Genomic DNA, 52,877 nt, shown 5'->3' on the forward strand with positions numbered 1-52,877 from the left:
CGCCATGCGCTCCGGCTCGACGAGGCCGAGCATCAGCTCGTCCGTGCCTGCACTGACCGTCAGGATGCGCTGCGGCTTGTGCGGGATTTTGACGACCGTGCCCTCCACATCCGTGACCTCGTAGCCGCCCGCCTGATTCCGGGAGAGGTCAATGCAGCCGCTGAGAAGCAGGATGGAGAGGAGCGCCGCAAGAAAAGCGGTGTATATCGTGTTCATCTTCATTGTGCGCCCTCCGCTCGTTCTTCGAGATCGCCTTCGATGGAGAGATAGAGGCTGCGCAGCTCCGCGAGCGTTTCCTCGGAGGCATTCCACAACCCGCGCTGCTGCGCCTCGAGCAGAGTCTCCGCCATGCGGTGAAGCGCCCACGGATTGACATCCTGCATCCACTCCTGCATCCCCGCGTCGAGCACGTATTTGCGCGCATAGCCCTCGTACATCCAGTCCTTCATCACGGCGCTTGTCGCGTCCCATTGATAGCTGTGCGCGAGGTAGTTCGCGAGGTCAGAGGCACCCTTGTAGCCGTGCGCCTTCATCCCCTCGATGAACTTCGGATTCATTGCCTCTCCACGAAAGAGGCGCGCCGCCTCCTCGTCCACGCTGCGCAGCACAATGCGCTGACGATCACTCGAGTCGCCCGTGTAGGAGCGCGGCGCCTTGCCCGTCAGCGCCCGCACAGTCGCAATCATGCCGCCGTGATACGCGTTGTAGTCATCCGAGCTGAACATATGCGTCTCACGCGTGTCCTCGTTCTTCACAGTGACATCGAGCCCCGCCATGCGCCGCTGAAAGACATCGGGATCATAGCCGCGTGCGAGGCCGTCGCCGCCGTATGCCGTGCCCGAAAAGCGTGTATAGACCGCAGCCAGATCATCCAGCGTCTCCCACGCCTTTGACTCGAGGAGATCTCCGATGCCCGCGCCATAGGCTCCGGGCGGATCACCAAAGATGCGCACAGAGGCACGCTCCCACGCGCTCTCCTGCGCCTCGCCCTGCTCCTCGAGCCACGCGGCATCTGCAAGAACGTGCTTGCGCACATAGTTCTCCTCATCGCTCTCGTCGAGATCGCGCACCATGCGCACCGCCTCATCCACCCAATGCACTGCATTCGGAACAGCATCGCGGAACAAGCCGCTGATGCGCGCGGTCACGTCGATGCGCGGACGTTTCAGCTCTGCGAGGGGAATCACCTCAAGCGCGCATACGCGCTGCGAGGGAGGCCGCCAGATCGGGCGCACGCCCATGAGGTAGAAGAGCTCGGCAATGCACTGCCCGTGACTGCGCATATTCGAGCCCGCCCAGAATACAATGCCGACCGCCTCAGGGTAATGCCCCTCGTCGCTGATGTACTGCTCGATGAGGGCGTCACCCAGCTGCCTGCCGTACTCCCATGCAGCGGGCGTCGGCATGCAGCGCGGGTCGAGGCCGTAGAAATTCCGCCCCGTCGGCAGCACGTCGGTGCCGTTTGTGGTCGGTGCACCCGCAGGGCTCGGCTCGATGTATTTTCCCGTGAGCGCCCGCAGCGTTCCCGTGATCTCCTGCTCCGTCTTCTGCAGACGTGGAACGATGTTCTCTGTAATCTCACGCAGCGCATGCGAAAACGCCGCACGGCTCTCCGCCGGAGCAGTAGCGATAACGGGCAGCGCCGTCGCCGCCTCCGCAACCTCCGTCGTATAATCACGCTCCGCAAGAAAGGAAATGATCGCCCGCATCTCCGACTCGATCGCATCAAGCTTCCTGCCGTAGGTCATGCCGTCCGCCGTCATGCGCTCGCTGTGTGTCAAGAGCTCCTCATAGTCATAGCCCGCCTGCGCGGCGATAAGGCGTACGAGCGAGTCCTCCCCGCCGTGTTCCATGCGAACAAGGGCGCACACGAAGTCGATGAGGCGCTCGCCCTCGGGCGCACGTCCGAGGATGTGCAGTCCCGTGCGGATCTGCATGTTCTTGATGTCTGTCACATAGTTGTGAAGCGCAGCAGCGTAATCGGAGAAATCCTCCCCTTCGTCGATTTCCCCCTCGAAATGACATGCGGCAGCCTTCTCGCGCACAAGTGCCTCTGCCGCCTCGAGATTGTCGGGCTGGGACGCGCGGAAGTGGACGTATTCATCGAGCGCCTGCTCGAGCTCCCCCAGTTCCTCAAAGCCGCCCGCCAGCTCCATCGGCGGCGAGAGGTGGCTGATGAGACACGCTGCCCCACGCCGCTTTGCCTGAAGCCCCTCCCCAACAATCGTGATCCAATAGGGATAGATGTCGGGCAGATCGCCGAGCGACACATCGGGATAGCAGGCATTCGAGAGCCCCGTCCCCTTGCCCGGCAGCCACTCGAGAGAGCCATGCGTCCCGACGTGGATGACGGCGTCCGCCCGCCAGATATCACGCAGCCAGTGATAGTACCCGATATAGTGATGCGTGGGCGCAGCATCGGGCGAATGCAGGAGCTTTCCGGGATCCTCGCCGAAGCCGCGCGGCGGCTGCACCGTGATGAAGAGATTACCGTTCAGCGTGCCGGGGATGAGGAGCGTTCCGTCGTAGTTGAACACATCGCCGGGCGCATCCCCCCAGTCCTTTTCGAGCTGTGCGCGCACCCTGTCGGGCAGCTCTTTGAAAAATGCGCGATACTGCTCCGCCGTCAGATGTCCGTCGGCATCTCTTGCCTGCTGTGTACTCATAAAGCGGCGGTCGTTCGTCGCGTGATCCGTCAGTAGCTTCATAAACGCCTTGCTGCTCTTGGGAATCTCGTCGATCACATAGCCCGCCGCCCGCATCGCCGTCAGCAGGCGGAGCACGCTCTCGGGCGAGTCGAGCCCCGCCGCGCTGCCGATGTTCGCATTCGTCGGCGGATAGTTGTGAAAGATGACGGCGATTTTCTTCTCCGCATTCGATTTGCGGCGCAGCACCGCCCATTTCCGCGCCTTTCGGGCGATGCGTTCCATGCGCTCATCGAGTGCCGCGTAGCAGACCTCTCCGCTCTCGTCGCGCACCTTCGCTGCGAGTGGAACCGCGTGGATCACGCCGTCGAACTCGGGCATTGCGACGCTCATCGAGACCTCCATCGGGTCGAGACCCGCAGGAGAACGCTCCCACTCCTCCTTCGGTGCGAGCACCGTATACGCCTCGAGGATGGGGACGCCAAGAGCATAGAGCTCCTCGATACGCGTGCCGCCCGCCTTGATCGAAAACTTCATCGTGCTGACGATCACGTCGACAATGCACTGCCCGTGCGGGCAGAAATATTTCCTGATCGCATCCATCAGCGTCGGAGACTCCATGCGCTCGTCGCGATACGAGTTCGAGAAAACGACGATCGCATTCATCCCCGCCGCTTCGATGGCGCGGACGAGCGCCGCATGATAGGTGAAGTCCCCCGTAATCCACTCCGAGCGGTAGAAGATCACGCCAACGGTCGGGCGCCCCGCATCGTAGTGCGCGGCGAGATAGCCCGCCGCATCCTCGGGATTCCCTACCCAGTCCGGATGATAGACGCCGTTCCACGCGAGTGGAACAGGCGGCTCCGCCTGCACGGAGAGGCCGCCAAACAAGGCACCGAGCCAGAGGAAGAGATTCCGCATATTCTCCTCGCCGTCATAACGAAAGTATGACCACGCCGTCTGAATCTGCTCCTCGGAAAAGCCGCAGCTCACCTTGTCATGCTCTGCATTGTCCACGACGATCAGATGCGGAATGCGGCGCTGCCGAAGGAAGTGCGAAGCCTTTTTCAAAAAGGCATTGTCCAGCCCCGTCCCCATCCAGAGGAAGAGATGCAGATCCGCCTCCGCGCGCACCTGCTCCCAGTCAGCCACCCCGTCTGCTGGACACACGGATACCGCAGGATCTTTCAGCTGTGCGGCGCAACGGCGCGCGAGCACGCGAACGCGCAGGATATTCGTATAGGCTGCAATCTTCATCTTCTGCTCCTTTGCTGCAGGGTTACTCCTGCATTCTGCGCGATGTGCGAACAATCTCGAGCACGCCCTCTGCCGTCAGCTGCTCCAAGGTGTAATAGCGCGCCCTCATGCGCCGCGCGATCTCGGGTGCAATGCCGACGCGTGGTATGGCGCGCTCCGTGTCGAGTACAAGCGTGAGCGCATCCGTCCCCGCGAGCTCCTGCGCCGCACGCAGCGCGCGCTGCACGGCATCACCCCCATTGCGCACGGGATTTGTACGCCCATCCGTAATCAGGATGAGCACAGTCTTCTCTGCACCTCTATGCTCGAGCTCGCGCACAGTCTTCCATGCATGGGCAAGCCCCTCGGCGAGCGGCGTGCGCCCGCCCGTTGGCAGGTCGCGCAGTAGCTTCTCCGCAAGCTCCACGCTACGCGTCATCGGCAGCAATGTCTCCGCACGCTCACGCCGAAAGGCGATGAGCCCCACGCGGTCGCGCTTTTGATACGCCTCCTGCAGGAGGGCGAGGATCACGCCCTTGACCGTGCGCATGCGCTCGCGTGCCCCCATCGAGCCGCTGGCATCGACAAGGAAGAGGATGTTTGCCGCCGAGCGCTGCGCACGCACCCAGACGCGCACATCCTCCGCGCGGATCACGACCGCCTGTGTCCCCCTGCGGCGGCGCTGATGCGGCGCAGCTGCGCGCAGGGTTGCCGCGAGGGCAAGGTCAGGATGCGCGTCGCCATGCGGCAGCTCCGTGCGCAGACAGCGTCCGCCCGCCGTGCGCAGCTGCACAATGTCCCGCCTGCCGCTCTTGCCGCCCTGCACGCGCATCTTCATATGGAGGAGTGAGAGGCTCGCCATGACATTTTCAAGCGGCGCAGCGACACGCTCATCATCGGCGCTCGGCATCTCCTCGGAGGACGCACCCGCGTCCTCTCCCTCCTGCTGCGTCTCCGAGGCCCCCGCTCCGCTCCCGGCCTCCGACGAGGAGGGCGCGGAGACATCGGGCAGATCATCACCCTCACGATTTTCCTGTGGCGAGGGATTTTCCTGCGGTACGTGCGGCTGCTCCTCCTCACTCGAGCGGCTCATGCGGTGCACGAGTATAAACGCCGCCGCCTCCTCCACGTCTGCGGGCAGTACATAGTCCCGTCCCGCAAGCGCCGCAAAGGCGCGCGCTGCTTCAATCAAATAAATCTCCGCATGATTGCCCGCGCAGCGCGCACGCAGGACACATGCCGCTGCAAAGTGCAGGATCGCAGACGGCGCCTCAACTGCAGGCAGACGATTGCGCGCATTGCGAATCTGCTCCAAAAGTTCCCCCTCCTGCGCGGCATAGGCAGAACAGAATGCCAGAGGATCGCGCTCATAGGCAAGAACGCGCGCCACGATCTCACTCCGCAGGGCTGCATCCTGCTCCTCGTCCATCGCCGCAAACATGCCGAAGGAATCCAAGAGCGCAAGACGAAGCGCCCCCTCTGCGGGATCCATCGTGCCGATCGGCGTATAGGAAACGGCCTCGGCATACGAAAGCCCGTCGCGCTCGAGGCGAAGCAGTCCGTCCGCTGCACAGCGGAGTACGGCGGCAAGCAGATCCTCGCGCAGGAGATTGACCTCGTCCATGTAGAGCACGGTATTGCGGGCACGATGCAGAATCCCACGGCGCAGACGGCGCATGCCGTGCTGCAGAGCCGCCTCCACATCAATCGTCCCGAAGACCATATCCTCGGACGCACCGAGCGGGAGCTCCACAATGCGCCCCGTCTGCGTAAAGGGAGTCGCCGCACGAACGAGCACGGACTTCGCCGTGCCGCGCGTGCCCGAGATCAGGAGACCACCCGCGCGCGGATTGACAAGCGCCGCCATGAGAGCGCGCTTCACATGTTCCTGCCCGACAATGGCAGTCAGCGGGAAATGCATCGTATGCAAGATTTTTCCTCCGTGTCGGTGCTCATGTAGCCTCTCCCAGAATCGCATCCACGGCGCTCCAATCGGCCGCTCCCTCCTCGAAGGGGCGGCGGCGCAGACGATGCGCGAGAACGAGGCGGCTCACGCGCTGCAAGTCCTCGGCCGTGACCGTCGTGCGCCCCACGAGCGCGGCGTGTGCAATCCCCGCCTTGATGAGCGTGATGTCGGCACGATGCCCGTCGACGCCAAGCGCAAGCGAGATCTGCGCCGCCAGATCAAGCGCGGCATCCGGCACCTCCACAGAGGCGATACGGTCACGCGCTTCGATAATCTGCGCGCGCAGCTTCTCCTGCGCCCCTGTGTAAGCGGCGGTAAAGGCATCGGGATCGCGCTCGTAGGCGATTCGACGACGGATGACCTCGACGCGGGTCTCAGGGGCAGCCTCCCCCGCAACCGTAACCGAGAGCGCAAAGCGGTCGAGCAGCTGCGGGCGGATGTCTCCCTCCTCGGGATTCATCGTACCGACGAGTACGAAGCGCGCGGGATGTGCATAGGAAATCCCCTCGCGCTCGACGGTATTCACGCCCATTGCTGCAGAGTCGAGGAGAATGTCCACAATGTGATCCTCGAGCAGATTGATCTCATCCACATAGAGGATATTGCGGTTCGCCGCCGCCAGAATGCCCGGCTCGAACTCCTTGCGCCCGTGCTGAATCGCCGCCTCCATGTCGAGCGTCCCGACCACGCGATCCTCGGTCGCACTGACGGGAAGCTCCACCACGCGCATCGGCATCTCCTCTGCGGTAATCGATCCCTCCGCCGCGCGCCGGCAACAGGCATCACAGTAGAGCTCGGGGACGGACGGATCGCAGTGACAGGCACAGCCCCGCACTGCGTGAAGATAGGGCAGGAGCGCCGCAGCGGCACGCACGGCGGTGGATTTCGCCGTGCCCTTCTCCCCCTTGATCAGCACGCCCCCAAGCGTGGGCATGATGATACTGAGGAGGAGCGCAGTCTTCATCTCCTCCTGTCCGACAATCGCCGTAAACGGGTATATTGCTTTCGTTTTCATTCGTGTAGTCCTTGTTGTTAATTAGATGTGGCTTCCTTGATCGCCGCGCGCTTGAGCGCGCACTCCGCCGTGCAGATGGCATTCTCTCCTGCCATACGCGCATAGCACGCGCCGCCGCAGCGGAGGAAATCCATACAGGTGCGGCAAAATGCCATCGCCCGTTGCATTTCATGTGATAGTTCTTCCTGCCGACGCGCGTCAATGCCGTGCACGACATCGCCGAGCAAAAAGCGTTCATCGCCGACCAAGGAGGAGCACGCATAGATACGCCCAAGCGCATCGACATGAATGCCCACGCCACTCATTGCGTGGCAGTGCGAGAAGCCGCCGTCGACACGATGAGCAAGACATGCTGCCTGCTCTGCCTGTGCAATGACAATGTGTCGACCGGTAAGCCGCTCGAGCTTCCTGCACAGAGCAAAGACGCGCTCCATCGCAAGGGCAACATCTTCCTCCCGCGCAGGTCTCACACTGACACCGCGCCCCTGTCCGCGCAGAAGGTCAAAGCCAACTCTGCGCACATTGCCGAGATAGTATGCTATCTCGATGACGCCGGGAAGATCCGTCACATTCTCAGCTGTGACGACTGTGGTCAGGCCAATTTCCTTCCCGCGCTCCGCGAGACGCTGAATCCCTGCAATCACAGCAGAGGAAGTCCCGCGCCCGTCGGGAAAGCAGCGGAGCGCATCGTGCGCATCGGGTCTGCCGTCGAGGCTGACGCCGACACCAATGCCCACATCGCGGAGAAAATCCGCAGCCTCATCCGAGATGAGCGTCCCGTTCGTCTGAATATCCATGTGCGCCCGTATGCGATTCCCACGAACATAGTCCGCAATCTGCACGAGGAGCGGCAGTGCGAGCAGCGGCTCGCCGCCCGAGAACTGGAGGAGGAACGGCGCGTTGCCTGTTGCTGCAAGATCAATCGCCCGTCGCGCCGTGTCCCATGTCATCGTACGCGCATCCTGCTCCGATGCATAGCAATAGCGGCATGCGAGATTGCATGACCCCGTGAGGCTCAGCACCATCATGCGCAGCGGATTCATCTTCATCGCCCTACTTCACGTCTGCAAAGCGCTCGGGGTACACCGCGCGCGCCAGCTCATAGACGCACTCGATCGCATTCTGCCCCGCGCTGTAGCGGTAGGTATCGGGCACGGCGTAGAGATGATTCTCCCGCACCGCCTTCACATGCATGAACAGAGGGTCACTGCGGAGCTTCGCACGGAACTCCTCCGTCTTTTCCCCCTCTGCACTCCATGTCGGCAGCAGAAAAACATCGGGATCGAGCGCGACAATCTGCTCCATTGAGACGGGTGTATCTGCTGTCAGCCCGACCATTGCGGCACCGTTACGCAGCGAGGCATGGCGGCACATATCGTCAAAGAGCCCGTCCTTCTGCCCGAACACGCCACTGAACGCAAACGCGACGACGATGGGGCGCTCCGCCTCGGGGATGTCCCCAACACGGCGCTCCACATCCGCGAGGCGCGCGCGCTTTTCGGCGATGAGTGCTGCGGCATTCTCCTCCTGTCCGACGAGCCTGCCAACCTCCTCAATGCGCGTAAAGATCCCCTCGACACGCTTCGGCGTGCGCGAGGCATAGACCGTCAGCCCAAGATCACGCAGGCTCTCCACGAGCTCCTTCGGCACACCGTCCGTGGTAAAGACGAGATCGGGATGAAGTGCAAGGACGCGCTCCGGACTCCGATCTTTGAGTTTCACGGGAACCGCCTTTGCCGCCTCCGTCATGGAGGAGAGTCCGGGATCATCCGCATAGGCAGTGAGTGCTGCAATCTGCTCGGGCGGTGCAATGGCGAGCAGGATCTCATCCGTCGCAAGGCCAAGCGAGACGACGCGCTGCGGCTTTTCCCGCAGGACGACCTCCACCCCCATGCCATCCGTTCCGCGATAAAACACAGATGGCTCTGCCGCATTCTGCCCCTCCCCCGCACAGCCGGAAAGAATACCGGCTGCAAGGAGGAACAGGAAAAGCGTACAGAGCTGCACATTAGAACGCATGCGTATAGGTCAGGCGGAAGTTGCGCCCGAGATCGAGGTTGCCGTAACGGTTGGAGTAGTTCTCACGGTTCAGCAGATTGTAGATGCCGAGAGAGACCACATCGTCTTTGCCCGCCGTGTAGATCAGGTTCATATTGAGCTGAATCTTATCGGGCACATCCTGCGCAGCGCCGAAGCTTTGCGCAATGTACTCACGATCACCAAGATATTTGAGGTTCAGATTTCCCTGCCATTTTGCCATCTGATAGTCGAGACGCACAAGACCTTGGAGACGCGCAGCATCCTGGATCCAAGCCTTATTCGTCCCGTTCGGATTCTGTATCTCCGGATTGGAAACGCTGCCGCCCAGTGTCAGACTCCATGTATCATTAAACCGTTTCGCATACTCAAGCTCAATCCCCGTATTACGGAACTGTCCCGTATTGACCGCATAGTGCTGGTTGGTCGCTGTATCAAGCCGCCATCCGATCTTATTCTTCATATCCATATGGTAAACTGCGGCTTTCCACGTATCGTTTCCACGCCGAATCTTGACGCCTGTCTCATAGGTCCAGCCGCTCTCAGGTTTTAAGCCGGTCGGATTGAAATTCTTATAACTGAAGCTGTCATCCACGGTCGGCATCTGGAACGCCTTACCGATGTTGATGTACCACGCCGTATTGCGGTCAAATTTATACTCTGTCTGGAACTGAGGCATCAGGACGCGCTGATCTTCCTCGGGGTCATTGATGAACTCCCCCCGCAGACCGAGTGTAAAGTTAAACTGCGGCGTAAACTGCTTGCTGTACGAGGCATAAAGGGAGTTCCCTGTACGGACGGCAGTACGCTTCTTCGCAGGTTTATCAATCGCCTCACGCTTATAGGAATACCCCAACACCATGGAGCCGTTTCCCATTTTCCAAGTCTTCTGTACATCGAGGATTTGCCCATCCATCGTCGCATTGCCGTCTGTCTTCTTGTTTGCAAGATAATCAAAACCATCTACCTTGCGATAGTTGTATCCAAGAACAGCATGAATTCCATTATCTTTGCCCTGATATACAAGACTTGCCGTATGGCGGAGGTCATTGTAGCGGTAGTTGTACTTCGTCCCCGTCGGAACAAGACTATTCCCTGATTTCTTGTATTGAACCCCGCCACGTGTAATATCTCCCTCCATATAATTGTAGTTGAGGGAGAGTTCATCTGTCAGCTGCGCAATCACGCCAACACGGCTCTTTTTTCCCTTGCCGACCCACCAGTCAACCCAGGAAATCTTATCAATGCCAAACCCGTTGGAGTGCGGGAGATCCTTCGACCATTCGCGGCTCACATCCACGATAATACGGTCACCTGTATAGGTTGCCTCACTTTTCTTGAAATAATTTCCGACGGTTTGGCTGAGTTGGAACTCTGATTCTTCCGGCTTTGGCTGCTTCAGAATGATATTGACGACACCGCCCATTGCCTCGGCACCATAAAGTGTCGATGCTGCACCATTGACGATCTCGATGCGCTCAACCATTGATGCAGGGATGTTCTCTGTACTCGGATAGTTCTTGAGGTTCATTGGAACGCCGTTCACCATGACGAGCGTACCGCGGTCATAGCCACGAAGTGTAATACGGCCTGCGGCTAAGCCGAAATCCTGCCCCGCATCGCCGTAAGATGTACTCGTCGAACCAATCTGCTGATCGATCGCCTCGAAGACGTTGCGATAGCCCGCCTTTTCAATCTCCTTCGCCATGATGATCGTTGTTGTTGCCGGCGTATCGAGATCACGCTTCTCGCGTCGTTGTGCTGTCACAACAGTATCGGCGAGCGCGTGCGCATCTCCCTGCTCGTTTGACGTCTGCTCCGCAGCGTATGCCGTTCCAACAAAACTTACTCCCGCAAATGCCGCAAGCACCGCTAGTGTCCACTTCTTCTCTCTTGTCATATCCTTTGTCACCTTTCTTGTGAAGTGCTCTCCATGCACCATAATCATATTTTGAAAACTTTTAGGTATAGAGGAAAACGAAAAGCCCCTTCCTGCAACAGCAGAAAAGGGCTCATAGGCTCTCAATCAAAGGGGCTCAAAGCGGCGTAACAGCACGCAAATCCCCATCCCCATCACTCGCAGGTCAAACGGCGATTGTCAATCAGGCAGTTCTCCTGGCTCCAGTTCATCGCAGACCTGCGCCTTCCCAAGGGAACTCCCCCAGTGACGTTCTCGGAAATAACAGCGCATTTCCATGCAGGCTTGCTCACTGATACAGTGGCGGGACCGCTCCGGCTTGTGGTGATGACTCCTTACCGGATTTTCTATTAAACACAAAGTACCTGATCCAATTCCTATAAAGTTTTCGTAAGGCTTTGGTAAAGATAACATTGGAAGAAGTACTTGTCAATACGAGAAAAAGATATTTTACGAATTCTCTCACATCCCAGTACTTTTTCAAATTTATTTTTCCAGCAGATAGAGATAGTCGCCGTACCCCTCTGCCTCCATGTCCTCCTTTGGGATGAAGCGCAGAGAGGCGCTGTTGATGCAGTAGCGCAGACCGCCCGTCGCGGCAGGGCCGTCGTCAAAGACATGCCCGAGATGCGCGCCGCTGCCCGCCGCCGTGACCTCCGTGCGCACCATGCCGTAGGAGCGATCCTCATGTGCGGCGATAAGGCTGCTGTCGATGGGGCGCGAGAATGCTGGCCAGCCGCACCCCGAGTCGTATTTATCCGCAGAGATGAAGAGCGGCTCACCCGTCGTGATGTCACAGTAAATGCCCTCACGGAATTCGTGATCGTATTCGTTGCGGAAGGCAGGCTCTGTCGCCTTCTGCTGCGTGACGGCATACTGCATTCCCGTCAGGCGTGCCTTCAGCTCCTCGTCCGATGGTTTTGCAAATGTGCGCATGGGTTTCGCCTCCGCTGCCCGCTCTGCCGCCGCGCGTTTTTCACGCATCTGCGCGATGAGTGCAGGCGAGATGTGACAGTAGCCATTCGGGTGCTTCACGAGGTATTCCTGATGATCGTCCTCGGCACGGTAGAAATTCACAATCGGCCCCATCTCTATCGCGATTGGCTTTCCAATGCGCTGCTGCAGAGCCTCGAGCGAGGAGCGAATCACAGCGGCATCGTGACTCTCCGCTCCATCCGCATTTGGCACGTAGTAAATGCCTGAACGGTACTGCCGCCCGATGTCGTTGCCCTGCCGATCCTTTGCCGTCGGGTCGATGGAGTCATAGAATGCCGTGAGGAGTTCATCGAGGCTGACCTTCCGCGGATCGTAGACGATATGCACCGTCTCCGCATGACCGCTGCCGCTGCATACCTCGCGGTAGGACGGATGCGCAGTTGCACCGTTCGCATAGCCGCTCTCCGCCGAGACGACGCCGTACACAAGGCTCGTATACAGCTCTGTCCCCCAGAAGCAGCCACCCGCGAGATAGATTTCCTTCTGACCGTCCGTCGGCATATGCTCCTGCACGATCTCGTGCGGCATCTCCGCCGAGGATACTGCAGGCGAACCGCAGCCGCCGAGACAGGCGACAAGACCAAGCGCGCAGATGTTTTGTAACGATGGGATTTTCATGATATTTCTCCTATGTATGTATCAATATTACGCCTCAATCTCTCCCGCCGGCGGCAGCTGCCAGTTGATCGGCGTCTCGCCCGCCTGCACGAGAAAATCGTTAACGCGCGAGAAGGGGTGGCTGCCGAAGAAGCCGCGATGCGCCGAGAGGGGGCTTGGATGCGGCGACTCGACGATGAGGTGGCGTGGATTCGTGATGAGGCTGCGCTTGCGGCGTGCGGGACTGCCCCAGAGGATGAAAGCGAGCGGACGCTCGCGTGCTCCGAGGAGGCGGATGATGTGATCGGTGAACCGCTCCCATCCGTGCCCCGCATGAGACGCTGCGGAGTGCGCGCGCACGGTGAGCACGGTGTTCAGCAGGAGCACGCCCTGCTTCGCCCACGGAATGAGGCAGCCATGCGAAGGCAGTGCAATGCTGAGATCATCCTGCAGTTCCTTGTAGATGTTGAGCAGCGACGGCGGCGGATCGATGCCGACCTGCACGGAGAACGACAGTCCATGCGCCTGTCCGTCCCCATGATACGGATCCTGTCCGAGAATAACGACCTTCGTATCCGCAAAGCTCGTGTAGTGCAGCGCATTGAAGATCGCAAACATATCGGGGTACACGCGCCGCGTGCGGTACTCGCCGATCAGGAACTCCCGCAGCTCCCGATAGTAGGGCTGTGCCATTTCATCAGCGAGAAGTTCCTGCCAGTCGTTGTGAAAGATTTCCTTTGCCATGCTAAACTCTCTCGTAAATTTCAAAAATACAGTCTTCTCTGCGCCGACATCCTGTACGCACAAAGTCCGTCAGCGACGGCAAAAAGACATCCGCCACATACGTGCCCGCAAGACGCGTCACATACGCGCGATGCACATAGGGCAGGAGCAGACGATAGCATTCCTCGCCGCCAATTGCAAAGATCAGACGCTCCGCATCATACACGAGCCGTCCGAGCAGCGTCCACAACGCCGCAAGATCGTGCACAATATGAAAGCCATCCGCCCGCATAAGCGTCCGCGAGAGAACGATATTCTCCCGCCCTGTGAGTGGCTGCCGCCCCGGCAGACTCTCCATCGTGCGCCGCCCCATGATGACAATGCCGCCCATCGTCGTCTCGCGAAAATGTGCCATATCTTCCGCACAGTGCGTGAGCAGCTGTCCGTTTCGTCCGATACCGCCTGCCTCGTCGCATGCAGCCATGAGCATGAGCGGATACGGTACGGAGAGCTCGGGGACACGTACGATGCCCGTACGGTCGATTTCATCATAATATGAGGCGATGAATTTTTTATGAATGCGGAGCGCGGGCGCAATCTCATGGAGCGGAACGAGCACAAAGGCACGCTGCGTCAGATAGGGATGCGGCAGGATCAGACGCTCCTCCGCACAGGTCAGCCCCTCGATATGCAGGATGTCGAGGTCGATCGTGCGCGCACCCCAGTGCTCATGACGGACGCGCCCAAGCTCCTGCTCAATCCGTTGGAGATCGGCAAGGAGTTCATACGGCGTACCGTCAAACACAATGCGCGCCGCCGCATTCAGAAAGGGTGGCTGATCGGTCTTGCCCCACGGCGGCGTTTCGTAGAACGCAGAGACTCGCTCCACATTTACAGAAGGAAGCTCCGCCACGCGCCGCAATGCCGCGCGCATCGTCTCCCCGCGATCGCCGAGATTTGCCCCGAGCCCAATATAGGCAGTCCGTCTCACGTCTCTTCGCGCTCCCGCGTGATGGAGACGCCCACGTCCGAAAATATCCCCGGAATCGGCGCCGCCGGCTTGTGTACGGTAATACGGATGCTCTGAATCGTGGAGAATGCCGCGAGCACCCTGCCCGCGATGTCCTCGGCAAGCGATTCGATCAGCTTCTTCGTCTCGCCCTCGATGGTCTTGCGCACAATCTCATAGACCTCGGCATAGTTCACCGTCTCCGCAAGACTGTCGTGCATGCCCGCGCCATGCAGATCGAGCAGGAGCTCCGCATCCACGATGAAACGCTGACGCACGCCGTGCTCATGCGGCAATACGCCGTGTGCCGCCGCAAATGTCATGCCGCGCAAAAAAATTTTGTCCATATCAAGCTCCTAGTATTGCGTCCGTCATCCGACACATGCGTGCAATCGGCTTCACATCGTGCACACGCACAATGGACGCACCGCGCATGATGCCGAGGACGCACGCCGCCCCCGTCGCTTCCATGCGCTCCTCCACAGGCAGATCGAGCGCCGCTCCGATGAAACTCTTGCGGCTTGCCCCAAGGAGGACGGGATAATCGACGCCATCGTACGAGATGAGCTCATCCATCCGCCGCATAACGTGCATATTCTGCGCCGCCGTCTTGCCGAAGCCAATGCCGGGATCGAGGATGATATTCTCACGAGAAAGCCCCTCCACATCCGCAATCTCAAATGAACGCAGGAAAAAGCCGCGCATTGCGGCAATCACATCCCCATCATACGCCGTCCCGTTCTGATTGTGCATGACGACAACGGGCACATCCGCCTCTGCCGCTACCTGCGCCATCGCGCTCGGCTCCTCCGCATACTGCAGCCCCCAGATATCGTTCAGCAGATGCGCCCCCGCATGAAGCGCCACACGCGCCGTCTCCGCCTTGAACGTGTCCACAGAGACAGGCACGGGGCACTCCGGTAGAACGGCTTCGAGAAATGGAAGAAGCCGCTCGATTTCCTCCGCCGCACTCATCGGAACGAAGCCCGGGCGGCTCGACTCCGCACCGATGTCGATGATGTCCGCGCCGTCCCGCACCATCTCCTCCATATGACGCAGGGCATCATCCCTCCGATTCCACTTTCCGCCGTCCGAAAACGAGTCCGGCGTCACGTTCAGAATCCCCATGACGAGCGTCCGAGCGCCAAGCCGCAGCTTTTTCCCGTCACGAAAGCGATAAATTCTCTCTGCCGTCATTCCACTCTCCTATGCCCCATCAGCAAGACTCCGTATCATGTGCAATACCAAGCATCTGCCAAGCCTGCATCGCCATCACCTTATCTGCACGGAATCCCCCCCGGCACGCGGAGGTTGTCGTCCGTGTCCCGTGCGCACGTGCACCGCGCATCGTCATGCAGAGCTGCTGTGCATCGACAACCACAAGCACGCCCTCCGCGCCGAGTCCGCGCTCGATTTCATCTGCAATATCCGAAGTCAGCCGCTCCTGAATTTGGGGACGGCGCGCCATGCGGTCAACAAGGCGCGTGAAAACGCCAAAGCCCGCCACGCGTCCTGCGTGCGGGCGATAGACAATATGTGCCGTCCCAAAGAACGGAAGCAGATGATGTTCACAGATGGAGTGAAACGGAATCGTACGCACGGCAATGAGACCATCCATCTCCTCCGTCATCACATCCGCCCAGAGTTCCCCGACCTCCTCATGCAGCCCTGCAAAGAGCTCTGCGTAGAGCTGCGCTGAGCGCGCAGGTGTCTCCTCCATCCCCTGCGCCGTAAGATCGACGCCGACAGCCGTGAGGAATTCGTGCATGGCGCGCTCCGCACGCGGAAGGTCGACCGTTGGACGCCCCTTCTCCATCTTCCTCACCTCACTCTGCATTCTTTGCCCATGTGGAAATCTCCGCAATCTCGCGCGGCGATGTTCTGCAGCAGCCGCCGATGAGTCGCGCCCCTGCACTGCGCCAGCGGCGCGCAAGTGCGCCGAAGTCCTCCGCTGCGCCGTGCCATGTCTTATCCGAGGCATCGTAGCTTTCACCGGAGTTTGGATAGACGACGACGGGTTTCGCTGTTTCCTGATGGATCGTCCGAATCAGCTCTTCCACATACTGCGGTGCCGTGCAGTTCAGTCCAATCGCCGCAGCCTCCGGTACGCCGTCCAGGTAGCGCGCACATTCCGCGATCTCCGTCCCGTCGCTGATATGTGCCGCGTCTCGACAGGAGAACGAGAACCATGCGGGGATGCGAATCTTCTCCTCACGCAGGGCACGCACGAGAGCACGCGCCTCGATCAGACACGGCAGTGTCTCACAGGCGAGCAGGTCGGGCTGTGCCGCAGCGAGGACTCGGAGGCGCCCCGCATGAAATTCCGTAAGCGCATCCTCGTCAACATCATAGTCGCCGCGATACTCCGAGCCGTCCGCGAGATATGCCCCGAAGGGACCGACCGACGCCGCAACGAGCGGCGCAGGTTCATGCGTGCCGTGCTCGGCGAGATAGAGATCGCGCGCTTCCTGCGCCAGATGCACGGACTTCTGCAGGAGCGCTACAGCCTCCGCCTCGGAGAACCCCCGCTTCATAAAACCTGCAACAGTAGCCTGATAGCTCGCACTCGTCACCACATTGGCACCCGCACGCAGATAGTCGAGATGAACATCGCGCACAAGGTCGGGACGCTCAAAGAGCGCCTTTGCCGACCACAGTACATCATTCACGGAAAAGCCGCGTGCCTCAAGCTCCGTTGCAAACGCGCCGTCCAGCACGATCACATCCTGCGCCGCAAGGCGCTCCTCAATTACATTCAATCTCCTGTCTCCTCACGCAATGCCCCCCACTTCACTCCGTCGGCGGCTCCTTCCCAAACCACTTGCGGTAGATCTCGGCATATTTGCCGTTCTCCTTGATTGTGCGCAGTCCCGCATTCAGCTGTCCAAGCAGCTCCGCATTTCCTTTTTTGACAGCGATGCCCAAATCCTCCTGATTGATCTGCGCGGGCACAACCTTCGCGATGCCCTTGCCCTTGTTCTCAACATAGTACTCATCGACGGGCGTATCGTTCACGACCGCATCGACCCCTCCGTTGTAGAGATCGAGGAAGGCATCCGAGATCGTGCTGAACTCATGCAGATCGGCGTTTGGAATCCCGCGCGCCACCTCCGCGCCCGTCGATCCAATCGTCACACCGACGCGCAGCCCCTTCAGATCGTCAAAGCTGTTGATGCGCGTTTCATCCGCGCGCACGACCATGCTCAGCCCCGCCCGATAGTACGAGTCCGTGAAGTCCACCGTCCTTGCACGATCCTCGTTGATCGTCATGTCGGAGATGGCGATGTCGAGATCGCCCGTCTGCAGTGCAGGAATCAGCCCGTCAAAATTGAGATTCTTGATCGTGACCTCATGCCCCTGTGCCTCTGCAATCGCGCGGATGATGTCGATGTCAAAGCCGACATACTCATACGACTTCTCGTCCTGAAAACCGAACGGCGCATAGCTTGCATCCGTACCGACACGCCACACATTCTGCGTGCCTGCTGCATCAGAGCCGCCGCAGCCTGTAAGTCCCAGCGCGGAAGCGCCGAGAAGCACGGCACCCAAAAGATATGTTTTCAAATTCATACTAAATCACCCTCATTTCATATGTTTTGCATATCTTACATGAAATGAGGGTCTATGTCAAATATTTTATTTCAGCAGACCATGTGCCCGCAATGCTGCGTCGAGCTTCGCCGCATTCGCCGGATCCATCTCCGAGAGTGGCATGCGCAGGGAGCCCGCATCGTAGCCCAGGCGGCGCATTGCCGTCTTGACGGGGATCGGATTGACCTCGCAGAAGAGCGCATCGATGAGATCAGAGTATGCGATCTGAAGGCGTGCCGCCTCTGCCGTATCACCGTCGAAATAGTGCTGACAGATGTCATGCGTCGCACGCGGTGCAACATTCGACAGAACGGAGATCACCCCCAGACCGCCGAGCGAGAGGATGGGCAGAATCTGATCGTCGTTGCCCGAGTAGACCGCGAGCTCGTCGCCAACCGCCGCACGCAGACGCAGGATCGCCGAGAGATCTCCGCTCGCCTCCTTGACCGCGACGATGCGCGGATGCTTTGCGAGGGCGGCGTATGTCTCCGTCTTGATATTCACACCTGTGCGCGAGGGCACATTGTAGAGAATCGCAGGGATGTTCACGCTGTCCGCAATCTTCGTATAGTGGGCAATGAGTCCGTTCTGCGTACACTTATTGTAGTATGGGGTCACAAGAAGCAGCGCATCCGCCCCGACCTGCTCCGCATACTGCGAGAGTTCGACGGCGTAGGCAGTTTCATTCGAGCCCGTGCCCGCCACGACGGGAATGCGCCCCTTCACCTGCTCCACCGTATAGCGAATCGCCTCACGGTGCTCCGCATCCGTCATCGTTGCAGACTCGCCCGTCGTACCCGTGATGATGATGGCATCCGTTCCGCCCGCAATCTGATCCTCAATGATGCGCCCGAGTTCGGGATAGTTCACGCCTGTTTCCGTAAACGGCGTAATGATGGCAACGCCCGCTCCACGGAAAATTATCTTTTTCATGGCAGGTTCCCCCTTCAAATTCGTCTTCTGCTATTATCCCACGCGCGGCGTGAAAAGTCAAAAAATTTTAGGTTCGCAACGCAGGGCGAATCTCGCCGAAGAGCGCCTCATTCGCACGGATCTTCTCCTCTCCGCCGAGCACGCAGCGCACATCCGCGCGCATCGCCGCCTCGATCATATCTGCAAGCGCACGCACATCCTCCTGCCGTGCCGTGAGAATCTCCTCACGCGCACGCTGGCGATCCTCCCACGTGATGCCGCGCAGGTGGAACGTCGCCGCCATATCGCCCTTCATCTGCGATGTCAGCGGTGCATCTACATTGCTCATCGTGCCAATGATGAACTTGTCCATCTCACGGTCGGACACATCGAATGTGCGCACATAGTCCGGCGTCTCATCAAGTACGGCGAATGTCTCCGCAAGATTCGGGTCGCGGTAGGAGGCGAATACCATAAAGCCGTTGCGGTTGAACTGCGTCATCGCCCCATACGCGCCGCCCTGCACGCGGATGCGCGTCCAGAAATAATCATAGCGCAGCAGCGTCTCGAGCACGCGCAGGACGCCCGTATAGCTGTAGCCGAGCTTAATGAAATTCGCGCCCTTCGCCACATACTGCACGCGGCTCTGCGTCATCAACCCCTCATTGCGCGCAGCGATCTCCCATGTGTACGGAGCCGTGGGGAATATCTCGGTAGAAAGTTTCGCTTGGAAATCCGCAAGCCCCGCCGCGACCGTCTCATAGTCCGCCGCAGGTGCCGTGATGCTCACCATAAGGTCGCTGCGATTGAAAATCTGTGGGAGAATCCGTGCAAATGCCGCCTGCATCTCCGCGTGGCGTGCTGCGAAATCGTCCTTGAATGCGCGCAGGAAATCGTGGAACGGCAGACCACCGACCTCGGTGTAGCAGCCCGAGGGGGTCAGATATCCCGCAATGCGCGCGGCAACAACCTGATTCGCCGCACGCTGGAGCGAGAGCTCCATACCCGTCTTTTCCTCGTCCGCGATCTCGCGGACGCGCTTTGCACCCGAGAAATCGCTCTCCGTCATGATCTCCCCAAGCAGGTCGAAGAGGCGCGGCAGATTTTCCTTCAGCACCTTTGCGCGCAGCTTGAAGCGCGGTGCGAGGGAGTCCGGCTCACCCGCGCGCGTATAGGCGACAATGTCCGCCCCAATACCACCCGTATAGAGGCTGCGGAGCATGGCGAGCTCAGCGTAGCTGTGCCGCGCGGTATCAACTGCACCGAACATCTCCGCGAGGAGATAGGCATAGGACAGATCCTCCTGCGCAACCGCCGCCATTGGGAAGTAGAAATTCAAATAGACAATGCCGTTCGTCTCAAGATCGGAGAACAGCACCTTCGTCCCCGCGCAGTCGCGCACATCGAGCGGCAGACGCTCCGCATCCGCACGGATGTCCGAGCGCGCGAGGATCGGAATCGAGGCAAGTGCCTCCTCCGTGTCCGGCTCCTCCTGTGCCGCCCGCAGTGCCGCGCAGGAGTCCATGACAGCCGCAATCTCGTCCGCAGACATTGCGGCCTTTTTCTCCGCGAGAATCTTCTCCTGCGCCGCCTCGCGCTCCGCACCGAGCGTGCGGCTCGGGGCGAGCGTCACGAGCGCCTCATGCGGATTCTCGAGGAAGGACTCCCAAATCACCTGCTCGAAATAGCCGTCCGCAAGCCCTTCCTTGAGCTCTTTGAGCACGTCCTCATAGCGCAGATAGTCTTCGGGCGTGCCGTCGTAGAGCCACGTCTTCATCATGCGGATTCCGTAGATGAGCCCCTTCGGCGAGGAGCCAAAGTCCGACTCGCGCAGACGGAACTCGAGCGTATTCAGCGACGCCTGTACGAGCGTATGATCCAGCCCGCCGTCTGCGAGTTTTGTCAGCGTCTCCTTGACGATCCACACGAATTCATCGGCGCGCGCCGTCTCCGATTTGCTCACAACGATGCTGAAGAACGGCTGCAATACGTCGCTCTCGTAGTTCGAGTCGACATCGCGCCCAAGCCCCGCGTCGATGAGCGCCTGGCGCAGCGGCGCGCCCTGCATCCTAAGGAGTGCGTGATCGAGAATCTGCAGCGCCATGACGCGCTTGCGGTCGCTCGTGTCACCAATCACCCAGTTCAGCGAAAGGAAGCTGTTCTCCTCGAGCGACTCCTCAGTCCCAATGGGATAGAAATGCTCTGCTGTGACCTGCCCTGCAAACGGCTGCTGACGGTCGATGCGCGAGGGTACGGGAATCCGCTCGAAATGCGAGAGATACGCACTGTCGAGATAGGCGAGCTTTTCCTCGATATCGAGGTCACCATAGAGGTAGATATAGCTGTTCGAGGGATGATAATAGCGCGCATGGAAGTCGAGGAACATCTCCTGCGTGAGGCCGGGGATCGCATCGGGGTCGCCGCCCGACTCGCAGCCATACGTTGTATCGGGATAGAGCGCCGCCATGATGCGGCTGCCGAGGAGATCATCGGGCGCGGAGAGCGCGCCCTTCATCTCGTTATAGACCACACCGCTGTAACGCAGAGGAGCGTCCGCATCATCCAGCTCGTAATGCCAGCCCTCCTGCATGAGCACCTGCGGATTCGTGCGCATTGAGGGATAGAAGACCGCATCGAGGTACACGTCCATGAGGTTCTGGAAGTCGCGGGCATTGCGGCTCGCAACGGGGTACATCGTCTTGTCGGGGAAGGTCATCGCGTTGAGGAAGGTGTTGAGCGAGCCCTTCACAAGCTCCACAAACGGTTCCTTCAGCGGATATTTGCGCGAGCCGCAGAGCACGGAGTGCTCGACGATATGCGCCACGCCCGTATCATCGACGGGCGGCGTGCGGAAGCTGATCGAAAAGACCTTGTTGTCGTCCGCCGTCTCAAGGAAGAAGAGCCGCGCGCGCGTCTTCTCGTGCACAAATGTATGCGCACGCCCTTCTGCCTCTGCGATTTCCTCCAAGCGAACGAGGCGAAAGCCGTGTATTACGTCATCTATCTTCATGTATGTGTTCCTCCTTCTGTCATTCCTGCCATTATAGCATAGAGAATGAATTTCTCAAAACAAAAGGACTGCCGCCATAGCAACAGTCCGAACATATTTGCTCTTGTAAGTGGGGCGATGTCCCTAAGCGAACCCTAGTGAAGCAAGTGAGTAAAGCGGGCGACTCGCCCCCTGCGGATTTCTTTCGTTCAAGCGAAGCGCGTTTAAGAAGTCCGCAGGTATTTAGGCGAACGAGCACGCGATCACTTGCGTAACTAAGCGTTCGCGAGGGACACGCCCCCGAACTATTCACACCGGAGGGAATGCCTTTGCGGGGTACATCTCCTGCGCCGCCGCATCATATCGCCCAATGCCGAGGAAGGCCCCTTCTGCATAGACGCGGTAGAATCCCTCTGCAAGCGGAAGACGACGCTCGGAGGTCGAGAGGCCGCTGTAGAACGCCTTGAGGCGCTGCGGATCGAGCTCATAGCACGGCAGATCGAGTGCCGTGTCGGGCGCGCACACGGCACGCTCCCCCACCTCCGCTAATTCTTCGAGCGTATAGGCGTCAGCGAGGACAAAGCCGCCCACGCGCGTGCGCAGGAGGAAGTGCATCGTCGCGGGCAGTCCGAGCGCCGTGCCGATATCCGTGCAGAGCGAGCGGATATATGTCCCCTTCGCGCAGTCCACATCGATAAGAATGCGTCGACGTACGGCATCGACGTGCACAAGTTCCAGACGGTGAATCGTAACCGTGCGCGCCTCAATCTCCACCTCTGCGCCCTGACGCGCAAGATCGTAGGCACGCTGTCCGCCGATCTTGATCGCGGAGTAGGCGGGCGGACGCTGTTGGATCTCCCCGACAAAGCGCGCAAGCACGGCGCGCATCTCCTCCTCCGTGGGCAGTGTCGGATGCGGGACACTCTCGATCACTTCGCCGTACACATCCCCCGTATCCGTCGCATATCCAAACGCAATCTCCGCGCGATAGGACTTGTCCGCGCCCTCCATATACTCCACGAGGCGCGCCGCGCGTCCGAGTGCAACGGGCAGGATGCCCGCCGCCGCTGGATCGAGCGTGCCCGCATGCCCCACGCGCTTCTGCTTAAAAATACGCCGCACAATGTCGATGACATCGTGCGACGAAAGCCCTGTGGGTTTTAATACGTTGATAAATCCGTCCACGTCTTAACGGTTCAGCTCCTCCCCGATTGCCGCGAGGATCTTTTTCTTCGCCTCGTCAAAGGGCGCGTAAATCGTGCAGCCCGCCGCGCGGACGTGCCCGCCGCCGCCGAATCCCTGCGCGATGCGCGAGACATTCGTACCCTTCGAGCGCATGCTGACGCGATACGTATCCTTCTCGAGCCACTTCATGAAGAAGACGACCTGCGTCCCCTCGATCACGCGCAGCTTGTCGAGCAGCCCCTCCGTCGTCGTGACCTCCTTCGCCTTTTCCTCGTCGATGAAGACCGCCGCAACCATGCCGTCATGGAACATCTCGAGGTTGCGGATCGCGCGCACCTGTGCCATGACCTCATCGTAGGATTTGAGCTCCATTGCAACGGAGATGATATTCGGCTTTACACCCACCTCGATGAGATCGGCCGCCGCGCGCATCGTATGCGGCGTCGTATTCGAGAAGCGGAAGAAGCCCGTATCCGTCGCCATGCCCGTATAGAGGCAGGTCGCAACATCGAGCGAGAACGTGCCGCCCATCGCGCCGATCAGGTCGTGCATGATCTCGCAGGTTGCGGCGTAGTCCGGATTCAGATAGAGGTACTCTGCCTCCTCGTCATTCGTCACATGATGGTCGATGTTCAGCACGCGCACTGCATCCACGGAGGAAACAACATTTCCTGTACGCTTCAGCTCGACATCGCAGACGATGAGGAGATCAGCGGTATAGCGCACGCCCTCTGCAGGGCGCTCGATCATCTCAAGCCCCGGCAGCACCTTGAAGATGCGCGGCAGGTCATCGTCAATCAGGACGCGCGCGTCCTTGCCCTGCGCTCTCAGATAGTGCATGAGCCCAAGCGTCGAGCCGATGGAGTCCCCATCGGGTCGAATGTGCGAGGTGAGGATGATGGTCTGCGCATCGCCAATGATCTTTGCGGCTTCGTCCAATGTGATCTTCATGCGTCCTCCCCCTTTTCCCCTGCGGGCTTATCCTCGTGAATCTCGTTCAGTAACCGCTGAATGTGGTCGCTGTAGTTCAGCGAGGTGTCGAGCGCAAAGCTGATCTCGGGCGTGAAGCGCAGGCGGATGCGCTTCCCGATCTCACGGCGCACGAAGCCGAGCGAACTCTCCAGTCCATACAGCGTATCGCGTGCCTTCTTCTCGTCCCCCATAACGCTGACGTAGATCTTCGCCTCGCGCAGATCCTCCGTGCACGCGACGGAGGTCACGGTCACAAAGCCGATGCGCGGATCTTTGAGCTCATTAAAGATAATGTCGCTGATTTCCTGCTTGATAAGTTCCTGTAGTTTTTCAACGCGAACCTTTGCCAAGGTGCGCCTCCTCTCTCTATACAAAGGGGCACAGCCCTCCGCCCCGCACGGCGGGACGATGGACTGCACCTCTGTATCACACAAGTATTTACTCGGCGTTTTCTTCCGCCGCTGCCGCTGCTGCAGCCGCAGCAGCCTGCGCCTCGCGCTTCTGCTCTGCCGCCTTGTTCGCCTCGGCAATGGAGGTCTCGATCTCCTCCATCGTGTATGCCTCGATGATGTCGCCCTCCTGGAAATCGCGGAAATCGACGATGGAGATACCGCACTCGTAGCCGGCGGCGACCTCCTTCACCTCATCCTTGAAGCGGCGCAGGGAATCGATCTCCCCGTCGAAAAGCTCGACGTTGTCGCGTAAGATGCGGATCTTCGAGTTGTTGTGAATCTTGCCCTCGAGGACGTATGAGCCCGCGACCAGCGCCTTGGAGAAGCGCATGACCTGACGAATCTCGACGCGTCCCTGAATGACCTCCTTGTACTTCGGCTTGAGCATGCCGCTCATCGCGTCCTTGACATCGTTCAGCGCGTCGTAGATGACGCGGTAGGTGCGGATGTCCACATCCTCCGTGTCTGCGAGACGGCGCGCATTTGCGTCCGGACGAACGTTGAATGCAATGACGATTGCCTTCGATGCCGTTGCGAGCATGATGTCCGACTCGCTGACCGCGCCGACGCCCGAGTGGACGATGTTGACGCGCACTTCGTCGTTCTTGTTGAGGCCGAGCAGCGCCGAGTTGAGTGCCTCGACCGAGCCCTGCACGTCCGCCTTGACGACGATGTTGAGATCCTTGATGTCGCCCTGCTGAATCTGCTGGAAGAGCGCGTCAAGCGAAACGCTCTTCGACTTGATGAGGTCGCGGCGCTGGTTGCCGAGGCGTGCCTCTGCAATCGAGCGCGCCTGCTTCTCATCGACGGCGGCGAGGATGTCGCCCGCCGACGGCACATCGTTCAGACCGAGGATCTCTACAGGCATGGAGGGACCCGCCTTTTTCACGTTGTCGCCGCGATCGTTGATCATCGCGCGGACGTGACCATATGCCGTACCGACGACGATGGAGTCGCCGATGCGGAGCGTGCCGCTCTGAACGAGCACCGTTGCGACAGAGCCGCGTCCCTTGTCGAGCTTTGCCTCGATGATGACGCCGCGTGCCTCGCGGTTCGGGTTTGCCTTCAGTTCCTCGACCTCGGCAACGAGCAGGATGTTCTCGAGCAGGTCGTCGATGCCGATGCGCTGCTTTGCCGAGACGGGCACCATGATCGTGTCGCCGCCGTATTCCTCGGAGACCAGCCCATACTCCATGAGCTCCTGCTTGACGCGGTCAGGATTTGCGCCCGGCTTGTCAATCTTGTTGATTGCAATGATGATGGGCACCTGCGCCGACTTCGCGTGATCGATTGCCTCGACGGTCTGCGGCATGACCCCGTCATCCGCCGCAACGACGAGAATCGCCACGTCCGTAATCTGTGCACCGCGTGCACGCATCGCCGTGAACGCCTCATGACCCGGCGTATCGAGGAAGACGATCTTCTTGCCTTGGCAGACGACCTGATAGGCGCCGATGTGCTGCGTGATGCCACCCGCCTCGTGCGAGCTGACGGAGGTATTGCGGATCGCATCAAGCAGCGAGGTCTTGCCGTGGTCAACGTGACCCATGACGGTGACGACCGGCGGGCGATCCTTGAGTGTCTTCGGATCGTCCTCGATCTCCGGGATCAGCGTCGGATCGACATCCGGCGGCAGCTCCTCCGTTGTCACGCCGAACTCGGCTGCAACGAGGGATGCCGTATCATAGTCGATCTCCTGATTGATGCTCGCCATGACGCCCATGAGCATGAGCTTCTTGATGATGTCAGACGCCGTATAGCTCATCTTGGACGCGAGATCCTTGACGGCAATGGTCTCCGGCAGCTTGATGTGCTTCGGACGCGCGATCTCCGCCTTCACTGCGGGTGCGGGCGCTGCTGCACGCCCCTTGCGTCCCTTGCGCGCACCGCCGCGGCTGCGCTCTGCCTGACGCAGATCTGTGTGCTCCTCGCGGTCACGACGTGCACCGCCGCGTCCGCCGCGGCTACGGTCACCGCCGGCGGCGTTGTTATCGCCGCCGCGCCGACGTCGATTGTCGCTGCGCCCCTCTGTCGCGGGCGGCGGCGGAATCGCCGCTGCCGGTGCTCCGGGACGTGCGCCACTGCGTCCGCCCGCAGGACGTGCGGGACGATCACCAGGTCTCCCCGATCCACCGCCGGACGAACGGGGACGGTCAGAGCTCTCCGCACGCGTCTTGGAGGGTGCCTGACGCACGATCACAATGCCGGGTGTCTTCGTGCGCGCGCGCAGCACGGGTTTCTCCTCGGCTGCGGGTGGCTGCGGCGCCGCCTTCTCAACAGCTGCCGGTGGGGCACTCTGCTCCGCTGCGGGTTTTTCCGCTGCCCGTGCAGAAGCTGCAGCAGGACGCTTTTCCTTCTCTTTCTTTGCCGGACGCTCGGCAGCCTTCGGAGCGGGGGATTTGCTCTGCAGGGATTCCTTGCGTACGGGTTTTGCCGTGCGGCCGAGCTCAGCCTTGACCGCCGCACGCTCCTCTTCACCGACTGCACTGAACATATTCTTTACTTTGTAGTTCTTGCTCTTGAGAATATCAATAATGGTATCTTTGTCCGTCTTGAATTCCTTTGCCAAATCGGTGATTCTGTATTTCGATTCTGACATCAATCCACCCCCGTCGGTATATCCTGCAAATAGGCACTGAGCCTGTCCGCAAATCCTCTATCTATCAGCACAGCAACCGCACGATACTCCTTACCGAGACAGTGCCCGAGCTGCTGCATAGTCAGTAATTCCGCCGATGGCACATTCAGCTGCGCCGCCATGCGGGTAAATTTCGCCTTGGTCTCCTCCGAAGCATCAACTGCGAGCAGAAGGTATGTACCCTGCTTGCGCTTCAATGCCTCTTCCACAACGAACGCACCGGATAGGATGCGCCGTGCGCGTGCCGCCATGCTGAGGAGGTTCATCGCGCGCTGCTCTATCCCTGCGTTCATGTCCCATCCTCCTCGTGCTGCACAATCTCCTCGAGTGCGTCATAGACGGCGGGGGCAACCCGCCCCTTGAACGACCACGATAGGCCGTTCTGTCTGCGCGCCTTGCGGAGGCATTCGGGCGAGGGACAGAGATATGCACCACGCCCGGGGCTCTTGCCCGTCGGGTCAATGGCGACCGTCCCGTCAGGACTCTTTACAATGCGCAAGAGTTCACGCTTTGGATGCAGTGTACGGCAGCCGACGCACAGCCGCTCGGGCTGTCTCGCCTCTGCCATTATGCCTCCTCTTCGGCGGGCTCCTCCACAGCGGTATCTTCCGCCGCTTCCTCCGCCATCAGCTCCGCTGCCTGTGACTCGCTCTTGATGTCGATCTTCCAACCCGTCAGCTTTGCCGCGAGGCGGGCGTTCTGCCCCTCCTTGCCAATGGCAAGTGAGAGCTGGTAGTCCGGAACAATCACGCGTGAGACCTTCTCCGCCTCATTTACGGCAACCGAGATCACCTTGGCGGGGTTCAGTGAGTTCGCAATGTAGGTCGCGGGATCATCGCTCCATTTCACAATGTCGATCTTCTCCCCCGCGAGTTCATCGACCACCGCCTGTACGCGCATATAGTGTGGGCCGACACAGGCGCCGATGGGGTCGACGCGCTCCTCAGACGAGTAGACGGCCACCTTCGAGCGGCTGCCCGCCTCGCGTGCAATCGACTTGATCTCGACCACGCCCTCCTGCATCTCAGGCACCTGCAGCTCGAAGAGCTTCTTGAGGAGCCCCGGATGCGTGCGAGAAAGCATGATCTGCGGACCGCGCGCCGTACTCTTCACCTCGATGATATAGGCGCGTAGCGTGTCGCCGTAGTTGTATTCCTCCGTCGGCAGCTGCTCCGTCGCCATGAGCAGCGCCTCTGCACGCCCGATGTCGACGAACACGTTGCGCCCCTCGACACGCTGCACAATGCCCGTGACGATATCCGCTGAGCGATCCTTGTACTCGTCATAGACATTGCTGCGCTCCGCCTCACGCAGGCGCTGCATGACGACCTGCTTCGCCGTCTGCGCCGCAATGCGTCCGAAGTTCGCAGGGGTCATCTCGATCTCGACCACATCATCGACATCGTAGTCCGGATTGATGGCACGCGCCTGTTCGAGGGAGATATCCGTGATGTCGCTCTCAACCTCCTCGACAACCGTCTTGCGGGCAAAGACGTGAAATGCGCCCGTCTCGCGCGACAGAGAGATGCGAACGTTTTGATCCGAGCAGCTGAAATTGCGCTTATATGCCGAGATCAGCGCCGCCTCAATGGTCTGGAAGAGCTTTTCCTCATCGATGCCCTTCTCGTACGCAAGCTCCTGCAATGTCTGCAGAAACTCCTTTCCGCCGTTCGTCTCCTTGGTGCTTTTTCTTGCCAAAACCCAATCCTCCCTAAAAGTCGATATGCAGACGTATCTGTGAGACCTGTTCCATGGGGATTTGAATCCCGCCGTCAATGGTCAGTATCTTGCCGTCGCAGTCCGTGAGTGCGCCCGTCCACTGTTTCTTTCCGTCAAAGGGCGCGTAGAGCATCACATCAACCTGCTTGCCGCGTTCGCGCTCGAAATCGCGCGGCTTGCGCAGCACGCGGTCGATCCCCGGCGAGGACACCTCCAAAATATAGGCATCGGGGATGAAGTCCTCGCGGTCGAGAATCGCCTCCAACCGCTCGCTCAGTGCCTGGCAGTCATCGATATCGATTCCGCCGTCCTTGTCGATGTAGACACGCAGATAGTAGTCGCGTTCGCGCACATACTCGACATCGACCAGCTCCAACTCCGGCACAGTGGTCAGGAGACCGCGCACAATCTCCTCAACGCGCTCCTCGATCTTCGCGCTCATGCTCTCCCTCTTCTCATACGCAATGAAAGAGTGGGCTTCCACCCACTCTTTCCAGATCTTAAATGAATTTATTGAAGTATATCATAGGATGGGACTTTTGTAAAGCCCTTGTATGGATTTTGCTCAGTGCATCATGCGGTTCATGCCGGACTGTGAGAAAAGCAGCACGAGCAGAATGCCGATGACCAGGGAGTAGACCCACGCAGGCACCTCAATCGACGTGAGCTTCACCTTCGCACATGCTAGTTCCTTCCATGTCCGGAAGAGCACATCGCCTGTGAACGCACCGCCCTGCAGCAGTAACTGTTCGATCATATACAGAAAAACACTCACCACACACAAATTAAGCGCCCCAGCGAGGAAGAGCAGCCCTCCCCAGTCCAGTGAGATTGCCGAACTTGCCATCGCGCCAAAGATCGTCTTTTTGACCTCCGACAGCAGGCTTTGATACCGAATAAAAGCGATAACGGCAAAGATCAGCAGCGCGTGCCCCATTGCAGCTGAAAGAACATAGTTCTTCTTTTTGAGGATAGCATATGCCGAGGCGGCGCCGATAAAAATGATTGCGAGCATCAGCCCCTTGCTGATGTCCATAATGGTCACGTCGAACATACGCCCCAACGAGATCCACGGCATGAATACGGAAAAAATCACCATCGCCGCACCGATATAGGGCGTAGAGGAGAGTTGTTCGCGCAGGCTCTCAAGTTTCTTCCTATTCTCCTGCGTATCCGGAGGCGTCCCATGCTGCTGCAGTTCTGCAGCAGGATGCATCTCCTGCCCAGGATCTGCTTCAGCAGCCATCCGATCCTCCTCCTGCGGTGCTCCGCAGAGAGAACAGAACTTGACTCCATCCTCAATGGAGGCGCCGCACTTTTCACATGACTTCATTTCCATATCCCCTTTCTATCTCCCGTACATCTTTCGCATGACCCACGAAAGGATCCGACCGCGCCCGATGAGGCTGACGATTGTGCCGAGCACGAGGACGCCGACGATAATCATCGCAATCGCAGGCAGCGCAACAAAGATGAAGAGCGCAAGCAGTGCCCCGAGGCCGAGCGCCCAGAGGAGGCTCGTAAGGAGCGAGGGACGCCGCGACACACCGCCAATGCGGATATAGCGCACGGAGCTGTGCGGAGCACCGCCGTACGCAGAGCCCCACGCCTGTTCCTCTTCCCCGTGCGGCTCTGCGCCGCTCTCGTCCACCGTTACGCCACGATAGGCGGCATTTTCCTCGCGGCTCATCGGCCGCACACGCGAATCCTGATCCATAGAAGCCTCCTCTCCAAGAAAGCAATGCTTCCTTAAAAACTCGCTGCTCCGTGAACAACGCTGTAGAGCATCGTCACAAAGCCCTCCTCCCCGAGGTAACGGGGATCGTAGGTCACACAGCGCAGCGCCGTACGCATGCGCGCAAGCGCAGCACGCACCGTTTTCTGATCCGAACCGAGCACATGATAGAGCTCCGTGATCGGCGAAAGGTCGATATCATTGATCTCCGCAAAAAGGAATATCGTTGCCGTCAGCGTCTCCGCTGTCTTTGCACGCGCAAGATCGGACTGCGCGTAGTCCAGAAACAGCTCGCACATAAGCACCTGTGAGTGACGGCTAAAGCCGATCTTGTCCGCAATGATCTGAAGTGCGCCGAGTTCCTCTGCGCACACATGCGGGTCGATCGTGCGGGGAATGGCAGCCGGCAGCAGACGGCGCGGCAGCACATCGAGCTGCGCGAGCGTCGAGAGGACGTGGATCGTATGGCGCACGAGCGCCGCTTCCCGTTCGAGGAAATCGTCCATCGTTGCCTCAGGCGCCTGCATGCGGAAGAGCTTGTACTCGCGCTGAATCGTGTCGCCAATCCGCTTCTGCAGACGCTTGCTCGCCGAGATTGCCGTGATGTAATTGAGCATCATCATCCCCTCGTCGCAGATATGCCCGAAGAGAATGCTCTTTGAAAGCGAGCCCGGAATATCCGGATGCGGCAGCACGACCTCCTCATCGCGCAGAATATCGCGGCAGACAACGTGATCGTCGTACTCCTCCGTCACGGCGAGTACGGCAAAGCGCGCCGCCAGCAGATCGCCGATGATCTCGCGGTCATCGTAGCTGAGCTTCTTCCACATATGCTCGCTGTAGTGCGCAATCGGCGTCTCATCCGTCGCAATGAGATGATAGTCGAAGAAAAAATAGTCCCAGAACCGCAGCCAGAAGGTTTCCTTTTCCTCCTCGCTCGCGTGTTCGTACTCGTTCATATCGTAGAGGCCGCCCGTGTAGATCGTCGCCGCACGGCCGATGTCGAGCTGATAGGCGGAACACCGGAAATACTCGCCGATGCGGTGCAGGAGATCATTGAGCTGAATATTCAGCTCCTCCATCTCGATCTGCTCGTCCTCCTCGATATCCTCGATCGTCAGCCCCTCGATCTCCTCCCACATGACACGCTCCGGCAGGTGGAACCGCCCCGTGATGTAGAACATCTCGAGATCGGCATCCAGCTCGCCGATGTCGATGTCATAGTCGCCCGTATCCTCGAGATAGGTCAGAAAGGCGCGCATGCGCGCAAAATAATCCTCTGCGTGTCGCTTGAGCGGACGTCGGTCAATATGCGCATCCGCATAGCGGAAGAAGAGCGCGAGGTAGTCGATGCGGATGAAGAGCCGCGCAAGCGAATCATCGCGCCGCTGAATAACTGTGAGAAAGTCCTCAATGCAGTACCAGTCTGTACAGAGGTCTTCATTGCTCCGCCCACGCCACGCTGCCGCACGAAGATAGCGCTCGACAAGCGTGCGCGCCACAAAGATATTCGCACGCCCATGCGCCAGATAGAAACGCTTGACTAATGCGTAGACATTTTCCATCCAGCCCTCCAAGCCTACACGCTTTTTTCCTAAACAAAACCAATACGGCTTATCCTAACAAATGTACGAAGTAATGTCAATGCGCAAAAGGAGCGGCTGCGGCAAGATGAAGCCGCAGCCGCTCTATTACGCAAACAGATCCTTGAATTTCTCAGTAAAGCTCTTCTGCTCGGGATTGACCGCATCCCCGCTGAGCGCTGCGAACTCCTTGAGGAGTTCCTTCTGCTTTGCGGAGAGTTTCTGCGGCGTTGTGACCTTGACGCGGACGTGCTCATCGCCGCGTCCGGAGCCACGCAGATTCGGTATGCCCTTGCCCTTGACGCGCAGCACCGTGCCCGTCTGGATGCCCGCAGGCACCTTGAGGTCGACTGCGCCGTCGAGGGTCGGCACCTGTACCGTATCGCCGAGCGATGCCTGTACGAAGGTGATCGGAATCTCGATGAGGACATCGTTGCCGCGCCGCTGAAAGAGCTCATGCGGACGGATGAAGATGTATACATAGAGATCGCCGTTCGCCCCGCCGCGCACACCCGCCTCGCCGCCGCCCGAAACGCGGACGCGCTGTCCGTCGTCCACACCGCGCGGGATGTTGACCTTGATGGTCTTCGTGACGCGCTTGCGCCCCGTGCCGTGGCAGTCACCGCACGGATTCTTGATGATCTTGCCCGTGCCGTGGCACTGGCTGCACGTGCGCGAGGTCATCATGCTGCCGAACATCGTCCGCTGCATGACCTGCTCCTGCCCTGACCCATGACAGGTCGAACAGGTCTCGGCACTCGAGCCCTTCGCCGCGCCCGAACCGCCGCAAGTCGGACAGTTCTCCTCACGCGGGATGGAGAGCTCAACCTCCTTGCCGAACGCCGCCTCCTCGAACGAAATCTCGAGATCGTAGCGCAGGTCTGCGCCGCGCTCGGGACCCTGTCGGCGCGCGCGGCGTCCGCCGCCACCCATGCCGAACATATCGAAGATGTCATTCATGTCAAAGCCGCCGAATCCGCCGGCACCGCCGAAGGGGTTGCCCCCTCCGGCACCGCCCCCGCGACGCGGGTCGAAGGCATCGTGACCGAACTGGTCATACGCCGCCTTCTTCTGCGGATCCTTCAGCACATCGTACGCCTCGTTGACCTCCTTGAATTTCTCCTCGGCGGTCTTCGGGTCGTCACGGTTGAGATCGGGATGGTATTTGCGCGCGAGTTTCTTATATGCTTTTTTGATCTCATCGTCCGAGGCGCCCTTCTGGACGCCCAGGACTTCGTAGTAATCGCGTTTCTCGCTCACGATACCACCTTACTTCTTATCATCCTTGACTTCGGTGAACTCCGCATCGACAACATTGTCATCCTGCGCGCCGCTCTGTGCGCCCGCATTTGTATCTGTGCCCGGCGCGGCACCTGCGGCACCCGCCGCCTGCTGTGCCTGCTGATAAGCCGCCGCAGAGAGTTCGTAGAGCGGCTGGCGTGCCTCTTCGGTCGCCGCCTTGATCGCCTCGATATCCGAGCCCTTGAGCGCTTCCTTCAGCTTGTCAATCGCGATCTGCGTCTTAGAGACGAGTGCCTGATCGGCGTTCTCACCGAGATCCTTGATCGCCTTCTCCGCCTGATAGACGAGGGAGTCGCCCGCATTGCGTGCATCGACGGCTTCCTTCTGCTTCTTGTCCTCGGCGGCGTGCGATTCCGCCTCTTTCACCATGCGCTCGATATCCTCTTTGCTCATGCCGCTGTCGGACTGAATCGTGATCTTCTGCTCCTTGCCCGTGCCAAGATCCTTCGCCGACACGTTGACAATGCCGTTCGCATCGATGTCGAACTTAACCTCGATCTGGGGAACGCCGCGCGGTGCGGGCGGAATATCCGTGAGCTGGAAGCGTCCGAGCGTCTTGTTGCCCGCCGCCATCTCGCGCTCGCCCTGCAGAACGTGAATCTCAACGCCCGGCTGATTGTCCGCCGCCGTCGAGAACACCTGACTCTTCGAGGTTGGGATGGTCGTGTTGCGGTCGATGATCTTCGTGCAGACACCGCCGAGCGTCTCGATGCCGAGCGAGAGCGGCGTGACATCGAGGAGCAGCACGTCCTTGACCTCGCCGACGAGCACGCCGCCCTGGATTGCTGCGCCGATGGAGACGCACTCATCCGGGTTGACACCCTTTGAGGGCTCCTTGCCGAGGATCTTGCGGATCGCATCCTGTACCGCAGGAATACGAGTCGAACCGCCGACGAGAATGATCTTATCGATCTCGTTGCTCGAGAGCCCCGCATCCTCCATCGCCTTGCGTGTCGGAACCATCGTGCGCTCCACGAGATCCGCCGTCAACTCATCGAACTTTGCACGAGAGAGCGTGAGGTCGAGATGCTTCGGACCTGAGGCATCCGCCGTGATGAACGGCAGGTTGATATTCGTCTGGCTCATGCTCGAGAGCTCGATCTTCGCCTTCTCTGCCGCCTCGATGAGACGCTGTGCACTCATCTTGTCCTGCGAGAGGTCGATGCCGTTCTCCTTCTTGAACTCCTCGACCATCCAGTCCATGATCTTCTTGTCGAAGTCGTCGCCGCCGAGCATCGTGTCGCCGTTCGTCGCCTTGACCTCGAACACGCCCTCGCTGAGCTCGAGGATAGAGACGTCGAACGTGCCGCCGCCGAGGTCAAAGACGAGCACCGTTTCATCCTGATCCTTGTCAAGGCCGTATGCAAGCGCCGCCGCCGTCGGCTCGTTGATGATACGCAGCACCTCGAGGCCTGCAATCTTGCCCGCGTCCTTCGTTGCCTGACGCTGGCTGTCGTTGAAGTACGCAGGAACCGTGATGACCGCCTGCGTAACGGTCTCGCCGAGATATGCCTCTGCATCGCTCTTGAGCTTCTGCAGAATCATCGCAGAGATCTCGGGCGGTGTGTAGTTCTTGCCGTCAATCGTCACATGATAGTTCGGGTCACCCATATGGCGCTTGATCGACGAGATCGTGCGGTCGGGGTTCGAGACCGCCTGATTCTTTGCAAGGCGACCGACAAGGCGCTGCCCGTCCTTCGTAAAGCCCACGACGGACGGCGTGATGCGGCTGCCCTCAGGATTCGTAATAACGACGGGCTCTCCGCCCTCCATGACCGACACAACAGAGTTCGTCGTTCCAAGGTCAATACCAATTACTTTAGCCATTTTATATTCCTCCAAAATCTTATAGATGTTATTTGCTTAGTTACCTGCTACCTGCACCATGGCAGGGCGGATGACCCTGCCCTTGGCCTGATAGCCCTTCTGCAGCACCTGGGTGATCGTGCCGTCCTCCACATCGGGATTCTCGACGCGCATGACCGCCTGATGCACATTCGGATCAAAGGGTGCGCCCTCTGCCTCGATGTTTTCAAGCCCGTGCTTTTCCATCACCTCGCGCAGCTGCGTGAAGATCATCTCCACGCCCTTTTGGAACGCCTCCACATCGGACTGCTCCACCGCCATCGCCCGCTCAAAATTATCGAGGAGCGGCAGGAAATCCGTGAGGATATTCTGCGTGATAACGGCTGCAAGCTCCTCCTTTTCCTTCGCCGTGCGGCGGCGGAAGTTTTCAAAATCCGCCTGAAGACGCAGGATGCGGTCGTTCTTTTCCTGAAGCTGTGCCTCTAGTTCGGACGTCCTATCCTCCTCTGCGGGCACATCCTCCACGGTTACATCCGCAGATTCCGCCTCCGTGTCAGTTACATCCTCCACGGGCTGCTCCTCTGCCGTCATCTCTTCCTTTTCCTGCAAGCCGTTCACCTCTCCTACCATTTCAGCTGATAGATCATCTCTGTTAGATTCGTATTTACATAGTCGAGTATGCGCATCGCCTTCGCGTATTCCATGCGCGTGGGGCCGAGCACCGCAATCGTCCCGAGCAGCCTGCCGTCGACATGATAGGTCGCCGTGATAAAACTGCTGTCCCAGAACGTACTGCTCTTGTTCTCGCGGCCGATCGTGACCTCAAGCCCCTCGCCCGCGTGCGTGTGGAGGATATCCTTCACGAGATCCTCGCGCTCGAGGACAAGCAGCATCGCACGGACGCGCTCGAGATCCTGAAACTCGGGATTTCCGAGCAGCTGTGCTGTGCCGCCGAGGTAGAGGCGATCCTCCGAGCGCCCTTCGAGCGCCCTGTGCATGACCTCCACGGCGGCCACGAAGATGGATTCATCGCCGATCGCATCGCGCACGCGGCGCATATCCGTCTTCGTCACATCGCTGAGTGCCTTGCCCGAGAGCGTCTCATTGACTGCCCCCGCCATCCGCTGAAAATCTGCGAATGTCGCACCGTCGGGAATCTCGACGATGCGGTTCTCGACGAAGCCCGCATCCGTCATGAGAACGGCAATTGCGTGCGTCATGTCGAGCGGCAGAAACTGCAGCATGCGGAACGTCGACTGCGCGGCCTGCGGTGCGAGCACGAGCGAAACATTGTGCGTTACGTCCGCAATCAGGCGCGCCGTCTCCTGAAACACCTCGTCGAGGCGTCGCACGCGCCTGTGGTACCAATCGTGTATCTTCTTTTTCTCGGCATCCGTCACAGGAGCGACGGGCTGCAAACCATCGACGTAGAAGCGGTACCCCTTCGATGAGGGGATGCGCCCGGCGGATGTGTGGGGATGCTCGAGGTAGCCGAGCATCTCGAGATCCGCCATCTCATTGCGAATGGTGGCAGGGCTGATGCCGAGATTGTATTTCTGCGCGAGTGTCCGCGATCCGACCGGCTCTGCCGATGCGATATAGTCATCGACGACCGCCCACAGGATCTGACTCTTGCGTGCGTCCAGATCGTCCGACATTCACCCCTCTCCTCTCCTTTCAATCTCTGTTAGCACTCTCTAAAACTGAGTGCTAATCAAAATCTATACTGAATATACACGGTAAAAAGCAAAAAGTCAAGAGCAAAAATGACAAAAAGTCAAATATTTTTTCATGCGAAAAGCCTCCCTCGATGATACGGGGGAGGCTTTGCATTACGGCATATTACTCTTCGCTCTGCCCATCCAATACATTGAAGATGTAGACGGCGCGAATCTCTACAGGCGTCACGCCGAGGTCTTCAATCGCCGTGAGCAGTCCCGAGGAGAGCACGGCGCGCTCCGCCTTGCGATCCTCGTTCGTGATGATCGACAGTGCCGCTTCATCCTGCGGATAGAGGGTCACAATGCCGTTGCCAAACGTCACCTCATAGGCGCCGTTCGTCGTCTGGTAGAGGAAGCTGAGTGCCTGCGCAGACGTATTGCGGATTTCCTTCGGATCGGGGATGTCAACCTTCTTCGAGGAGGGCTTGATCGCCAGCTTCTCCGGTGAATAGTTGACCGTATAGATGCCGTCAAGGTCGCGCGAGCCGCCATCCGTAAAGAGCACAGGGATTGCCTCAGACGTATTGTGTGCCGGATTCTCAGGATGGAACCCGCGGTCACCACGCGTCCTGCCGAGATCAAACCCGAACGAGCCGTCCTTGTGTTCGACGAAATCATGCGCCTCGGGCGTGCTGCCATTCGTCAGGACAACACGATTTGCCCAGTTCGTCGGTGACGCATCCTGCGGCATCTGAACAGTTACTCCCTCGGCGGGCGGATTGCTGCCCGTGCGATTCTCAGTCGGAACGGCTGCGGTCGTCACGCCGCTTCCACCGTTCGTCGTTCCCGTCGTTACCTGCGCAGCAGCAGCACTGCTCGTCGTTACGACAGCCCCCTCGGGCGTACTCATATCGAATCCGCGCATAGCAATCGTCAAATTACCGGGTGCGTAGTTAAAGCGATAGTTGGAACGTGCCGACGCACCTGCATAGCCACTTTCAACGGAAGCAGGATCGACATGGATCACGCCCCGATAGATGCCGCCGCGCGTCGTCGCGTTCATACCCGCATCATAGTGCGATGTGATGCCGCTGATGTCGTCGCCCACGAGCAGACCGCGCTGCGATGTGTGGTCGCCACGCTCGATCATGTATGCGGTTATGACGGGATTCGGTGCACCGTAGTCACGGGAGGCACTGCCCGCCGTGATAAGTACCTCGCGCGGCGTGATGATAAACCTGCCGTCTGCGTAGTGAATATTGTAATTGGCATCCGTGCCGTGCGCAAACTGCGCCGCAGAGGAACGTGTCCAAAGCCCCGTGGTACCTGCGTTGGTCGTAACCGTTGCGGTCGGGTCGATTGTCTCCGTAACGGAAGAAACCACATCACCGCCCACGAGTCCGCTTACTGCATCTGTCGGACGCACGTTGACGAGACGCGTGCCGTTCACATAGTGCGCCAGACTGTTCGCTGCGCCGTAAGCGCGGCTCTTGTCACCCGCCGTGATGTAGAGGTCGCGCTTCGTGATGGCAAACCCACCGTCGACATAGGTGATGTTGTAGTTCGACGCCTTACGATTGCCTGCGAGGCGTGCATTTGTAATCTGCGTCTTGAGTCCCGCCGTGCCGGCGTTCGTCGTAACGAGGGCGTCCGTCGATTCATCGACGTCAGCGACCGCGTCACCGTTCACGAGTCCCGTCGTGGCGGTCGCGGCGTCGGCACGGAACTTCGTCGTGCCGCCCGTATAGACGGCGGTCGAGTTCTCCGTGCCGTAGATGCGCGTCTTGCTGCCCGCATGAAGCGTCAAGTCGCGCGGCGTGATGGCGAAATTGCCGTCCTCGTAGCGAACGTCATAGTTATTGGCATTTCCCGTGCCGAAGACGGCATTTGCAATCTTCGTCTTGAGTCCTGCCGTGCCTGCGTCCGTCGTGACGGTCGCACGCGAATCAATCGTCTCCGTGACCGTCGAAACCGTATCGCCGTTGACGAGGTTCGTGCCCGCCTTGACGCGGAAGAGATTCGTGCCATTAACATAGCCCGCCGTCGCGTTCGCCGTGCCGTAGATGCGGTTCTTGTCGCCTGCGACGAGCGTCAGCGGCCGCTTCGTTATGTTGAAGTGTCCGTCAACGTAGGTGATGTTGTAATTGTTTGCTGTACCCGACGAGAAGTGCGCCGCGCTTGCCTTTGTCCAAAGACCTGCCGTGCCCGCATTCGTCGTAACCGTTGCCGACGGGTCAATCGTCTCCGTCACATCGTCGATGGCGTCGCCGCCCACAAGTCCCGTCGTCGCGGTAGCTGCAGCGACGTTGACCTTCGCCGTGTTGTTAATATACCCCGCCGCCCCGTTGGCATCACCGTAGACGCGTGACTTGTCGCCCGCCGTGAGGGTCAGCGCACGCTTCTTGATCGTGAGCGTGCCGGGATCGGACGTGATATGGTAGTCCGTCGCAAGGCTGCGGCTTCCCGTGGCGAGCGCCGCACCATTTAAGGTCATAGTGTAAGTGCCGACGCCCGTGCGCTCCGTGACGGCGTTGCCGCCGCCATCCGCCGCCGTGACTGTATACTTCGCAAAACTGTCGCCCGTAAGGAGCGTGCCCGTATGCGTCGTGCTCGACGTCATGGTCACGTTGTCGTTCGATGTGCCATAAATGCGCTCGCCGCTCGGCGCAGTGAAGTGGATGTCGATGGGCTTCACCGTGAGCTTGCCTGGAACGTACTTGAATTTGTAGTTCGTCGCGGAGAGCGTGCTGTTTTTCAGGTCAACACTGTACTCGCCCGCATGGACAGCACCCTGCGCATAGCCCGTCGTCTTCGTCGCATCCGCAATCGGGGTATAGGAAACAGCACCCGAGAGAAGTCCCGTTGTATTTTCCGTCTGGCTGTTCGCGAAGTTTGAGAACGTGACCCCCGCGTTGCCCGTGTAGCTGTGCGGATTGCCGTTGTAATTTACGGTCGAGGTCTTGCCCGTGACCGTGACGACGCGCGGCACGATGCGGTAGTCGACTGTGATCTTGTAGTTGAGGTCATTGTGCCCTTGATAAGTGATCTTCTCATTGGGAATGGTCGAATCTGAACCGTAGGTATGCGCACCCGAACGCATATTGACATCGGTCGATGCCTTCTTGACCTCGCCATTCGTTGTATTGATATCAGCATTGACGTTCGTATGAACCGTCGTACCGAAACTATGCGTCCCCGAATCACCTACATGAGCGCGAATGTAATCTACCTCCGTCTTGTCGAGCGCACGGCGCTTCGCATTGCCGTCATCAACGATCTGGAAGCCCGATGCCGCGCCAAAGAATGCGCCGTTCGCATCGCCATAGGCACGGGTCGAATACAGCTTGAGTTCCGGCTGATACTTGTAGAACATGGCGTTCTGACCCGCAGGAATGGGGAAAGAACTGCGATTGCTGTAGTCCACGCCGTATTTACGGAACTGGAATACAAGCCCGTCGATCTCATTCTCGACAGAGTCCTCCGTATGCACGACATAACGCTGGCCGGGCGCGGTCTTGATGGCGTTTGCGCCCCCCTTGTTCTTGAAGGCGCCGCCCTTCGCCTCGATGAGGACATCGGACGTACCCGTGCCGACAATCTGTCCACCGGGCGCGATCGTGACGTTGCCGCCGTCCTGGTTCTTGATATTGATGGCGGCGTTATTGCCCGTGATCTTACCCGTGACATTCGTTCCGCCCTTCGTCTCGACGGAAACGCCCGTCGCGGACGTGATATTGCCGAGGTTCTTGATCTCGTTTGGCCCCGTGAGATTTACGTTATGTGCATCTACTTCGAGCGTCGGAACGGATTTCAAGACGCCCGTCGAGGTGACATCTTTGTTCGTCTTGATGGATACGGCATCGGCAAGCCCCTCGGGCAGGTCGACGTTGCCGACCTTGATATCTCCTGCATTCTGACCTCCGATGCGAATCTTCTTGAAACCCTTGCCGTCGGGGTTCTTGCGCAGGAGTCCCGTGCCGCTGAAGATGTCGGACGGAAGTGTGGGATCGGAGGCAGAGCCGCCCGCGCCAGGCGTGCCGAAGTTGAGCGTCTTGCCCGGCGTATAGGTGTCGAAGGAGACGTCGCCGTGGCCTGTGATCGTGCTGCCGTTCGCCGTGTTGAGCTTGTCCGCCTGGATGGCGACATTGCCGTCATGATCGCGGTCAGCGCCGTCCGCATTGATATGCGCATCATCGAGATTGACTTCACGACTGGCAACGGTGTAGTCCCTGCCGTGCGTATTGATCGAGCCGGAGAGGTTGACGCCACCTGTGCCGCTCGTGATCGCCTGCTGGATCTTGACGGTGAACGGCATGTCAATCGTGCCACTCTGATAGAGCCTGCCGCCGCCTCCCTTGTCGCCGATGTTGATGATCTCATACTCCCAGAACTGACGGTTGTTTCCATTGAAATACTTGTCGAGCAAGGAGAGCTTCGTCGGATCATTCACTGTGCCGCCGAGTTTGAGATCCCGACCATGCGAGATCGGCAGGATATTGAGCGCTTTCTTGCCCTTCATCTTGCCGTTCAAGTTCATCGCATCGGTCTTGAGCGTGAGTGCGCCCGTGCCCGTATCGACGGAGCTTCCAGCCGCCGTCGTCAAATCCTTCGATTCGAGTGCGAAGTCGTTGCCATTCGTTCGAATGTTTGCCGAGCCGTCAACCGTCATCGAGCCTGCGGTTTTCCCTGAGCGGATTGTCGTCGGATCGACGAAGTTCAGATTGCCGTCGACCTTTGTCGCGCCCGCCGCGTCTTCTCTGCCGAGATAGACGTGCTTGAAGCCGTCCTTGATCTTCGCGCCGCCGAAGAGATTTTCCGGCAGATTCAGCCCCGTACCCGTCGCGCCGACGTTGAGGTTCGTCGCGGCATTCGCCTGCTGTATGGTCAGATTGCCCTTGCCCTCGACGGTCTTGTTGAAGGTCATGGCGTCCGCAGACAATACGATGTCGCCCGCCGTGCCGCCGGATTCACCCGCCTTGACTCCCGTAATCGTACGCGAGGAGACGGCTGCACCCGCAGGCGTCGTGATCTCGCCGATCGTCAAGGCATTCGACTTGACCTTGACGGAGAGCGCGTCGGCGGCGAGCGTGCCGATTTCGTTCGCCTGTTCGAGCGCGATGTTGCCGCCGACGGCGGCGAGATTCGCCGCCTTGATCTTGCCCGCCGTCTGATCCGCCGCCGTCTTGGCGTTGACGACGAGCGTCTTTCCCGTCGCAAGCGTCATATCTCCTGCGAAGTTGATATTGTTCGCCTGCAGCGTCACATCCTGCGTGAGGGAAGAGCCTGCGACGTTGATCGTGCCCTGCGTACCGTTGCCGATGGCGTAATGCGAGAAGTTCGGGCCAAATACCTGTGTGAACTTATTGTTCGTCAGCTGCAGATCGCCCGTCGCACCGTCGCCAAGCCCGATGGTCTTCGAGCCGTTGTACGTCCCAATGCCGAGCGTGCCTGTGCCTGTGACGGACGGACTGCCGCTGCTCGGGGTGAGGTTCGCGATGCTGTTCGTATAGAGGTTCAGCGCACTGCCCGCGCCGATGTTCATCTTGCCGCCGCTCGGATTCTCAATGGAACCAGTGGTCAGCGTCACATTGTAGGGCTTATTCGAGCCGTCCGTGCCGACCTTGAGTCCGCCCACACCGATTGTGACCTTGCCCGTCTCCGCCGTCTTGACCACGACGCGATTGTTTGCCTCAAGGCCGTCGACCGTGACCGTCTGGCTGAGATTGTCACCGAGAACAAGCTCCGAGAACTCGTTGCCGAAGAGCTTGCCGTTGAGCTGGTCGCTCGTGACATGAAGCCCTGCGCCCGTAGAAGCGTTGTTGAGCGTCAAATCGCCCGCCGTCTTGCGTGTGATGACAAGACCGCTCTTGCCGACGATATTCGTCACGCCGTCGTCCGCCGTCGGCGTGACGATCTCGTCCGTATGCACGCGGAGCGCACCCTGCGTATCCGTGCCGGAGTCAAGCTGCGCCTTCGCATCAAGCTGCACCTTGTTGCCCGTTACATCGACCCAGACGGGCGTGGAGCCGGGAGCGACCTGCACCTTGGCATCAGCATTCAGCACGACATCGCCGCTGCGTGCATTGAGCGTCGCCTGTGCATAGTTGCCCTCGACCTTCAGTGCCGCGCCCTGTTCGAGATGGATGTTGCCGCCCGTATTGATATTGATTTCTGCGCCTTCGCCCTTCTGTGTCGCACCTTCACCCTTGACGTGGACGGTCTTGCCCTGCTTGACGGTAAAACCTCCCGTGATAACCGAGGCGGGATCGTGCCCCGCCTGCGTCGGATCTGCACCGATCGTGAGCTTCGTACCCTTGCCCTCGATGGAGAGATTGTCGCGTACCTCGACGCCGAGCTTGCCCGACGCATTGATGGACTTGTTGACCGTACCGCCGTAGAAGTAAAGGTGCTGATCGCCCGCGACATCGAAGCCGCCGAATCCGTCCAGCACGTCATTGATCGTGCGGTAGGAAATCCGATAGCCATTGGTCGGCACACCGGCGGCATCGTCCTTGATATAGATATCCTTCCCCGAGGGAACACCGCTGGTCTTGACCTTGCCATCCTTCTGTCCGAGGATCTTGCCATTTCCGAGATCGAGACCGCCCGAGAGGTCGAGCTCCAGATTCTTGACGGCGAGCGTATCACCCGTGTTCGGCAGAGTGGCGGTGCTCGCCTTGATCTTCATATCGGACTTGCCGTCCGCGCCCGCCTTGTTCGTACCCTCAAGCTTGACGTTGCCCTGCGTCTCGATGTCCGAGGGCTTCTTGAACGTTGCGCCCTTGATATTGACCGCACCCGTCTGCGATGCGCCGCCGATCTTGATTTCGCCATAATTCGCGTTGTTGACGTTCCAGTCGCCCGCACCCGTGCCGACGTTGATCGCCTGCGACTTCGTCGCCTTTTCGAGCGTGAGCTTCTTGCCGACATTGACCTTGTTATTCCCGAGGTCGAGATCGTCGGCCTCGATCTTCGTGTCGTCCGTGGAATTGAGCTTTCCTTCGACCGTGAGTTTCTGCCCTGCCGCCATCTGGATGTCCGTCGATTTCGTCTTGAGGCCGTCGACGTTCTTCGCAGGATTTACCGTGCGGTCTTCAACGACGGCGACCTTCATGTGGGTATTGTTCTTGAGCTTCAAACTGCCATCCGACATGTCGGCGGCAATGTTCTGAATCGCATTCGCCTGCGTGCTGAGATCCATCGAGCCTTTGCCGAGGAGCAGCAGATTGCCGACCGTGATCGGCGCACTCTGCGAAAGACCGTCGCCGAGCGTCGTACCGGGCGCATCGGCATGGAGCGCCAGCGTATCGCCGGACGTGCCGTTGACTGCACCCGTAATGTCGATCTTGCCCTGCGTCAGGATGCTCGTATACTTGGGCATATTGCCGCTCGTGATGCCCGCGATGGTCGCCGTGCCGACATTGTCCTTTGCACCGACGGAGACGTTCTTAAAATTGCCCGCCTTGAGCTTGCCCAGGCCTGCATCCGAGACGAGTGTGCTCGATCCGCCGACGGTGAAAGCACCCGCCGTCTTGGGCTGAAGGGCAAACGTACCTTTTCCATCGCTGTCGGCAAACGTCGCATTGTTCCAGTTCGTAACGGCATCCGTCACCATCGTCATCGTGCCCGTACCCGCCGCAAGGTTTGCGCCCGCAGCAAAGTCCACGGCGTTCGCCTTGAACGTCGTGTTCTTGTTGCCCGTATTCGAGAGCGTTCCCGAGAACTTGACGGTCGCTCCCGATTCCACCGTCAGCGGTGCTTGGACATCGGCTGTGCCGATCTCGACATTGCCCGTAGACGCATTGCCGATCTGGATTTCGCCCGTACCCGAGTTGATGAAATCGAGGTTTAGCAACACGAGGTCGGAGGGCGTCGAAGAACCGACGGACATCGTTTTGCCCGCCGTTTTCGTCTCAACCGTAACTTTTCCGTTTGCACTCGAAAGAGTGCCCTGCGCTCCCGAGGGGAGCGTCAGCGCATCCGTCTTGACGTTGATCGTACCACCTGCTGTCGATACCTTGCTCGCCGTGTCGAAATTGACCGTCGTCGCTTCAAGCGAAGTCGCCGCCGCGCCCGTCGATTTGACCTCGGCATTCGCATCGAGCTTGAGCGTGCCGCTCGCCTTGAGCTTCATCGCGCCCGCGCCGTTCGTGATGCCGTGCGTGCCGACCGTGAGATTGCCCGCCGTCACCTCGATGTCCGCGCCGCCCGCTGACGTCGTCAGCCCGGTTTCACCGCCAACCGCGAGGTTCGTGCCGTTCTTGAGCGTCAGCCCCTTTGCCTTGCCGTCGAGCTTACCAAGCATCTGCGTGCCCGTGAGGTTCACTGTTGCATCTGCCGCATCCAGTACGAGAGCATCCGACGTGAGCACACCTGCACCCGTAATGGTGTTCTTCGAGCCAAGCGTCAGCGCATGACCGGCGGCGACATCTACCGCGCCGCTGAGCGTCAGCGTGCCCGCACCCGAATACAGTTCCAGATCACTGTCCGCCGTCACGCCACTCGCCGTGATGTTTGCCTTCTGACTTGCATCGCCGACAATGTTCTTCTTGAAATTCTTGATCTTGCCCGCACTTGAGAACGTATCACCCGCGAGGTCGAGTCCGCCCGTGCCTGTGCCAAAGTTGATGGTCTTACCATCAGAAAGCGTCCAGACCTTTGCCGTACCTGCGGGATCACCGTCGCCTGTGATCGTGCCCGTGAGATTAAGCGAATCCGTTCGTAGTTCGACGCTGCGAGTACGAATCTGCGAGCCGCTGTCGATAGAGATTCCCTCACTGGAAGTGGATTCCCCTACCAGCGCAACCTTCCCCGTGCCGGCATCAATCTGCGTTCCGGCAAGCTGAACGCCCTTGCCATTCGTCGTGGTACTGCCCGCGATCTCAATATTTCCGCCGACAGCACCAGTAGTGTTGCTAACGCGCGTATCAATTACAGCCCCGCTGAGGTCAACGCCCGCCGTGTTCAGATCCTGCGAATTTGCAAAGCCGACGCCGTTCTGCGTCTTACCGCCGTGCATCTTGATGGCGCCGCCGAGTGTCTTGATCTGTTTTCCGCTTGCGACGCTGATGTTGCCGCCATATTGACCGTTGGTATCGGCCATGATATCCACGGTGAGCTTGCCGACACTCGATGTGATGTCGGCATTAACAGCAATGTTGCCAGTTGCCTTGAGCGACAGGGTAGCATCGCCGCCCGCCGTCTTCGTGATGGCATCCGATACGGTGATGGAATTGTCGTTCGGTCCCGTGAGGTTCGCCGTCTGAATGGTTACAGATGTGCCGCCGTTCAGCGAATTGGTGATGGTCTGCACATCCGCCTGAGAGCCGGCTTCAGGATCTCCCGCCCCACGCGTCTTGACCTCAATATCGCCGGGATCGATCAGCCACTCGCCCGCCTTGCCCGCTTCGGACGAAGCGTTGACTGCGCCCGTGATCTGCACCTTCGCACCCGAGGTCTCGACCGCGCCACCCGCGCCCGTGCCTTTGCCGCGTGCCGTGATCTCGCCCGCGAACTTTGTCATGCCGTCCGACCAGACGGCGACCTTGCCGCCCGCTGCGCCTGCCTGCGTCGCATCCGCACGCAGAGCCGCACCGCGCTCGATCGTGACATTCTGTACGTGCGCGAGGTCGCCCGTGCCCTGCCAACCGCCGCCGATCTCGACCGTACCGGCTTTCGCGCCGCTCACATCCGTTACGCTGCCCGCCGCCATACGCACATCGTTTGCCGTCATGCGCACACTGCCCGCCGCCCCGTCAAGACTCGCGGCACGCACGATGCCCTCCTGATTGACCGCCGAGCGCGTCAGTGCGTCGCCCGTCGCCGCAGACATGAAAACGAGGCCTCCGTCTGCCTCGACGAGACCTTTATTTGTGACCGCCTGTTCCATCGCCGCCTTCGTCGGAACGACCGAGACCTTGCCGTCGCCGTTAAAGTCAAGCGACACGGCTTCGCCCGCCGCGAGTACCGCTGCGCCCTTCTTCGCTACGATAACCCCCTCGTTCACGACATCCTTGCCGAGCAGGGCGACCGTCCCCTCATTTTTCGCAATGAGGGAGGCGCGGTTGATAACTTTTCCGTCATTCGGTGTGCCGATAAAGGCGTATTTGCCCGCCATAAAATCGGCATTCGTAATGTTCATCGTCGAGGCGAGAATCGAGCCCGCATCCACCTGTGCGCCGGGCGCAAAGAGTACACCCGCAGGGTTGACGAGGAAGACGCGCCCGTTTGCCGAGAGCGTGCCGAAGATCTCGGAGGGATTCCCCCCGAGCACACGGTTCAGCAGAGCCGCCTGGGCATTCGGCTGATAGATATTGACGCGCTCGCCCGCGCCGATGTTGAACGAGTTCCAGTTGATGACGGCATTCTGCGTTGCCTGATGAATCGCCATCTCCGCCTGCGTTGCGGCAATATCTGCCGCCCCCGCCGCAACCTGTCCGCCCTGCGGCAGTGCCATCGCGTGATTCATGCCGCCCATCATCATTGCACCCGCCGCAAGGATGCCGATACCGCTGCGCAGACTGCGACGCATCTGCCCACGCCTCTGTTTTCTCATCATGCTCATTGTTTTTTCCCCTTCGATCAAAAACGTATATATGACAGTTCTTCGCCGTTCAGAAGAACTTATAAATCTGAAACCAGAAACGCCCGCTGCGATCCGTATCCGAAACGGCGTCCTCCGACCCAATTTTCCATGCATAGTACGCGCGTGCCACCCAGTTTGCCTGATTGCTCCAGTTCACGCCCACACCTGCGCCGTAAAGGCTGCGTCCTGCAACACCTGTGTAGCCCGGCAGCTTGTTGTGATAGAGATTCACATGACCGCCATCGGCGAATGCAATCAGCTGCCATACATTCTCATCGCCCTCACGCGTCGGCAGATTCCAACGCAGCTCCGATGTCCAACGCCAGCCGTCATCCCCCGATGCCTCGCCGACGGGATAGGCGCGTACGCCGTTCGGCCCGCCGAGTGACATCTTCTCTGAGGAATCCAGATTCTTCGATGCCCACTGCCGCTGATAGCTCAGATAGAGTGAGACGCGCTCACTGACGTGCTGCAGTCGCGTAAGCTCGAGATTCCACTTGCCGAATTGACCTGCTGTCTGCGCCGTCGCAGCATCATACGTGCGCTGAATCTCGTCGTCAATGGAGAGATCACCGTGCGTATAGTTCAACGCGAACGTATTTTTACCGCCCGTCCAAAAGCGATCCAAACTGTCGCCGTTCATGCCAAACACCCAGTTGTGCGCGCTCTTCGGGCTGCGGTACGCCATGCTCTTTGCCTCATCTTCAAGACTTTTGAGGTCAAGACGAACGGTTCCGTAGATATTCACATCGCGGCTGCGTTTGAAGTTGTGCTGCCAGTGTACGCTCAGGGTCTCCGCCGTTCCCGTGTAGTCAAGTGCCGAGAACGCACCGCCAAGCGTGTAATGTGAGCGAGCGTAACTCACGCCAACACGCTCGCCCTGCCTCACAATCGGTGTTGAGTAGGAGGCTGAGCCCGACCACATACCGCCGTTCGACAGAACGCCGCCCACCGAGAGGAGATCGCCCTCGCGTGCAAGGCTGGCATAGTTGACGAATGCACTGTACTGATAGCGTCCCGTATAGCGGTAGCCGCCGTTGTCAACCCCGACATAGCCCCATGTACGATGTCCCTTGTTCTTGACATTGACGACAAGATCTGTCGTCCCCTGCCGGCTGCCCGCCTTCAGCTGCGTATTTGCCTCCACACGTGAGAGATCATTTGTCAGCCAGACACCGCGATTGAGCGTACTTTTTTTCACAATTTCACCGGAAGAAATGCCGATCTCGCGGCGGATCGCCTCCTCCTTGAGATAGGACTCGTTGTTCACAATGATCTGATCATAGTGCCCCGGTACAATGGTGAAGTCCACGACACCATCCTTGAAATTCTGTGGTGCGAGATAGGCAAAGGCGACAAAGTATCCCTTTGAACGAAGGTATTTCGTAACCTCCTCTGCCTGCGCCTCGAGCTCCGTGAGTGTCGCATCCTTATGCCTGTGCGCTGCAAGCACATCCGCAAGCTCCGCCTCCGTCACGGGATTCTCGCCCGAGAACGTATAGCGCGCGACCCATATACTCTGCTCGGCCGCTGCACTTGTTTCTTTGGCAGAAGCAGGAAAAGAACAGACATGCATTGCAGCACAGAGCGCAATAAAAAAGCGCGCCGTATGTCTTCCAACACGCTGCACACCTTCACACTTCTTATTCTTACCTTTCCTCATAGATTCACGAGCCTCCGCCAATTAGATTGTATTCTTATCTTATAGATATTATCGTTTATTTGCATGATATCTTAACACATACATGACCATATTCCTAGATTTATATGTTCTCTTTCAATATTTTTTCTCTAAGAAATCTCTGATGGAGGGATGCTCATCAATATAAAAACCGCCCTCCCTTATAGGAAAGCGGTTTCCAAAAGTCAATTTCGTCTGAATTACTTCAGCTCGACAGTTGCGCCGGCCTCTTCGAGCTTCTTCTTGAGCTCCTCAGCCTCAGCCTTGCCGACGTTCTCCTTGACCGGCTTCGGTGCGCCGTCAACGAGCTCCTTCGCTTCCTTCAGGCCAAGACCCGTTGCCTCACGGCCAGCCTTGATGACGTTGATCTTCTTGTCGCCCGCAGCTGCAAGAACGACCGTGAACTCCGTCTTCTCCTCACCGCCCGCAGCAGCCGGAGCAGCACCGCCGACCGCAGCAACAGCAACCGGTGCAGCAGCGCTGACACCGAACTTCTCTTCCATAGCCTTGACGAGCTCGGAGAGTTCGAGAACGGTCATGTTCTCAATGGCTTCCAGAATCTGATCCTTGTTCATGATATACCTCCAAAAATTAGTGTAATTTCTCTTCGAATATTCTTTATGCGGACGCCTTCTGCGCACGGACTGCATCAAGCACATAGACGGCATTGCGGATAACGCCCTGAAGCACGTTGACCGTGTTCGTAATCGGCGCATTCATGCTGCCCATGAGCTTTGCAATAAGCTCTTCGCGCGACGGGAGCGACGCAAGTGCCTGCACCTCGTTCGCCTCGATGACCTTGCCCTCGACGGTACCGACCTTGACGGACAGAATGCCCTTATCGTCAAGCTTGTTCTTCTTGATGTAGTCGCAGATGACCTTCGCGGGTGCAACCGCATCCTCTGCCGAGAACGCGAACGCCGTCGTGCCCTCGAGATGCGGGTCGAGCCCCTCAAGTCCGAGTGCATCGGCTGCACGGCGCACCATCGTGTTCTTTACAACGTGGTAGGTGACGCCTGCGGCGCGCAGCTCGCGGCGCAGCTCCGTATCCTGTGCGACCGTGAGACCGCTGTACGTCGTGAAGACCGCGCCCTTCGCCGAGGCTAGCTGCTCTTTCAGCTTCTCGACGATTACTTCTTTTTTATGGTCTGCCATGTAATCATTTCCCTCCCTTCTTGTCGCCGTTCATCTTGGCACGTCCTTCCGTTCTCGCTGCGTCAGAACATCCTCCACGCAGGACTTAACTGCGCGTCCGGTGTTCCTCCTTGCTCAAACAAAAATCCGCACCAACCTGGACGGCTCTTACTCTTTCGAATGAAAAATCTCCGGCTGCTTCTACCGCCGGAGATGAATGTTCAAATTCACGTCCGGCCTCGGCAGGCGACTACGTCGTTAGATGCTTGCGCAAACCTGCTGTCTACAGCCCGGGGAAATTCCGTGTGCTCTTAGAGCGCAACGGGGACGGCAGGTCCCATCGTCGCCACAACGGTGATGGAGCGAATGTACTGCCCCTTTGCCGCTGCCGGCTTCACGCGGATGAGCGTGTCGATGACTGCCTGATAGTTCTCGCGGAGCTTGTCCGCGTCGAAGGAGGCCTTCCCGATGGGAACGTGGATGTTGCCCGCCTTGTCCGTGCGGTACTCCACCTGACCTGCCTTGATCTCGCCGATCGCCTTCTTGAGATCCATCGTGACCGTGCCGAGCTTCGGGTTCGGCATGAGTCCGCGGGGACCAAGCACCTTACCGAGACGGCCGACCGTGCCCATCATGTCGGGGGTAGCGACGGCGACATCGAAGTCGAGCCAGCCGCCCTGAATCTTCTGGACGATCTCGTCCGAGCCAACGAAGTCCGCACCTGCAGCCTCCGCCTCTGCAACCTTCTCGCCCTTTGCAAAGACGAGAACGCGCTGGGTCTTGCCCGTGCCGTTCGGCAGAACAAGCGCGCCGCGCACCTGCTGATCCGCATACTTCGGATCGACGCCGAGGCGCACGTGCAGCTCGATGGTCTCGTCGAACTTGGCAGTTGCCGTCTTCTTCACGAGTTCCATCGCTTCCTGCGAAGCGTAGAGCTTGCCGCTCTCGATGAGCTTCGCAGCATCTTGGTACTTCTTACCAAACTTTGCCATTGTTTCTCCCTTCGTGGTCATAGCGGGCATACGCCCTTCCACTTGTTTGACCGCAGATTAGTCTGTGATCACGATTCCCATGCTGCGGGCAGTGCCCTCGATCATGGATGTCGCCGCCTCAATCGACGCAGCGTTCAGATCCGGCATCTTGGACTCGGCGATCTCGCGCGCCTTCGAGCGCGGCAGCGTCGCAACCTTCGTCTTGTTCGGCTCGCCCGATGCCTTCTCAATGCCCGCCGCCTTCTTCAGCAGAACTGCTGCCGGAGGGGTCTTCGTGATAAAGGTAAAGGAACGATCCTCAAAGACCGTGATCTCAACCGGAATAATGAGCCCCGCCTGCTTCGCCGTACGCTCGTTGAAGTCCTTGACGAACGCCATGATGTTCACGCCCGCCTGACCAAGCGCAGGACCTACCGGAGGAGCCGGTGTCGCCTTCCCCGCAGGAACCTGCAGTTTTACGACACGCGCAACCTTCTTTGCCATCGACAAATCACCTCCTTTCGGTGCAAATTATTTAGATCAGTTCGACCTGATCGATTTCCACATCGAGGGGCGTCCCCTCCACGTCGACCTGCACGCGCAGCCCCGACGAGTCAATTGATGTGATCTTGCCTGCATAGTCCTCGAATGCGCCCGAAGAAATGCGCACTGTGTCGCCGACGCTCACCTTCGTGCGGCGCTTTAGCGCACCGCCGACAGAGCCCGAGAGGATGCGCTCCGCCTCCTCCGCCGTCAGCGGGATCGGATGCTTCTCCGAGCCGACAAAGCCCGTGACGCCCGTTGTGTTGCGGACGACATACCACGAGTGCTCGTCGACGATCATATCGACGAGTACGTAGCCCGGGAACACCTTGCGCGGGACGACCTTTTCCTTGCCGTCCTTCATCTCGATCTCGTTCTCCACGGGGACAACGACATTGAAGATCATCTCGCTCATGCTCGCTGAGTGCATGAGGCGCTCGAGGTTCGCCTTGACCTTGTTCTCATAGCCCGAATAGGTGTGGATGACATACCATGCCCGGTGCGGGTTTGCCTGTCTGAGATAGAGTTCTTCCTTATCCGCCATGTCCCTCTCCCGGTCTAGTAATGCAGTATGACCTGAAACACACGCGCAAAAATCGTGTCACAGATCCAGATCAGCGCGCAGACCACGACGATGGCAATGCCGACGACACCCGTGTAGGTGACGAGCTCCTTCTTCGTGGACCACGAGACCTTCTTCATCTCTGCGACGACTTCCCGCAGGAATTTGACTATTTTTCCCATGACAGAGGACGCTTACTTCGTCTCTTTGTGCGGCGTGTGCTTGCGGCAGAACTTGCAGTACTTGCTGAACTCCAGACGATCCGGATTGTTCTTCTTGTTCTTGTTCGTGCGATAGTTGCGGCTATGGCACTCCGTGCACTCCAGCGTAATGTTGTTGCGCATGAATATCAACTCTCCTCATTCGTTCTTTGGTTTCATCGGAAACAACTCTTACCAATTTATCATACTTGGAAAATGCTGTCAATGTATGTGACCGCATTTTCCTCAAAGAAACACCGGAGTGCTCCTAAAAAGCATAAAAGAACCCCCGAAGCGGGGGCAGATTTCAAAATGGTGGCGGCACAGAGATTTGAACTCCGGACACTGCGGGTATGAACCGCATGCTCTAGCCAACTGAGCTATGCCGCCGTTATATGGAGCTGATGACCAGGATTGAACTGGTGACCTTATCCTTACCAAGGATACGCTCTGCCGACTGAGCTACACCAGCGCACAGACTTGGTTGCGGGGACAGGACTTGAACCTGTGACCT

The 52,877-nt window shown here is 59.1% G+C and carries 40 protein-coding genes, 2 tRNA genes, 1 pseudogene and 1 riboswitch; all 43 genes and pseudogenes read right to left on the minus strand.

Annotation, left to right across the window (positions count from 1 at the left end):
* Nucleotides 1-222: pseudogene (locus HMPREF9163_RS12250) on the minus strand (ABC transporter substrate-binding protein); the annotation flags it as partial.
* Nucleotides 219-3,902, minus strand: coding sequence for a cobaltochelatase subunit CobN (cobN, locus tag HMPREF9163_RS00300; protein ID WP_009439612.1), 3,684 nt, complete (start codon nucleotides 3,900-3,902; stop codon nucleotides 219-221). The pseudogene HMPREF9163_RS12250 and the gene cobN, both read right to left, overlap by 4 nt.
* Nucleotides 3,903-3,924: 22 nt before the next feature.
* Entirely contained in the window at nucleotides 3,925-5,802 is a 1,878-nt protein-coding gene (locus HMPREF9163_RS00305; protein WP_009439613.1) for a VWA domain-containing protein, read from the minus strand.
* Nucleotides 5,803-5,833: 31 nt separating this feature from the next.
* A complete protein-coding gene (locus tag HMPREF9163_RS00310; RefSeq protein ID WP_009439614.1) occupies nucleotides 5,834-6,862 on the minus strand; it encodes an ATP-binding protein in 1,029 nt (342 codons plus the stop codon).
* Between the two features lie 17 nt (nucleotides 6,863-6,879).
* The gene (locus HMPREF9163_RS00315) at nucleotides 6,880-7,905 is read right to left on the minus strand and encodes a radical SAM protein (protein WP_037345479.1); all 1,026 of its coding nucleotides are present in this window, start codon (nucleotides 7,903-7,905) and stop codon (nucleotides 6,880-6,882) included.
* Nucleotides 7,906-7,915: 10 nt separating this feature from the next.
* A complete protein-coding gene (locus HMPREF9163_RS00320; RefSeq protein WP_009439616.1) occupies nucleotides 7,916-8,881 on the minus strand; it encodes an ABC transporter substrate-binding protein in 966 nt (321 codons plus the stop codon).
* Nucleotides 8,871-10,799, minus strand: a complete 1,929-nt coding sequence (locus tag HMPREF9163_RS00325) for a TonB-dependent siderophore receptor (RefSeq protein ID WP_037345441.1) — start codon at nucleotides 10,797-10,799, stop codon at nucleotides 8,871-8,873. Before HMPREF9163_RS00325 ends, HMPREF9163_RS00320 begins: the two co-directional genes overlap by 11 nt.
* Nucleotides 10,800-10,986: 187 nt before the next feature.
* A riboswitch (cobalamin riboswitch) is annotated at nucleotides 10,987-11,201 on the minus strand.
* A gap of 102 nt (nucleotides 11,202-11,303) precedes the next feature.
* On the minus strand, nucleotides 11,304-12,431 hold the full coding sequence (msrB, locus tag HMPREF9163_RS00330; RefSeq protein WP_037345444.1) for a peptide-methionine (R)-S-oxide reductase MsrB: 1,128 nt from the start codon (nucleotides 12,429-12,431) through the stop codon (nucleotides 11,304-11,306).
* Nucleotides 12,432-12,458: 27 nt separating this feature from the next.
* A complete protein-coding gene (locus tag HMPREF9163_RS00335) occupies nucleotides 12,459-13,154 on the minus strand; it encodes a uracil-DNA glycosylase (RefSeq protein ID WP_009439619.1) in 696 nt (231 codons plus the stop codon).
* Between the two features lies 1 nt (nucleotide 13,155).
* A complete protein-coding gene (folK, locus tag HMPREF9163_RS00340; protein WP_009439620.1) occupies nucleotides 13,156-14,124 on the minus strand; it encodes a 2-amino-4-hydroxy-6-hydroxymethyldihydropteridine diphosphokinase in 969 nt (322 codons plus the stop codon).
* Entirely contained in the window at nucleotides 14,121-14,489 is a 369-nt protein-coding gene (gene folB, locus HMPREF9163_RS00345) for a dihydroneopterin aldolase (protein ID WP_009439621.1), read from the minus strand. The genes folK and folB overlap by 4 nt, the downstream gene beginning before the upstream one ends.
* Before the next feature lies 1 nt (nucleotide 14,490).
* Nucleotides 14,491-15,339: a dihydropteroate synthase gene (gene folP / locus HMPREF9163_RS00350; RefSeq protein WP_009439622.1), complete on the minus strand. Its 849-nt coding sequence runs from the start codon at nucleotides 15,337-15,339 to the stop codon at nucleotides 14,491-14,493.
* A 19-nt stretch (nucleotides 15,340-15,358) separates the two neighbouring features.
* On the minus strand, nucleotides 15,359-15,958 hold the full coding sequence (gene folE, locus HMPREF9163_RS00355) for a GTP cyclohydrolase I (protein WP_037345448.1): 600 nt from the start codon (nucleotides 15,956-15,958) through the stop codon (nucleotides 15,359-15,361).
* 10 nt (nucleotides 15,959-15,968) lie between these two features.
* Nucleotides 15,969-16,901, minus strand: coding sequence for a homocysteine S-methyltransferase (mmuM, locus tag HMPREF9163_RS00360; RefSeq protein WP_009439624.1), 933 nt, complete (start codon nucleotides 16,899-16,901; stop codon nucleotides 15,969-15,971).
* Between the two features lie 31 nt (nucleotides 16,902-16,932).
* Nucleotides 16,933-17,712: a basic amino acid ABC transporter substrate-binding protein gene (locus HMPREF9163_RS00365; RefSeq protein ID WP_009439625.1), complete on the minus strand. Its 780-nt coding sequence runs from the start codon at nucleotides 17,710-17,712 to the stop codon at nucleotides 16,933-16,935.
* A gap of 66 nt (nucleotides 17,713-17,778) precedes the next feature.
* Nucleotides 17,779-18,666, minus strand: coding sequence for a 4-hydroxy-tetrahydrodipicolinate synthase (gene dapA / locus HMPREF9163_RS00370; protein ID WP_009439626.1), 888 nt, complete (start codon nucleotides 18,664-18,666; stop codon nucleotides 17,779-17,781).
* A gap of 67 nt (nucleotides 18,667-18,733) precedes the next feature.
* Nucleotides 18,734-21,655 carry an insulinase family protein gene (locus HMPREF9163_RS00375; RefSeq protein ID WP_009439627.1) on the minus strand — a complete coding sequence of 974 codons (2,922 nt, stop codon included), beginning with the start codon at nucleotides 21,653-21,655 and terminating at the stop codon, nucleotides 18,734-18,736.
* Between the two features lie 288 nt (nucleotides 21,656-21,943).
* Nucleotides 21,944-22,819 (minus strand): tRNA pseudouridine(55) synthase TruB, encoded by an 876-nt coding sequence (gene truB, locus HMPREF9163_RS00380; protein ID WP_009439628.1) that lies wholly within the window; start codon nucleotides 22,817-22,819, stop codon nucleotides 21,944-21,946.
* 3 nt (nucleotides 22,820-22,822) lie between these two features.
* Entirely contained in the window at nucleotides 22,823-23,770 is a 948-nt protein-coding gene (locus tag HMPREF9163_RS00385) for a bifunctional oligoribonuclease/PAP phosphatase NrnA (RefSeq protein ID WP_009439629.1), read from the minus strand.
* Nucleotides 23,767-24,141: a 30S ribosome-binding factor RbfA gene (rbfA, locus tag HMPREF9163_RS00390; protein WP_037345452.1), complete on the minus strand. Its 375-nt coding sequence runs from the start codon at nucleotides 24,139-24,141 to the stop codon at nucleotides 23,767-23,769. The genes HMPREF9163_RS00385 and rbfA overlap by 4 nt, the downstream gene beginning before the upstream one ends.
* 88 nt (nucleotides 24,142-24,229) lie before the next feature.
* A complete protein-coding gene (gene infB / locus HMPREF9163_RS00395; RefSeq protein WP_009439631.1) occupies nucleotides 24,230-26,842 on the minus strand; it encodes a translation initiation factor IF-2 in 2,613 nt (870 codons plus the stop codon).
* Nucleotides 26,842-27,174, minus strand: a complete 333-nt coding sequence (locus tag HMPREF9163_RS00400) for a ribosomal L7Ae/L30e/S12e/Gadd45 family protein (protein ID WP_009439632.1) — start codon at nucleotides 27,172-27,174, stop codon at nucleotides 26,842-26,844. The genes infB and HMPREF9163_RS00400 overlap by 1 nt, the downstream gene beginning before the upstream one ends.
* Nucleotides 27,171-27,449 carry an RNase P modulator RnpM gene (rnpM, locus tag HMPREF9163_RS00405; protein WP_009439633.1) on the minus strand — a complete coding sequence of 93 codons (279 nt, stop codon included), beginning with the start codon at nucleotides 27,447-27,449 and terminating at the stop codon, nucleotides 27,171-27,173. Before rnpM ends, HMPREF9163_RS00400 begins: the two co-directional genes overlap by 4 nt.
* A complete protein-coding gene (gene nusA / locus HMPREF9163_RS00410; RefSeq protein ID WP_009439634.1) occupies nucleotides 27,449-28,579 on the minus strand; it encodes a transcription termination factor NusA in 1,131 nt (376 codons plus the stop codon). Before nusA ends, rnpM begins: the two co-directional genes overlap by 1 nt.
* A 13-nt stretch (nucleotides 28,580-28,592) precedes the next feature.
* Nucleotides 28,593-29,042 (minus strand): ribosome maturation factor RimP, encoded by a 450-nt coding sequence (gene rimP / locus HMPREF9163_RS00415; protein WP_037345455.1) that lies wholly within the window; start codon nucleotides 29,040-29,042, stop codon nucleotides 28,593-28,595.
* Between the two features lie 123 nt (nucleotides 29,043-29,165).
* Nucleotides 29,166-29,933: a zinc-ribbon domain-containing protein gene (locus HMPREF9163_RS00420; RefSeq protein ID WP_037345458.1), complete on the minus strand. Its 768-nt coding sequence runs from the start codon at nucleotides 29,931-29,933 to the stop codon at nucleotides 29,166-29,168.
* Nucleotides 29,934-29,948: 15 nt separating this feature from the next.
* Nucleotides 29,949-30,317, minus strand: a complete 369-nt coding sequence (locus HMPREF9163_RS00425; RefSeq protein ID WP_009439637.1) for a hypothetical protein — start codon at nucleotides 30,315-30,317, stop codon at nucleotides 29,949-29,951.
* A 32-nt stretch (nucleotides 30,318-30,349) separates the two neighbouring features.
* Nucleotides 30,350-31,900 carry a hypothetical protein gene (locus HMPREF9163_RS00430; RefSeq protein WP_009439638.1) on the minus strand — a complete coding sequence of 517 codons (1,551 nt, stop codon included), beginning with the start codon at nucleotides 31,898-31,900 and terminating at the stop codon, nucleotides 30,350-30,352.
* Between the two features lie 126 nt (nucleotides 31,901-32,026).
* A complete protein-coding gene (gene dnaJ, locus HMPREF9163_RS00435; RefSeq protein WP_009439639.1) occupies nucleotides 32,027-33,178 on the minus strand; it encodes a molecular chaperone DnaJ in 1,152 nt (383 codons plus the stop codon).
* A gap of 9 nt (nucleotides 33,179-33,187) precedes the next feature.
* Nucleotides 33,188-35,047 carry a molecular chaperone DnaK gene (dnaK, locus tag HMPREF9163_RS00440; RefSeq protein WP_009439640.1) on the minus strand — a complete coding sequence of 620 codons (1,860 nt, stop codon included), beginning with the start codon at nucleotides 35,045-35,047 and terminating at the stop codon, nucleotides 33,188-33,190.
* A gap of 36 nt (nucleotides 35,048-35,083) precedes the next feature.
* Nucleotides 35,084-35,656 (minus strand): nucleotide exchange factor GrpE, encoded by a 573-nt coding sequence (gene grpE / locus HMPREF9163_RS00445; protein WP_009439641.1) that lies wholly within the window; start codon nucleotides 35,654-35,656, stop codon nucleotides 35,084-35,086.
* Complete coding sequence (gene hrcA, locus HMPREF9163_RS00450; protein WP_009439642.1) at nucleotides 35,650-36,684, minus strand: heat-inducible transcriptional repressor HrcA; 1,035 nt, start codon at nucleotides 36,682-36,684, stop codon at nucleotides 35,650-35,652. The genes grpE and hrcA overlap by 7 nt, the downstream gene beginning before the upstream one ends.
* Before the next feature lie 184 nt (nucleotides 36,685-36,868).
* Nucleotides 36,869-47,251 carry a filamentous hemagglutinin N-terminal domain-containing protein gene (locus HMPREF9163_RS00455; RefSeq protein ID WP_009439644.1) on the minus strand — a complete coding sequence of 3,461 codons (10,383 nt, stop codon included), beginning with the start codon at nucleotides 47,249-47,251 and terminating at the stop codon, nucleotides 36,869-36,871.
* 49 nt (nucleotides 47,252-47,300) lie between these two features.
* The gene (locus HMPREF9163_RS00460) at nucleotides 47,301-48,935 is read right to left on the minus strand and encodes a ShlB/FhaC/HecB family hemolysin secretion/activation protein (RefSeq protein ID WP_009439645.1); all 1,635 of its coding nucleotides are present in this window, start codon (nucleotides 48,933-48,935) and stop codon (nucleotides 47,301-47,303) included.
* 218 nt (nucleotides 48,936-49,153) lie between these two features.
* Entirely contained in the window at nucleotides 49,154-49,528 is a 375-nt protein-coding gene (gene rplL, locus HMPREF9163_RS00465) for a 50S ribosomal protein L7/L12 (RefSeq protein WP_009439646.1), read from the minus strand.
* A 43-nt stretch (nucleotides 49,529-49,571) separates the two neighbouring features.
* Nucleotides 49,572-50,108, minus strand: coding sequence for a 50S ribosomal protein L10 (rplJ, locus tag HMPREF9163_RS00470; protein ID WP_009439647.1), 537 nt, complete (start codon nucleotides 50,106-50,108; stop codon nucleotides 49,572-49,574).
* Nucleotides 50,109-50,398: 290 nt separating this feature from the next.
* On the minus strand, nucleotides 50,399-51,079 hold the full coding sequence (rplA, locus tag HMPREF9163_RS00475) for a 50S ribosomal protein L1 (protein ID WP_037345465.1): 681 nt from the start codon (nucleotides 51,077-51,079) through the stop codon (nucleotides 50,399-50,401).
* Nucleotides 51,080-51,136: 57 nt separating this feature from the next.
* On the minus strand, nucleotides 51,137-51,562 hold the full coding sequence (rplK, locus tag HMPREF9163_RS00480; protein ID WP_009439649.1) for a 50S ribosomal protein L11: 426 nt from the start codon (nucleotides 51,560-51,562) through the stop codon (nucleotides 51,137-51,139).
* 31 nt (nucleotides 51,563-51,593) lie between these two features.
* Nucleotides 51,594-52,145: a transcription termination/antitermination protein NusG gene (nusG, locus tag HMPREF9163_RS00485; RefSeq protein ID WP_009439650.1), complete on the minus strand. Its 552-nt coding sequence runs from the start codon at nucleotides 52,143-52,145 to the stop codon at nucleotides 51,594-51,596.
* A 14-nt stretch (nucleotides 52,146-52,159) separates the two neighbouring features.
* Complete coding sequence (gene secE, locus HMPREF9163_RS00490) at nucleotides 52,160-52,345, minus strand: preprotein translocase subunit SecE (protein ID WP_006307106.1); 186 nt, start codon at nucleotides 52,343-52,345, stop codon at nucleotides 52,160-52,162.
* A gap of 12 nt (nucleotides 52,346-52,357) precedes the next feature.
* The gene (gene rpmG / locus HMPREF9163_RS00495) at nucleotides 52,358-52,507 is read right to left on the minus strand and encodes a 50S ribosomal protein L33 (protein WP_006307107.1); all 150 of its coding nucleotides are present in this window, start codon (nucleotides 52,505-52,507) and stop codon (nucleotides 52,358-52,360) included.
* Between the two features lie 169 nt (nucleotides 52,508-52,676).
* Nucleotides 52,677-52,753, minus strand: a tRNA-Met gene (locus HMPREF9163_RS00500).
* Nucleotides 52,754-52,759: 6 nt separating this feature from the next.
* Nucleotides 52,760-52,835, minus strand: a tRNA-Thr gene (locus HMPREF9163_RS00505).
* Nucleotides 52,836-52,877: the final 42 nt, after the last annotated feature.

It is taken from the genome of Selenomonas sp. oral taxon 138 str. F0429 (assembly GCF_000318175.2).
Classification (GTDB): domain Bacteria; phylum Bacillota; class Negativicutes; order Selenomonadales; family Selenomonadaceae; genus Centipeda; species Centipeda timonae.

Coding starts and splice junctions, on each gene's coding strand:
- HMPREF9163_RS00425 (WP_009439637.1), bottom strand. CDS start 30,317: ATGGATCAGGATTCGCGTGTGCGGCCGATGAGCCGCGAGGAAAATGCC.
- secE (WP_006307106.1), bottom strand. CDS start 52,345: ATGGGAAAAATAGTCAAATTCCTGCGGGAAGTCGTCGCAGAGATGAAG.
- nusG (WP_009439650.1), bottom strand. CDS start 52,145: ATGGCGGATAAGGAAGAACTCTATCTCAGACAGGCAAACCCGCACCGG.
- folP (WP_009439622.1), bottom strand. CDS start 15,339: ATGACGGCAGAGAGAATTTATCGCTTTCGTGACGGGAAAAAGCTGCGG.
- rplL (WP_009439646.1), bottom strand. CDS start 49,528: ATGAACAAGGATCAGATTCTGGAAGCCATTGAGAACATGACCGTTCTC.
- rimP (WP_037345455.1), bottom strand. CDS start 29,042: ATGAGCGCGAAGATCGAGGAGCGCGTTGAGGAGATTGTGCGCGGTCTC.
- infB (WP_009439631.1), bottom strand. CDS start 26,842: ATGTCAGAATCGAAATACAGAATCACCGATTTGGCAAAGGAATTCAAG.
- HMPREF9163_RS00430 (WP_009439638.1), bottom strand. CDS start 31,900: ATGGAAAATGTCTACGCATTAGTCAAGCGTTTCTATCTGGCGCATGGG.
- hrcA (WP_009439642.1), bottom strand. CDS start 36,684: ATGTCGGACGATCTGGACGCACGCAAGAGTCAGATCCTGTGGGCGGTC.
- HMPREF9163_RS00305 (WP_009439613.1), bottom strand. CDS start 5,802: ATGCATTTCCCGCTGACTGCCATTGTCGGGCAGGAACATGTGAAGCGC.
- HMPREF9163_RS00420 (WP_037345458.1), bottom strand. CDS start 29,933: ATGAAGTCATGTGAAAAGTGCGGCGCCTCCATTGAGGATGGAGTCAAG.
- dnaK (WP_009439640.1), bottom strand. CDS start 35,047: ATGGCTAAAGTAATTGGTATTGACCTTGGAACGACGAACTCTGTTGTG.
- dapA (WP_009439626.1), bottom strand. CDS start 18,666: ATGAAAAAGATAATTTTCCGTGGAGCGGGCGTTGCCATCATTACGCCG.
- HMPREF9163_RS00310 (WP_009439614.1), bottom strand. CDS start 6,862: ATGAAAACGAAAGCAATATACCCGTTTACGGCGATTGTCGGACAGGAG.
- rnpM (WP_009439633.1), bottom strand. CDS start 27,449: ATGGCAGAGGCGAGACAGCCCGAGCGGCTGTGCGTCGGCTGCCGTACA.
- grpE (WP_009439641.1), bottom strand. CDS start 35,656: ATGGTAGGAGAGGTGAACGGCTTGCAGGAAAAGGAAGAGATGACGGCA.
- folE (WP_037345448.1), bottom strand. CDS start 15,958: ATGGAGAAGGGGCGTCCAACGGTCGACCTTCCGCGTGCGGAGCGCGCC.
- folB (WP_009439621.1), bottom strand. CDS start 14,489: ATGGACAAAATTTTTTTGCGCGGCATGACATTTGCGGCGGCACACGGC.
- rplJ (WP_009439647.1), bottom strand. CDS start 50,108: ATGGCAGACCATAAAAAAGAAGTAATCGTCGAGAAGCTGAAAGAGCAG.
- msrB (WP_037345444.1), bottom strand. CDS start 12,431: ATGAAAATCCCATCGTTACAAAACATCTGCGCGCTTGGTCTTGTCGCC.
- HMPREF9163_RS00365 (WP_009439625.1), bottom strand. CDS start 17,712: ATGAATTTGAAAACATATCTTTTGGGTGCCGTGCTTCTCGGCGCTTCC.
- HMPREF9163_RS00460 (WP_009439645.1), bottom strand. CDS start 48,935: ATGAGGAAAGGTAAGAATAAGAAGTGTGAAGGTGTGCAGCGTGTTGGA.
- HMPREF9163_RS00320 (WP_009439616.1), bottom strand. CDS start 8,881: ATGCGTTCTAATGTGCAGCTCTGTACGCTTTTCCTGTTCCTCCTTGCA.
- HMPREF9163_RS00325 (WP_037345441.1), bottom strand. CDS start 10,799: ATGACAAGAGAGAAGAAGTGGACACTAGCGGTGCTTGCGGCATTTGCG.
- HMPREF9163_RS00400 (WP_009439632.1), bottom strand. CDS start 27,174: ATGAACGCAGGGATAGAGCAGCGCGCGATGAACCTCCTCAGCATGGCG.
- HMPREF9163_RS00385 (WP_009439629.1), bottom strand. CDS start 23,770: ATGAAGATCACATTGGACGAAGCCGCAAAGATCATTGGCGATGCGCAG.
- cobN (WP_009439612.1), bottom strand. CDS start 3,902: ATGAAGATTGCAGCCTATACGAATATCCTGCGCGTTCGCGTGCTCGCG.
- HMPREF9163_RS00455 (WP_009439644.1), bottom strand. CDS start 47,251: ATGAGCATGATGAGAAAACAGAGGCGTGGGCAGATGCGTCGCAGTCTG.
- rplA (WP_037345465.1), bottom strand. CDS start 51,079: ATGGCAAAGTTTGGTAAGAAGTACCAAGATGCTGCGAAGCTCATCGAG.
- HMPREF9163_RS00375 (WP_009439627.1), bottom strand. CDS start 21,655: ATGAAGATAGATGACGTAATACACGGCTTTCGCCTCGTTCGCTTGGAG.
- HMPREF9163_RS00335 (WP_009439619.1), bottom strand. CDS start 13,154: ATGGCAAAGGAAATCTTTCACAACGACTGGCAGGAACTTCTCGCTGAT.
- HMPREF9163_RS00315 (WP_037345479.1), bottom strand. CDS start 7,905: ATGAATCCGCTGCGCATGATGGTGCTGAGCCTCACGGGGTCATGCAAT.
- rplK (WP_009439649.1), bottom strand. CDS start 51,562: ATGGCAAAGAAGGTTGCGCGTGTCGTAAAACTGCAGGTTCCTGCGGGG.
- rpmG (WP_006307107.1), bottom strand. CDS start 52,507: ATGCGCAACAACATTACGCTGGAGTGCACGGAGTGCCATAGCCGCAAC.